Genomic DNA, 49,203 nt, shown 5'->3' on the forward strand with positions numbered 1-49,203 from the left:
GTGTAGGTGACGATCTTGCGTATGTGGGCGTTCATGCTGATTTCTAGCTAAATTGGATGGGAAACGGATTGGCTGAGAGTCCTGCCGCTCTTCATTCAGGCTTGATGTTGGCGGCCTTTATGACGGCTTTGTACCGGTCGGATTCGGCTGCCATGAACTTGCGGAGCACTTCAGCCGACTCACCCGAGGCGCTGATGCCCAGGTCAGCCAGTTTTTTGCGCAGACCCGGATCGGCCAGCACCTGTTGGGCCACGACCTGTTAATCCGTAGGTCCCTGGTTCGAGCCCAGGTCGGGGAGCCATAAGAAACAAGCACTTAGCCCAGGTAACCCCTGGGCTTTTTGCTTTCTGTGACTTTTTTGCTGCATTTTTGCTGCAGTCCGCGCGGTTTTCGCTGCAGCGTCGCTATACCTCCCTTTGGAGATTTCATGGCGAGCATCAGCAAACGGGGCGATTACCAGTACCAAGTCATCGTCCGCCGCAAGGGGTACCCCAGTCAGACCCGCACGTTCGAGACCCGCGCACAGGCCCAGGAGTGGGCACGCGGTGTCGAAGCAAAGATGGACGAGGGCAGCTTCCGCGACCGGCGGGGCCTGGCAAACATCACGCTGCACAAAGCACTGGACATGTACGCGGAGAAGGTGACCCCGCACAAGGCCGGGTCCGATAAAGAGTTGCAGCGTATCAGGCAACTGCAGCGCCACCCGCTGGCCATGCGCGACATGGACAGCCTGCTCTCCAGGGACTTCGCCGCGTACCGCGACGAGCGGCTCAACGAGGTCGGCCCCTCCACGGTTCGGCTGGAGCTGGCGTTGTTGTCACACCTCTACACCATCGCGATAAAAGAGTGGAGCTGGCCACTCACACATGAGCTCAAAAATGTTCGCAAACCAGCCGCAGGGCAGGGACGTGAGCGCCGGCTGGTCGGCAGCGAAAAGGACCGCTTGCTGGAGGCGATTCATCGGCCGGAAGCGCGAAGCGCGGTCTGGCTGGACGCTTGTGTCCGCCTGGCGATAGAGACAGGTATGCGCGCTGGCGAGCTCTTGAGCATCGAATGGCACCAAGTCGACTTGTCCGGTGGGGTCATCCGCCTGGAGAAGACAAAAAATGGCTCGCGCCGCTCAGTCCCTCTGACAGAGGATGCCGTAGCGGTCCTCAGCAAACTGCCACGCTCTGGTCGGCGCGTGATATCGGGCTACTACGACACGTCAGGTCTTGACCGCGCATTCAAACGGACCTGCACAGCGGCAGGCATCACCGGGCTGCGGTTCCACGACCTTCGGCACCAGGCTGCAACGGACTACGCCCCGCACATGAAGGTTCAGCAGCTGGCAAAAGTCATGGGTTGGAAGACGTTGGGAATGGCAATGCGCTACTACAACCCGACTGATGAAGAACTCGTTCACTTGGTCCGCAGCTCAAAACCGGCGGCGAATTCGGACAGCGCCGAATCAGCAAAAGCCGCCTGAACACCCCCAGCGACCTCTCTTTACAGGTCAGATACGCCACACAGGTGACGCTCGCAAGATGGCCAGATCATCTGCGGCTGTTTGTCTCTGTGTGGCTTCGTTCAAAGGAAAAACCATGAAGTCATCTCGAGGCGAATCGAGTGCGAAAAAAACCGGTGCGATGCAGCAGGCTGTGCCTATACCGAATAACCGAAACGGTGCCGCAACCCCGCAGTTGTCGGCACCGGTTCGGGACCTGGCTGATCTGATTGCTCAGATCGCAGCCGAAGCAATCATGAAATCCATCCCCAAACGCACCTGTCAAGGTGAAGGGGAGCACACAAATGACTGATGTCTCCATATACGCACGCTACTCGTGCGAAAAGCAAAACGAAACCTCTCTTGAAGACCAGATCCGGCGTTGCCGGGAACTGGCATTGCGCCATGGCCTTCTCGTCAACGACGCTCTCATCTACACGGACGCCGCCGCGTCTGGAACGGACAAGGGGGACTCCGCCAGGGATGGCTACCGTCGGCTGAGACAAGACTGGGATGCCGCGAAGTTTGACGTGCTGCTTGTTGATGAGTTCAGCCGGCTCAGTCGAGACGCCGTGGAACAAGCTGTGTTGCTCAAGCGCCTGGAAAACAACCGACGCGTGCGACTCATCACCGCCGACGGCATCGACACCCAGGACCCGGATTGGCAACTCCGACTCGGGCTTCAGGGGTTGTTGGCGCAACACGAAAGCCGCAAACTGCGGCACCGGGTGGACCGCGGAATGGTTGGTCAACTGGAACGAGGCTACATGATTGCAACGCCAGCGTACGGGTACGACCTGCATCGGGAATACGACGCGCGTGAAGAGCATGTGGGGTCGCGCTGGCGCATCAATCCCCAAGAAGCCGCCATCGTTCAACAGGTGTTCGCGCAAAGAGAGGCTGGCGAATCCATGCATCAGATTGCGGCTTGGCTCAACAGCGAAGGGATTCTTTGCAGCCGCAAGGCGCGCAACGCCGATGGCGGCCATTGGCGGGCATCGCGTGTCAAAAACATGCTGCAGAACCCCATCTACCGGGGCGTGTTTGTTTGGCATGGCTCAACGACCTACGCCGCCAAAATGAAAACCCTGGGATTGCCCGTCACGACCATGGAGTACGCGAGACCCGAGCTGAGGTTGGTCAGTGATGAGTCCTGGCAGCGGTGCAATGCCCGCACCATCAGCCGCTCCGGGTACGGAGGTGGCGCCCACGCGTTGTCTGGCCTTCTGACTTGCGTTTGTTGCGGGGGCACTCTCGCTCTGTCCGCACTGAAGCGCTGCAGGTCGGTGTATTGCCCTGCTTGTACGGAAGCCAAAAGCTCGAAGCAAGATGAGAGCCGCATGACTTCGACGGTGGCAACCGCTGGCGTGGAAATCATGCTCAAACATGCCTTGGACTATTTCGTATCGGAGCCGTTTATCGAGGCATTTCGGCATTCATTGCAGCTCAGGCTCACTGGTGACCGCCAGTCTGGGGTGGACGAGTGTGAAGCCCGGCTGGCAAAGCTCAAGGCTTCGCAAGAACGGCTGTCGCGCATGCTGGTTGACCTGACCGAAGAAGACGCCGTGCTCCAACAGCGCTATGAAGAAACACGCCAGAAAGTCGCACAGACTCGTGAGCGCCTGGGCCAGCTCAAAGACGGGCTGGAAGAGGTGAATACGGCAGTTGCCCAGGCGCAATTGGCGGCAGACCCTCGTCAATACCTGCAGAGCATTTTTGATGCTGATGTCGCTCCGCAGCGACTCCGGGCCGTCCTTGCACGGTTGTTCCCATCCATCGTGTTCGAAGGCAAAACCAGCCGGTACATCTCGACGTTCAAGTTGCGCTTCTCCCCCAGCGTGGCCATGGCGCTGGCCAGCGGTACCGAAGCCATCACCACCTCAGAAATCGAGGCCCGATTTGTGCTGCGTTACTGGCCGAGCAGCAAGAAGAACGAGACAAGATGGACCGTAAATACGTTCGATATGCCAGCGCGCAGGAGCGCAGCCACAGTTGACGTCAACTTTCCATCGCACGCGAGTGCGTGAGCGAAAGAGGTGAGCGGGCTCCACTGAGAGCCGAGCAGAAGCTACAAACCGGCCTGATGGCCGGTTTGTTCAATTTGCGGTGGGATTCGCCTACTGGCGCTGATCCCGCTGTGTGGGCCAAGGGTCTGTTGCCAGTCGCCGCAGAACTCTGATATCGAGCAGGAAGCCGCCGATGACATTGATGCTGCTTTCAGCGGTTTCAGCATACGGGTCAAGCTGGACAGGCCAGACTCCCCCCAGCCACGGCCACTTGCCAACTTGCATCGCAGTCTCCCCAGCACGCTCGAGCTGCTCGGGCGAGAAATAGCATTTGTGGTTCTGACTGCTTGACCTAGCGCTGGCACTTGCGACCTGCAAGTCCACAAGGTCATCGTGAGTGACCAAGTGCTCGCCGATGCTGACCCTGGTGGATGAAACGAACACAGTGTGCAGTTGCTGTGGTTTATCATCTCCCATGATGGTCCCGAAGGCGGTATCCATGCTGTGAAGAGGAATCCACAGTTGCGCCTTTCGCGCAGGGTCAAATTCAGAGGCTGCCAATTTCAAATCTGGAAAATCCCAAGTGTGATATGCCGTCAGCAGTTGTTTGCTGGTGTCCCAGCACGCGTTGACGCCATAGCGCTGGCTTGCCAAGCTTTGGGTGCAGTGCCCGAGTTCATCCGGTAACAAGATGACCACGGCCATGGCCGTGGGCGATGCCGGGGCAGTTAACAGTTCGCACAGTTCAGACGTGGGCACAACGGCACCCAAAATTTTTGGGTTGAGAGTGTCGCCTCGATTGACTGTCAGGGCGGCATCACGCAACTGGCTGAGACAGTGTCGAGTTGCCAGGTCCGCCTCTTGAAAGGACATGTGAACGGGCGTGCAGCCCTCGGATTTTTTTGGATAGTGCATGTTGGATGAAAGCAAGAAAGTGTCGCGGCCACTTGGAAAGCCGACCCAACGTGAACTTTGTCGGGTACTGCGTATAGGCAAGTCGGTGGCTGAATCAAGCGCTGATTGAAAAATATTCTTCAGCGATTCCGCGAGTCACTCAGGGCGTGTCGTGTCGTGGCCGAGACCTTGTGTACGTGAATGCAGAGGTCTTGTGATTGACGTTGCTTGTTGTGGTTCAAGCGTCCGCTGTTGGACCTCTTCCGGACAACATAGATAGTCGGGCCTGCAGCCCGCCTTTGGCCCGGTTGCTCAGCTCGATATCCCCGCCATGGCTTTGGGCAATCTGGCGCACGATGGCCAGCCCTAGGCCAGCGCCACCCGTGTCGCGGCTGCGCGAATGCTCGACGCGGTAGAACGGTTCAAAGACCTTTTGCAGCTCGTCTTCGGGCAACCCCGGCCCACTGTCCTGAACCAGCAGCTGGACTCCATTTTGTACAGGGGCGAGCACAACGTGGGTCTGGCCGCCGTACTTCAGGGCGTTGTCAATCAGGTTGGTGAGCGCGCGCTTGATCGCTCTGGGCCGGCACGACCATTGCAGCGCATCTGGCGCCTGCAGGGTGATCGTGCCCTGGCCCTGGTAGTCCTCGACCAGGCTTTCCACCAGCGCCACCAGATCGACGCGCTGCAGGGGCTCTTCCACCGCCTTGCCGCGCAGGAAATCCAGCGTGCCGTCCAGCAGTTGCATCATGTCGTCGGTGTCGGCCTGCAGCTGCGCGCGCAGTTGCGGATCGGCCATCATTTCCGTGCGCAGGCGCATGCGGGTGAGCGGCGTCTTGAGGTCGTGCGACACCGCGGCCAGGAAGCGTTCACGCTCTTCAATACCGCTGCGGATGCGCGACTGCATGGCGTTGAAGGCCTGCGCGGCTTCGCGTACCTCGGTGGGGCCGGTTTCCGGCACGGGCGGGCTGTGCAAATCGCTCGACAGGTCGTGCGCCGCCTTGGCCAAGTCGGTCAGCGGGCGCACCGTGCTGCGCGCGGCCATGGCCACCAGCACCACCACCGCCACCAGCATCAGGCCCAGGTTGAACAGCAGGTTCCAGGGCAGCGCAAACACGCCCTCAGGGGCGCTGCCGTTCAGACGCAGCCATTCGCCGGACGACAGCCTCAGGTGCAGCTTGAACGTGAACCGCCCGAGTTGCGGCAGATCGCTGGCGCGGACCTCGGCGCGCTGACCGAGCACTTCGGTGATGTGGCCGGGCAGGTCTTCAAGCATCGACTGCCCCGCCACGGTCGGCGGCGGCGCCGCATCGACGATGTGCATCTGCAGGCTGGGGGTGGACAACAGCGTGGCCATTGCTTGCCGCTGCGCGCCAGTCTGGGCATCTACCACCCGGTAGATGGCTGCAATGCGTTGCGCCAGCTCGTGGCTCACGGTGTGGCTCAGGGTGCGCTGCCGGTCCCAGGACTGCAGCATGGACCCCGCGAGTTGCGCCAGCAGCAGCCCGGCACTCATCAGCAGCAGCAGGCGGCCAAACAGCGACTGCGGCCAGAGCTTCACATCGCTTCCACGCTGGCTGCCAGCACGTAGCCTTCGCCGCGCACGGTCTTGATCAGGGCGGGCTCCTTGCCATCGTCGCGCAGGCGCTTGCGCAGCCGGCCCACCAGCACGTCTATGCTGCGGTCAAACAAAATGGCCTCTCGGCCGTTGGTCAGCTCCAACAACTGGTCGCGCGAGAACACGCGGTGGGGGTGTTCCAGCAGCACCCGCAGCAGCCGGAATTCAGCGCCCGAAAGCGGTACAACCAGGCTGTCGGGCGCCGTCACGTTGCGCGAAGCGACCTCCAGCGTCCAGCCCGCGAAGCGGAACACCGCCACCTCTTCGGGCACCAGGTTGGGCGGCAACGCCTGCGCGCGGCGCAGGATGCTGCGGATGCGCGCCAGCAGCTCGCGCGGGTTGAAGGGCTTGGCCAGGTAGTCGTCGGCGCCCATCTCCAGGCCCACGATGCGGTCGATCTCGGAACCCCGCGCCGTGAGCATGAGGACGGGCAGGTTCGAGCGGCTGCGCAGATCGCGGCACAGGCTCAGGCCGTCTTCGCCGGGCAGCATCAGATCCAGCACCACCAAGTCGAAACGGTGCTGCTCCATCAGGCGCCGCATCGCCTTGCCATCGACCGCGCTGGAGACGCGGTAGCCGGCTTGCGTCAGGTATTCCTCGATCAGGCGGCGGATTTCGCGGTCGTCGTCAACGACCAGCAGGTGCTCGAGGGAAGTGCTCATGTCCGGGAGATCAGGTGTGGGTAACTTCGGTGTGCGGAACGGTCCGGTCTACCCGGGCCATCCGCCCGTCGTCCATGTGATAAACCGTGTCGAAGCCCTCGATCATGCGGTGGTCGTGGGTGACGGTGATGACTGCCGAACGCCTCTCCTGCGCGATCTTGCGCAGCAGGCCCATGACCTTGGTGCCGCGCTCGGTGTCCAGCGCGGCGGTGGGCTCGTCGGCCAGGATCAGGGCCGGCTCGTTGGCCAAGGCGCGGCCAATCGCCACCCGCTGCTGCTCGCCCCCCGACAGCCGGGCCGGCAGCGAATCGGCCCGGTGGCCCATCTCCAGGTAGTCGAGCAAGTCCTTCGCGCGGCGGCCGGCTTTGCGGCGACTCGCGCCGTTGAGCTGCAGCATCAGGGCCACGTTTTCCTGCGCCGTCAGGAACGGGATCAGGTTGTGTTGCTGGAAGATGAAGCCGATCTTACGCAGCCGGAACGCGCGTTCGTCCACCCCAGTCGGTCCGTTGTCGTACAGGGTCTGGCCGTCGATGACGATGCGCCCGGTGGTGGGCGGCTGGATCAGGCTGATCGCCAGCAGCAAGGTGCTCTTGCCCGAGCCGCTGGGCCCCAGCAGGGCCACCAGTTCACCGGGCTCCACGCTCAGGCTGGTGGGCTTGAGCGCCTGCACCGCCAGCTCGCCTTCGCCGAAGGTCTGCGACACGTTGGTGAGTTCCACAACCGCCATGTCAGCCCCCCAGTGCCAGTTGTGGCGGTGTGCGCAGCGCATGCCAGATCGCCATGAAGCTGGCCACCAGGCCGCCAGCCAGCATCACAGCAAAGGTCACCGTGGTTTCCGTCGCGGCGAAGCCCAGGGTGCGCGGAAAACGCGGTGCAATCAATTCGCGCAGACCGTAGGCCAGCAGAAAACTCGCCAGCGTCAGCAGCATCGACTGCGTCAGGATCAGCTGCACGATGACGCGGTTGGGCGCGCCGATCAGCTTGAGCGTGGCAATGGACTTGATCTTCTCGATCGTCAACACGTAGACGATGAGCGCCATGATCACGATCGACACCAGGATTAGCAGCGCGCGGAACAGACCCAGCACGGCGGACATGCGGCTGAGCTTGCCTTCGATCATCAGGTTGCGCTCCTCGTCGGTCGTGTAGACGTTGAAGTACAGCCAGTCCCGGATGTGCTGCGCCACCGCCTGCGGGTCGGCCTGCGGTGCCAGCTTCACCAGCACTGCGTTGATGTTGGTCGAGCTGGCCGAGAGCAGCGGCAGCAGCCGGTTGGCCTGATCCTCGTTGTAGCCCGCGCGCAGCAGGCGCTGCAGGCTGGCCGCGCGGGCAGCAGTCAGGGCTCGATCGTCCTGTTCGTACTGCACCTTCTGCGCGTCCGGCAACGACAGGTAAACCAGCGGATTGCCGCCGGAATCCACCGCGCCCTTGGTCAGGCCGACCACGGTGTAGGTGTCACCGCCCAGTGGCACCCGGCTGCCCAGCGACAGGCCGGTTTTGCGGTCGGCCACCATCTCGTAGCGGGGTGCCGTGAGGGTTCGACCTTCCACCAGGCGCCCAGGGCCGCCGACACCCCCGAACACGTCGAAGCCGATCACGGTGAACTGCTGGGAGCTCCCGGCGATGTCGCGCTGCGCGGTGTACAGCATGATCGGGCTGGCGCGCAACACACCCGGCGTGGCCGCCACACTTTTGTAGCTGTCCGCCGGCATGCGCGAAGGCTCGTTGAAGGGGCCGCCGCGGCCCCGTTCGACTACCCAGAGGTCGGTGCCCATGTTGTCGATCAGCCAGACGCCGTCCTCGATGTTGCCGCGGTAGATGCCGTTCATCACCAGCACGATCGCCAGCAGCATGGCCACGCCGGCGATGGTTGCCAGGAACTTGCCCAGATGCCGGCGGATGTCTTTGAGTGCCAGGTCCATGGTGTGCTTCGCCTGGACCGGATCAGCGGGGCTGGGCCATGCGCACCGACTGGTTGGCGCGCACCCCGCTGGCGTTGCCGACCACGGTCTCACCCTCGGTCAGGCCCGCCGTCACGCGCACCACGGCGTCGTCGGCGCCGCTGGTGGTGACGGCGCGAAAGTGCGTGCGCCCGTTCTCCACCACCATCACGCCGGGCTGGCCGGCGCGGTCCTTGGTCAGCGCCGCCAGCGGCACCACGATGCCCGTCTTCTCTCCGGTGGTGATGCTCACCTCGGCCTCCTGATCGATCGCAAACTGCTGCGGCGGGCTGTCCAGCGTCACGTGCACGTCCAGCTCCCGCGTGGCGGCGTCGCTCTGGCGCCCGATGCGCGCCACCTGACCACCCAGCGTTTCGCCGCTGCGCAAGCGAACCTGTGCCCGCTGCCCGACCCGTATTTGGCCCAGCACCGATTCGTCCACCCGCATGGCCACCCACAGCGTGGCCGGGTCCACCAGCTTCAGGATCGGTGAGCCCGTCAGCACGGTGCTGCCCGGTTCGGCTAGCCGTTGTATCACCATGCCGTCGATCGGCGCCAGCAGGCGCGTGTAGGTCAGCGACACGCCGGCAGCGCGTGCTTCCTGGGCCACGGTGGTGGCGTCGGCCTCCCGCGCGGCCAGGCTGGCCTTCGCGGCGTCGATGCCCGCCTGCGCGCTTCGCAGGGCTGCGGTGCTACTGTCCACCACCGCTTGTGAGACGAATCCTTGCTTCTGCAGCTCGGCGTCGCGCCGTTGCTTCGATTGCGTCAGCTCGAGTTCGGCCTGGGCCTTGGCCACGGTGGCCCGGGCTGATTCGATGTTGCGCGCCACGGCGCCCTGTTGCCCCTGGACCGCGGCGAGCCGCGCGGACGACTCACGGTCGTCGAGCGTGACCAGCAACTGGCCTTTGCGCACACTGTGCCCCACGTCCGCCAGCACCTCCACCACCGAGGCGTTGATGCGCGAAGCCAGCGACACCGCCGTGCGCGCCTGCAGCGTGCCCGGCCCCAGCACCCGCAAGGGCACCGCGCCCTGGCGTGCGGTGGCCACCGTCACCTCGATCGACCGGCCAAAGCGCCAATAGCCGAAGGCGGCCGCCAGGCCCGCGAAGACCACCAGGGAAACGAGCAGGGTTTTGGTTTTTGATGTGACGGTCATGATGGGGTATCGATTCACGCCTGGTTTTTGCCGGGGCGCATGCGCAGCAGCAGCCCGTCCTTGACGATCCGCTGATGGTACAGAGCGGCCAGCACGTGCACCGCCACCAGCGCCATCAGCAGGCGCGAGAGCAGGCCGTGCACCTTGCGCAGCGTCAAGCCGTCCAGTGACTCGGGCAGAGGTGCCGAGCCCAGCACCGGTGCCAATACACCGCTTTGAAGCGACAGTGCCACGCCGCTGACGGCCAGCAGCAGCACCAGCAGGTTCAGGCCCATGTGGCCGAGGCGCGCCCATTTTTCGGCGACGACGGCCGGCGGCCGGGGCTTAACGCGGCGCAGCAGCACGCGTACCACCACCAGCCCGGCGGCCAGCGCGCCAAGGATCATATGGATGCGGAAGTTGCCAATCTTGTCGGCGGTGTTGGGCATCTCGGCTAGCACAAAGGTACCAGTGATCAGCAGGAAAACGATCAGGGCGGCGGCCAGCCAGTGGACGGCGATCTGCGAGGTGGCGTAACGGAAGTGGCTCATGGTGTGGCTTGGCGGGTGGCGATCGCAGAATCTTCGCGGTGCCATTGATGGTCTGGGCGGGATCTTGGTAACACAGCATGTCAAGCGCGCCCCTGTCATGCAGGCTCACCAAACAGGGGTGGCTGACACACGCACGCAGGGTCGTCTGCCTAGCATAGGGACATCCCATCCACAAGCCTCTGTGGCTTCACATGAAAAAGATCGCCACCGCCTTGCTCGCCGCCGCCCTGTTGCCCCTGCCTCTGCAAGCCCAAGACACCGCGGAAAACCTCGTCGCTGGCATGCGCAAGGCCGAAATGACCTACAAGGAACTCATGACCCTTATGGGCAAGTCCATGGGCATGATGCAGGAAGGCGTATTGACCCACAACCGCGAGATGGTCGAGCAGGGCGCCAACATCATCTTCACACACCCCGCGCCCAACCACTCACCCTGGGCCATCATGAAGCCCGAAGACCAGGCTGGCTTCAAGCAGGCCCTGGTGATCTACGACAAAGTGCTCGACGAGGACACCAACGAGATCCTCAAGGCCACCCGCAGCCGCGACTGGATGGCCGCGACCGGCGCGCTGTCACAGTTGCAGGTGTCTTGTGTCTCGTGCCACGCGCAGTGAAAGGAAAAAGCTCAGAAGTGGCCAGCACCGCTGCGCTGAGTCCAGGCCAGAACGCAGATCGGAGACAGGGGCAGCCCTGCGCCGATAGAGTCAATGCGTTCCCTCAGGGGCGCGGTCATGGGCATAAACCGGACTCCTGTCCAAGACGGCAGCACCGGGCTGCCGCGGTCGCTGGTGCTGTTTCAACTCGCACACGACAGCAGCCGGCAGCGCGTGTCGGTGGCCGACCTCCTCGCGTTGCTGGGCGACCGCGCCATCGACTGCATTGATGTTGATTTTTGCTGTGCCCAACATCCTGTCGGTCCCGCTAGGCGTGTCTGCCATTCTGGGTGCGCCGCTGAGCTGATTACTTTTTTTAATGTTTTGGTCCCATAACAATACAAAATCAGCACAGAAAAAATTGAACGTCCTGACCCTCAGTGAGTATCAAAACAGAATTGCCATCTGAGCGGTACGCTTAAATTAAGCGGCGCTACAGCCATCAGCGCGGCGACGGCGTATTTGCTCTGCCTTGGTGGGTCGTCCGTGACGCTTCGGTGCTTCAACGCGCCGATCGTTCGGCAACTCATGAGCCAGAGAGCCTTCGTATTGGCTGGTCAGCCAGTCCTGAATATCCTGAGTGCGGAACCGGACCAGCGAACCAATCAAGATTGCTTTTGGAAGAGAGCCACCGGTGGCGCGTCGGTTGTAGACAGTCTGGACGGCGAGTCCAAGTGTTGCTGCGAGTTGCGCAGGTGTGAGCAGTGTTTCCATGGCTGTTGCCAGTGAACTGGCACATGCCAGCCTGATGTATAGGCACACTCTGACCGTACTTTGAACTTTATTTTCAACGGTCGACTTGGGCTGCCTCGATCGGAAGTCGCCATGAGCCCACCGACATGGCCGTGACGCCTGCAAGAGGCTGTTCTGTCCGTCTGGGGCCAAGTACATCGACTGCTGATATCGGGCACCGGGCCGCACTGCTGTGGTATTCGTTTTTTTGCCTGCGCGTGTTTGAATGGCACCGTCAGCTGGCTCCGAGACTGCCTCGAAAAAAAGATCGAAAATGACCTGAGAAACAGCGATGACGTGCCTATACCAAGTTACTACCACCAACTTGGAAAATCATGGCTCTCCCCAAAAGTCTCGCCTATAAGCTGAAAGCAGTCACAAACTCTTTGATGATTGCACACGACCAGTGCGGAACACCAGCGCCTATCGACTGGTCAAGCCGTACTCCGAGCGATGTCATCAACACCTTATTCGAAGAGGCTTGGTCTGCAGACTTAGACGATCATGCGCAGCAGCCAGCGGATGTTGTACCCCGCCGCACACAGCACCGCATGCAGCCGGTCACCAGCTTGGCTCGCGCCGTCTCCAGCAGGCGGCTGTCGGTGGGGTGTGCAATCGCCTTGTGTTGCACCGTGCTGTCCACGATCACACGGGCGAGCTCCTGCGGCTTGATCAGCTTGAGCTCGACGGCCACGTTGATGGTCTGCGCCAGCAGCTCCTCCACGCCTTCCTCACCCAGGAGTTGGCGGAACTTGACCAGGGTGGTGGCGTCGCAGGGCTGGCGGTCTTCGTAGTACGCACAGCCCGAGAAGAACTGCCAGCGTGGCGTATCAGCCCAGCGGGTCACTACGCCCTCATCGGACTCGTTGAAGGCGTGCTTGAGGTACAGCAGCGCGATCATGATGCGCAGCGGCACGCGGGGGCGCCCCGCGTTGCTGGCCACCGGCGCTCGCAGCACCTGTTCACCAAAGAGGTCCAGGTCCGGCATGGCCACCCCGGCGCGGCCTTTGCGAGCAAAAACTTGGGCCACTCGCGCTTCGATCTCCTGCCAGGGCATGCGCGAGGCCAGTACGGCCAGCGGGTGGCGCAGGTCAATCATGTGATCGATGCGCGAGCGAAAGAAATCGTCGGTGGCGGGGCAGGCAAACAGCACGGCAGAACTCCCAGAAAACTGCCCCTATTGGAATTCAAACTGGGAGTTCCGGCCATCCGCAATCACCCCAAAACACCAGCATTCATGCGGGTTGCGGGGGTTATTCAGGGGCGACGACTTAGTTGTAAGGGCGATAGTGCGGCACGGAAGTCTTGAAGCCGTGCTTCAGAGCTTAGAGTATTGGACTCAACTCCGGCGCGCAGCACAACCAATGGCACGTCGTTTACTTTCTGAGCTAGAGAACGATTTTGCGGGCACCCATGAAAGCGGGCAGCAAGGCGAACAAGATGGTGGTGTTGTAACGATTAACGTTGTCGACGAAGAGCTGTTTTTCAACCCTTTGCCATTTGCTTGGGTAAAGCGCCTTCGACGGCGCGACCGAAAAATCCTGACAGAAATCTATCACGAAGCATGCCGGATGCTCTGCGAAGCCGATGAACTAAGGTGCTGAAGAACTGATGCGGCGTGTAAGCAATATGCGATGGTGGTTCTGCGTATAGCTCAATACAACCCACTTGCTGGCAACAGATATTATCTGGCGCGTGCCCGTTTGCCGCTGGCGCCTCTCTTTGTCGTACGCACGATACCTTTAACAAATTGACATTTGCGAATTCAGGTGCCCCCTCTCGTTCGAGATCGCAAGCCGCAATGCGGCGTTCACGCAATCAAAGTTGTACTGGGATCGGCACTGAGGACTACGTTAAATTCACAAGCTGTTCCCCTCAGGTGACGGGCTGACCTTGAAGCCGTTGAACTTGTCTGCGAACGCCATTGAAGATGGCCTCTGCTACATCCAACGGGAAGTCGGCGGGCATCTGCTGGGTAACAGCGGCGATGGCAGGCTCAACTCGGGCCAGCAGATCGGACAGGATGTCCTCGGCGTTAGCGCCCCAGCCACATCTGGCCGCAGAGGCGTTGAAGTGACGCCGCAGGATGTTGGCCAACTCATAGTGTCGGTTCTTGCCGCTGACTGCCATGGCGAGCTTGGCGTTGCGCCATGCCAGCTGGTTCTTGCCCTTGCCGATGATGGGCCAGGCAGATAGAACGTCGTACAAAGGCGTCAGCGCGTAGGCGCCACCGGCTTGCAGCCTGATGCTGAAGTTCTTTGCGTGTCCATCGGTGGCCGCCAGTAGCCAGAAGACTACCTGGCTCGCGAGAAGCGTGCGTATGTCAGAGCGTGGATTCTGGGAGCCCCCAATCACCTGGGCGAGCTGTTCGATACCCGGCCCGCCGTCGGCCTCGTATTTTTTTGCAGGGCTCACGCCCAGGGCCTGGCAAAAGTCTTCCTGTGGCAGGCGCATGATCCACCCGCCTGAGGGGTGCCGTCTGCGGTCGAAACGCTCGACCACGAGCACCGGCAGGTGGTCAGCAAAGGCCACGATGTCGGCGTTCGCGACATCGAAACCCAGCGCCTTCATAAGCTTCAGACACAGCCACTCGTTGTATACGGAAGTCCGCATGTCCGCCTGCATGTTGCCGACAAGGCCCATGGGCAACTTGATGATGTGGGTGGTAGGCGTCGCGCCCAGAGGCCGCAGCCACTTACCGTCGTGCCACAGAAGGGCCGTTTTCTCCTGCGCGCCGGCGATCGAGATGCGGAAATCCTGGTTCTTGCCTTGGTCCGCGACGGAGCCGCTGGAGACGGTGGCGCGCAACAAAGCTGCCACACTCTCGTCATCCAGGACTTCGCCTTCTATGCGGTCAAAGCCGGTGGGCGCCTCGTCCACAGGCAACAGTTGAACCGCCCCCACGCAATCGCGACCAATTGCCGACAGCAGGTCAAACGTGTCCTCTGAGCCCGCCGAATAGCGTTGCGCCAAGCGCCTGCGGATGGTCGCGCTGTCCGGCAGCAGATTGTCAAAGAAGTATTCGACGCGATCGCCACGCAGCGGCTCGTTGCCCACCAGGGGAAGTGGGAGTGATAGAGAAAGCGGCCGTGCAGATCTCGAGGCCAGCCAGCTGTCTTCATAACGCAGCTCCATCGGGCGGCGCATCGCTGGCGTCCAGTGGCCGACAAATTCGCCGTTGGTCCAGATGGCCATCGGTTGGCTGCTTGAACGGCGGGCCATGGTTACCACGCTCCCGTCTGGGCGTCGGCGGCCAATGGAGCCTGCTCGCGCGGCTGTACGGTCAGCTGCAGGCCCAGCCGGGCACATATCGCCAAGAGCTGGTCAACGCTCAACGTGCCAGGCTCACGCTCAAGCTCTGAAATGCGCCGTTGACTCAGCCCCATACGTTCGCCGAGCTGTGCCTGCGTGAGCTGGTGGCTTTTGCGTACACCCTGTAGCAGGACGCCTAATTGCGATGCCGTGACAAGGGTTTGGGTTCGAGGAATCATCTGTACCGCCTATTCCAGTAAATTTACTTTAGCGGTATTTGTTCTTAATGTCAAACAGCGGAATAATCGGTTAAAGCATTGATTATTTTTCACCCATCAGCCCTGAAGCGCTGTTTGGGGGCAGGTCGCTCTGTCAGAGCCGATCCAGTGCGTGATGAACGCGTCCCGGTCCATTTGGGCAAACCAGGGGTGCGCGCGACGTTGTGCCCACACCGTGCTGACCGCTTGCAGCGGCACCTCGTGCCCCGCGAACAAAAGGGTCTCGCCGGGCATGGTGAACAGCCGCAGCGTGACGCTGTCCCACAGTGCGGCTGCATCGGCAGGGTAGGGCTGCAAAGGGCAGGCGTCCAGCGCCAGCAAGCCGCCGCAGAACACACGATCACGCCACGCAAAACTCAGGCAATGCGCGGTGTGGCCGGGTGTAGCCCATACCTGAATTTGCTCACGACCAATGTCCAGGTACTCACCGTTTGGGGCGGTGCGGGCGCCGTCACGGGCTTCACCTTGAACCACAGGGGCACCCAATTGGCGCAGTCGTGCGAATTCCATCGGCTGCAGATGGTCATGCTGGTGGGTCCTCAACACCCACCGCAGCCTGAGTCGCTTTTCTCGCAGCAAAGCCGTGATGACCGGCAGGTCGCGGGAGCGAGGATCGATCAGCACCGCCTCAGCGGTTTCACGGTCAGCCAGAAGGTAGCTGAGCTCTCGGCCACTGGCGTCGTGCAGGATGCGAAAGTCCACGGCGAATCAGGCCTTGCGCTCGCCGTCCTCGCCGATGAGCAGGGTTGTGGCGGCAAGGTACTTGTGCGGCGGCACCACCAGGTTGGTGGGCGCGGGTTTGTTCTTGAACACACGCCCCGCCAGGTCGAAGGTGGAGCCGTGGCAGGGGCAGAAGAAGCCGCCTTGCCAGTTGGCGGGCACGCTGGTGTTGGCCGTGCCCTGGGGCAGGGTGACCGGCGAACACCCCAGGTGGGTGCAGATGCCCACGGTCACCAGCACCTCGGGCTGTATGGAGCGGTGGGTGTTGCGCGCGTACTCAGGTTGCTGCGGCACGGCGGAGTCGGGGTCGGCCAGGTCGGCGGTGGCGTTCAGGCTGGCCAGCATCTCGGGCGTGCGGCGCAACAGCCACACCGGCTGGCCGCGCCACTCCACGGTGCGAAGTTCGCCAGGCGCCAGGTCGCTGATGTCCACCTCCACGCTGGCACCCAGCGCCTTGGCGCGCTCGCTGGGCGCAAAACTCGACACCAGTGGCCAGGCCACCGCTGCTGCGCCAGCACACCCCATGCCGGTGGAGGCCAGCAACCAGGTGCGGCGTTCTGGGTCTGCGGGTGTTTCGCCTGAAAGCGGGAGAGGCAAGGCGGGGTTCATAGAGACACTCCAATCCATGATGGTGACCACCCTGTTTCTCAAGAACCATGCCACCCACTGGTGTCAAAAAAGCCTTTGAATTTCAATCACTTACGCACCGTGTCCGCGCAGTGGGCCAAGCGCCAGGGCGCTGTTCTGCCAATGGGCTGCCATTCCTGGCAGTTGTAGTGGCACTGGCGTACACTGGCGACGTCCACCGTCGCCGACCATGCAAGCCCTGCCCGAACTCACCGCTTTTCTTGACGGGCTGCCCGAGCCCCATATCGTGTTCGATGCGCAGTACCGCATCCTTGCGGCCAACACCGCCTACCGACGTCAATTCAGCCCGCAGCGCAGCGTGATCGGGCGCACCTGCTACGAGGTGTCGCACCACTTTTCGGTGCCGTGTGACCAGGCGGGCGAAAGCTGCCCGCTGGCCCGCTCCCGCGAGTCTGGCCAACGTGAGCGTGTGCTGCACCTGCACCATACCCCGCAGGGCGAGGCCTATGTGAACATCGAACTGGCGCCCTTGCCGGGCGAGGATGGCACACCCGCTTTTTTTGTCGAGAAGATGGAGCCGCTGCGGGTGGCCGAGAGCCAGCCTGCCTCGCAGGGCCTGGTGGGCCGTGCGCCGGCCTTTCGGCACATGCTGGAGCTGGTGGCGCGTGTGGCCCGGTCACGTGCGACGGTTCTGCTGCTGGGTGAATCAGGTACTGGCAAGGAACTGGTGGCCCACGCCCTGCACGAGGCCAGCCCGCGCGCCGGCAAAGCGCTGGTGGCGGTGGACTGCTCCAGCTTGCCAGAGGCCTTGTTCGAGTCCGAGCTGTTTGGTCACGAGCGCGGTGCGTTCACCGGTGCGGCCGGCCCGCGCGGCGGGCTGGTGGAGGCCGCCAGCGGCGGCACCTTGTTCCTCGATGAAGTGGGCGACATCCCGCTGCCCATGCAGGTCAAGCTGTTGCGCCTGTTGGAAACGGGCACCTACAGGCGCGTGGGCAGCACGGATTTGCGGCATGCCGACATCCGCGTGGTGTCGGCCACCCACCGCGACCTGCCGGCCATGGTGGCCGATGGCCGCTTCCGCGAAGACCTGTACTACCGGCTGTGCACCTTTCCGATCCGCCTGCCCGCGTTACGCGAGCGCCGCGACGACATCGCTTTGCTGGCGCCGGCCTTGCTTGAACGTGTGGCTGCGCCCCGGCGGCTGCGTTTGTCCAAAGAGGCGTTGGCCCGCCTGACCACGCTGGAGTACCCAGGCAATGTGCGCGAGCTGCGCAACTTACTGGAGCGAGCCGCACTGTTGTGCGACGGTGATGTGGTGGAAGGCAGCCACGTGCAGATGGCGGTGGATACCGGCATCTGGGCGCGGCCAACCCGACACACATCGATGCCATTGCCACCGCAACCACTACCGCTTGCCACACCGCCTATCGGTCCGTCGGGCAGCCCACTGAAGTCACTCGAGCGCGACACTCTGCGCGCACTGGCCGCCGCTCACACTGGCAGCCGTGCGGAACTTGCCGCCCGGCTTGGCATGAGTGAAAGGTCGCTTTACCGCAAGCTCAAGGCATTGGGCTGAGCACAGCTGCGCTCACGATACACACAGCCAGCCCTTGGGCTGGGTTCACGCAATGGGCCAAGTCCTTCTCGGCCAGTGGGACGGCAGGGCCTGCGGGTCGTGTGTGATGAGCACACAGCAACGGCGCTCAAGCCAGGGACCGCATTGCGTGAGTATGTGTTGGACCAGGGCAGGCTCCAACCCACGGAATGGTTCATCCAGCAGCACCAATCCGGGATCGCGCAACAGCAGGGCTGCCAGCTGCAGACGCCGGGCCTGCCCGCCGGACACGCGGCTTCCTCTGGTGCCCAGGCGATAGTCCAAGCCCTCTCCCGTCTGTTGCAGCACAGCATCCAGTCCCACTTGGTGCAAAACCTCCCACAGACGCGGATCGGGCAGTTGCCTAAGGCCAAGACCTAAAAACGCATGTACGCTTAGATCCAGCAGAAGGTCGGATTGAGACAAATAGGCTACTTGGGCCGTTCGCGTGGCATGGTCCAACTCCAACAGGTTTTGGTCACCGTTCCATAAGCCACCTGTGAGCGGCGCCAACTCTCCTGATAGGGTGTCCATCAAGCTGCTTTTACCGCTGCCGCTAGGGCCATGTACCACCAGAGGCAGGCCTGCGTGCAGCGTTACGTTAAGCGCTGGGACCCCTTCTCGTTGGCGCTGGCAGCGCAAGTCCCGCAAGACCAGAGGTATGGCGCGGTCAATGGTTTTGCGTTCTGTTGCGGCAGCACCAGAGGTGGGCATGGTGGGTAAGCCCGTTTTTGATTCGAGCGCCATCAGGCGTTCAGCGGCTGCCTCGCTTTCGCCGAGACGCCAAAGTGCACCCGGCAATGTGCCCAGCGCCTCGTTCAAACCCAAGGTCATCAGGGACAGCAAAGCCAGCGTGGGTGCATCCACAGCGCTCCAGCCCAAAGCGATCACGCCCAGTGTGGCCAATGCCACCAGCGCCTGCACGCCGTGTTCTCCCAGACTGGCCACCGCCTCTTGTCGGTGCTGGCGTTGCAACTGGGCTTGGTCTAGTGTGGCCAAGTGGTCGGCGCTGGTCTGGGCTTTGCCGTAACTGCGAAGTTCGGCCAACCCGGCCAAGTGGTCCATCACAGCGGTACGCTGACTGGCACGCGCTTGCACCAGTAAGTGGCTGTGAGTGCGTCCCCAGCTAGCGGCTGCAACAGCCACCGCCAAAGTGCCGAGGCCACTGAGCGCAATGCACAGGGCGACCGACCAAGGACCTGCCACTGCGGCAATGGCCACAGACACAAACAAGCTGGCGCATGCCGCAAGCAAAGGACCAAACACGCGCAGCGGGGCACCATCCAGGGTGTCCACATCGGCCATCAGGCGCGTGACGATGTCGGCATCGCGGTAGGTGACTGGAACTTGCGGAGCTTGGTTGGCAAGGCTGTGAAAGACCCTCACCCGCAAGTCGGCCAACAGCCGCAGGATCGCCTCGTGACCAATCACGCGCTCGGCATAACGTCCCACCGTACGCACCAAAGCCAGCCCCCGAATAGTCGAAGAGGGTGTGAACACATCGAGCCCCAAGAGCAGCCCCAGGCCCGCCATGCCACAGGCGGTAATGAACCAGCCCGAGAGGGCCAGCAGCGCCCCGCCTGCTATCCAGGTCAGCGCAAGGCAGGCAAACGCCAAGGCCAGCCAAGATTGGCGTGGCCGATACAGGGCCCACAAGAAACGCCCCGTACTCATGTCGCCTCCAGCGTAAACACCCGATCGCAGCGCGCCAGCACGACGGGATCGTGGCTGGCAATGACCATGGCGACACCTCGTTCACGGGCACAGGTCCACAGGGTGGGCAGCAGTGCATCTCGGGTGTCTGCATCCAGTGCGGCAGTGGGCTCATCCAGCAACCACAGCGGCGCCTGTTGCAGCAGCGCCCGGGCCAGTCCAATGCGCTGAGCTTGGCCGCCAGAAATGCCTCGGTTTTGGTCACCAATCGGTGTATCCAGGCCCTGTGGAAGTTGCGGGTCGGGCAGGGGCAAACCCGCCGCAGCCAAGGCCGCAAGTAGCGCTGCGTCATCCGTGCCGTCCGAGTCCGTCGGGCAGGCCAACAGCAGATTGTTGCGCAGTGTGTCGTGGAACAGGTGAGGGCGCTGGGCCAGCCAGGACCAGCGCAGGCTGTGCCGCACCTGTCCATGCGATGAAGGCACCAACCCCGCCATTAAGTACAGCAGGGTGGATTTGCCGCTGCCGCTGGGCCCTGCCAGACCCAGCACCTCGCCGGCACCTACAACCAAGTTCAGATCCTGGAACAAAGGCTGGGTGTCAGACGTGTGGTGAAAACCAACTTGCTCCATCACCAGCACTTGGCCCGAATCAGGGGACAGCGTGTTCGAAGTCTCCAGCGCTTTGGCTGTGCTTGGCTGAATCCAGGGAGCCAAAGTTTCTGCTGCCGCCTTCGCAGCCGTCAGGTCGTGGTGAGCCTGGGCCAGTTGGCGCAGTGGCACAAAGCACTCTGGTGCCAGCAGCAGGATGAACAGGCCTTCGCCCAAAGTCAGAGCAGATGCAGGCCCCCAGGTGAACATGCCCAGCAAGGCAAAACCGATGTAGATGGCCAGCAAACCAATGGCGACCGCGCTGAAAAACTCCAGCGTGGCTGAAGACAAAAAGGCCACGCGCAGCACGCGCATGGCCACCCGCCGGTAATCCTGGGCCGCTTCGGAAACCGCCTGCTCGGATTCAGCCAACGCCCCCATGCGGCGCAGCCAAGGCAGGGATTCCAGCCGTTCCAGCAAATGACCCGCCAACTCGGCCTGACGGGTCTGTTGGGTGGCATGTACCGCCTGGGTTCCCCAACCGATAAGCGCCATGAACAACGGAATGATCGGCGTGGCCAGAAGCAGTAACAGGCCAGCGATCCAGTGGATCGCAAAGACCATCACGATGATTGAGAGTGGCACCAGCACCGCTGCTTGTCGGGCTGGCAGGTAACGGGCAAGATAACCGTGCAAAGCATCGACCTGGTCAAGTAGACGCTGGGTCCACCAGGCCGTGTTGCCTTGGGCCCTTAACCAAAGTGGCCCGCGTGCTGTGGCGTGGTCCAGCAATTGCGAACGCAGGATATGGCGCACCTGCAAGGACAGGGCCTGTCCCGCTCCGTCGCGCGCCCAGTGGCCAAGCGCTCGCAAGATCACGCCGGCGACCGCCAACGCCATCCTCGCGGGGTCCGGTGAGACGCCTTGCACAGCACTGTTGACCCAATGGGCCAAGGCTGAACAAAAGAGCCACAGCCCCAGCACGCCTGCGAGGGAGCCAGCAGCCGCCTGGCCTAAGTACCGCCCCTTGCCCTGGCGCAAGCGGGCTAAAAAGCGGGGCGGCGTGAGGGTTCCTGCTTCAGTGGTAACCGGCACCCGCTCGCACCTTGCCGCGGAAAACGTAATAGGTCCAGGCGGTGTACATCAGCACGAAGGGAATGACGAACAGCACGCCCACCAGCAGGAACAGCTGGCTTTCAGGCGCAGAGGCCGCGTCGTGGAATGTGTATTTGGGGGGCACGACGTAGGGCCATTTGCTGAACAGGAGCCCGCCGTAAAACAGCGCGAACAGAGCGATGGTGCCGATGAAGGGCAGGGCTTCACGGCCAGTTTTCAGCCAGTTCCAGAGGAGGCCGGCCAGCACCGCGGTCAATGCGGGAATGACCCACAGCCAGGACACATTGCCAAACCAGCGACTATGAACATAACTGTCGAGCATGGGCGTCCAGACACTAACGATAACGAAGAACACCATCACCGTCAGCAGCAGCTTGCGTGCCCAACCGCGAACCCGCTCCTGCAGTGTGCCTTCGGTTTTGAGCACCAGCCAGGTAGCCCCAAGCAGGGCGTAGCCGACCACCAGACCCAGACCAGTCATCACGGTAAAGGGGGTCAACCAGTCAAAGGCGCCACCCACATAACGCATGTTTTCAGTCTTGAAGCCCTGGATGTAGGAGCCAACAACCGCGCCCTGGGCAAACGCCGCGACAAATGAGCCAATGCTGAAGGCCGCATTCCACCAGTGACGTTTTTCCGGCGAAGCCTTGAAGCGGAACTCGAAGGCAATCCCGCGAAAAATCAAACCTGCGAGCAACAGGAATACGCCGATGTAGAGCGCAGGCAGAAACACCGTGTAGACCAGGGGAAACGCTGCCAGCAGGCCCGCGCCGCCGAGGATGAGCCAGGTTTCGTTGCCGTCCCAGACCGGTGCGACGGAATTCATCATCACGTCGCGCTCTTGCTCATCGGCAGCGAAGGGAAACAGCATGCCAACGCCCAAGTCAAAGCCGTCTGCCAGGACGTACATCAGCAGACCGAAGCCGATGATGCCAACCCAAAGATAGGTGAAGTCGTACATGAGTGACTTCCTTTCAGGACTTGAAGAACGAGGGGGCCATGCCCGACTGCTCCAGCTCCGCAGCGGACAGGGGCCGCTTGGGGCGGCCGGCATCTGCGCCATGAGCGGGAACGTCAGTGATACCGTGATTGATCACCTTGCGCAGGTAGTGGAGCCCGGCGGTGAACACGACCGCGTACACGGCGGCATAACCAATGAGGGAGAACAACGCCATCCAGCCCTTCAAACTGGGCGTGAGGGCCTCAGCAGCCGTCATCACACCATAGATTAAGTAAGGCTGGCGGCCTATTTCGGTCACAAACCAACCTGCCAGAACGGCAATGAAAGGAGCGGGAATCATCCAGACCAGCGCTCGCAGGAAAACGCGTGACTGCAACAGCGTGCCACGCCAGACCAGGAAGGCACCAACCAACCCCGCCAAGATCATCAGCATGCCGATGCCCACCATCACGCGAAAGCTCCAGAACACCATGAACACGGGCGGGCGCTTGTCAGGGGTGACCTCCGTCAGACCCTTGATTTCGCCCTCCGGATCGTGTTTGAGGATGATGCTGGCCAGCTTGGGAATGCCGATTTCGGCATGGTTGGTTTCCTTGGCCTGGTCGGGCAACGCGAACAACAGCAGCGGCGCGCCCTTCTCGGTATGCCAAACACCCTCCATGGCTGCCACTTTGGTGGGTTGGTGCTCAAGGGTGTTCAGACCGTGCATGTCACCAATGAACAACTGCAGGGGTGCAATGAAGGCCAGCAGCACCAAGGTCATCTTCAGCGCACGCTGGGCGGATTCCACAGCGTGGCCGCGCAGCACGAACAGGGCCGAGACGCCTGCGACCACAAAGCCGCCCGTCAGGAACGAGGCCAGTGCCATGTGTGCAAAACGGTAGGGGAAAGATGGGTTGAAGATGGCCTCGAACCAACTGGTGACATGCACCATGCCGTCGCGGATTTCATAGCCCGTCGGGGTTTGCATCCAAGAGTTGGCCGACAAAATCCAGAACGAGGAGATAAAGGTACCAATCGCCACCATGTAGGCCGAGAGCAGGTGCAGGCCTGGCGGCACTTTATGGCGGCCAAACAGCAACACGCCAAGAAACGCCGCCTCCAGGAAGAACGCTGTCACCACCTCATAGGCCAATATGGGCCCCAGGAAATTGGAAGCAAAGTAGGCAAAATTGCTCCAGTTCGTGCCGAACTGAAAGGCCATGACCAAGCCTGAAACCACGCCCATGCCGAAGACCACGGCAAACACCTTGATCCAGAAAGCCGCCAGACGCTCCCAATGAGGGTTCGCGGTGCGCAGGGCAATTGTTTCCAGCACGGCGATGTAGCTGGCCAGCCCGATGGTGAACACCGGGAAGATGGCGTGGAATGACACCACGAACGCGAACTGAAGCCTGGATAAGAAAAGAGGGTCAAGTTCCATGAGGGCTTCTCCACTTAAATTGATGGGCCGTATTCATCAGGGGATGATGATATTCAAATTTATCGTGTTTGATGTTCAAAACGATCTGAGAGCCTAGTTGCCTGAGATGGCTTCAAAGTTGCCATACGGCGCCATACGGCGGCCAAAAAATCGATGATTTCATGTGCATGCGGTTCTAATGCCTCGCGTAAGTCGTGTGGGCCATCCACGGCCAGTATTCGCACATATCCACCTGCGTCCCACGCCGCCTCAGCCAGCCGCTCCGCGTCGGAAAAGGGCACGGCCTCGTCTTGCCGGCCGTGCACCAGCAGTACCGGGGTTGTTAACTTGGCAATGGTGTGTATGGGTGCAATGTCGTCAAACCGCGCACCGATCACCTCTTGAACATGGGCCAGGATGGTCTGCCCCACCACCCGCTGCGGCAGGTGGTGTTCCGCCAGCCAGCGGCGCATCACCTCGGCCGGGTGCGCAAAGGCCGACAGGCTGACCACCGCCGCCACCTTGGGCTGGCCCTGTGCCGCGTGCAGCAGGCAGGCACCCGCGCCCACCGAATGGCCCAGCAGCGCAAGCCGCTGGGCGTCCACGCCAGGTTGCTGCACCAGCCAAAGCAGCGCGGTGGCAATGTCCTCGGCAAAGCGGGGCAGCGAGGTGAAGTCGGCGCCATCGCTCTCGCCATGGCAGCGGGCATCAAGCAGGCCCACCACATGGCCGGTGTCCACCAGCGGCTGAACCACCGGCCACATCATGGCGGCGTTGGCGCCCCAGCCGTGCATGACCAACACGGTGGGAGCAGATGTTGAGGCCGATGCGTTGGGGCGGATCAACCACGCCGCCAGTTGTTTTCCTGCCGATGTGCTGAGACGATGTGCGCTGAGCGTGCCTCCGCGCAAGGCTCGCTGATGGATCGGCGGCTCATGTGGCAGCCGTGGCGCACGCAGTGCCCGAAGCAGGGCGTGGTGGAATACCCAGCGCAGGCCCATGCGGGGCCAGCGCCACGGGTTCAGGCGACCATTGAAGGGCACAGCGATGGGCGGGTGGTTCAGCACTTCTGCCAGACGCCCCGCACCACATGGGCAGGGCCCTGGTGCCCCGGGCCTTCGTCGAGGTGCGTCTCACACTCCAGGCTCATCAGCTCGCGCGTTTCGGCCGCAAAGTCAGCACGCAACAGATCCAGGGTGTAGAGCATGGCGACGTCTTTTGGGCCACCGCTGCGCAGGTGCAGTTGTTTGGGTGTGAAGGCCTCGATCAGCACCAGCCCACCTGGCTTAAGTGCTTGGAGCAGCCGCTGATGCACCTGGGCGCGGATGGCGGTCGGCAAGTGCACGAACACCAGCGCCAATGCGTCAAATAGCTGCGCAGGCGCTTCCCATTCGGTCAGGTCGGCCAGTTCTGTGTGCAGCGTCACGCCACGTTGCGCGGCGAGTGCACGGGCCTTGTCCAGCCCCACTTGCGAGTAGTCCACGGCCGTCACGTCATGACCTTGTTGCGCCAGCCAGACACCGTTGCGGCCCTCGCCATCGCCAGGCACCAGCACGCGGCTGCCTCTGGCAAGTCGATGCGCTTCCGCAGCGATGAAGGCGTTGGGCGCGGTGCCGTATTTGTAGCCAGCGCCGGAAAAATTGTGGTCCCAGAAGTTCATGTGCTGAGTCTATTTCTTGCCCGAGGGCAGGTCTGCGTAGTAGCGTGCGAGCGCCTCAATTTCGTCGCGGGTCAGGCGTTTAGCGAATGCGCTCATGCCTTTAGCCGCGTCGTTTGCACGTTGTCCACTCTGGTAGTCGAGCAGGGTGCGCGTGAAGTACAGCGGGTTCTGGCCGGCCAGCGCCGCCGCTTCGAGTTTGCCACCCTGGCCAGCCACACCGTGGCAACTGGCGCAAGGGGTGATCAGGCGCGCCGGGTCGCCCTTGCGCACCAGGCGCTCGGCGTCTGCCGCGCTCGTTGGGCGCGGTGTGCCATCGTCGCGCGGGGCGGGTTGGGCAGCGTAGAAGGCCGACACGTCCGAGATCTGCTGCGGGGTCATCATCACCGCTATGTCGTGCATCAGTTCGGCACGTTGTCCCTCCAGGCGCAGGCGGCTTTGGTAGTCGAGCAACATCTTGGCGGTGTACGCTGCCTTTTGGCCGGCCAAGTGGGGCCAGTTCTGTGTGGGGGCCTGTCCGTTGTCGCCGTGGCACGAGGCGCAAAACAGCTGCTGGTGCACCACCCGGCCGCGCTCGGCATTGCCGGCGGGCAAGGTGTTCAAGGCGTTGCGCAGGGCGGCAGGTGTCCAGGCGGCTGGCGCAGCGGTGGGGGCGTGCGCGGCGGCGCTGTGGCTGGGCGCCGGTTCTTTGGCCAAAGCCCCGCCCAGGGTCAGTCCCATGGCCATGGCGATGCCGGTCAAAGCAAGGGCCGTGAGCGCTTGCGACCCAGTGCTGCGGGTGGCGCGTGCCAGTGTTCGGGGATAAGTCAATGGCATGGCAGCACCTCAGGCAAAACAGTCGGCGGTGAAGGTGCGCAGCCAGGCCTGCTGGTAGCGGGCCCCCAGCTTGATCTGCGCCGGTGTGGCGTCCAGTGGCAGGTAGCGTGCGCGGGTGTTGATGCGGCCGATCTTGCCGTCGGCACCGATCTTGAAGACGTCGGCCACAAACAGCCCGTAATCCTTGCCGGCCAACGCGTAGCAGGTGTTTTCCCACAACGGTTCGGGGGCAGGGCGGCCGGACAGACTCTCCACAATCGCACGCGCCACCACCTTGGCCTGCGTGTTAGCAGAGAAGCCGCTTTTGGGCATGGCGTCGGCAATGCTTGCGTCGCCAATGACGTGCACGTTGGGGTGCAGCGTTGATGCAAAATCGCGCCGCTGCACCGGGCAGAAGCCGCTGCCGTCGCTCAGGCCCAATGTCTGGGCCAAAGCGCCCGCCCGCATGGGTGGGATGACGTTGATCACGTCGGCCCGGATCACGTCGCCCTCGGTCTCGATGCGCATCTGTTTCGCGTCGATCTTGAGTGTGCGGCCGCCGTCCTTGCCGCGCACCCAGCTCAGCATGCTGGTGCCGCTGTGACGCTGGATGTCAACCTTGTCCTGCATCTTCTTGATGTAGTCGTCGGGCAGGTTGAATCTGTACAGCCTGTTCCAACCCAGCATCATGGTTTCGTCGGTGACGAAGCTGTCCTTGGGGTCCACGATGATGACTTTGGCGCTGGGGTTGTGTTTTTGAAACCACTCGGTCATGAGTGCCGCGCGCTCGTAAGGCCCCGGCGGGCAGCGGTAGGGGTTGGGCGGCGCGGCCAGCACAAAGGTGCCGCCCTGGCGCATGCCTTGCAGCTGTTTGGCCAGCAAGGCGGTCTGTTCACCCGGTATCCAGCCCGAAGGCACGGCACTGCGCGCCACCGCTTCCGAATAGCCCTCGTAGGCGCCGTACAGCAGCTCGATGCCCGGCGACACCACCAGGCGGTCGTAGGCAATGTGTTGTTTGCCGGCAGTGCTCACCGTGCGGGACACGGGGTCGAAGCCGGTGACGGTGTCGAACACGAAGTTCACGCCGTAGGTGTTGTTCAGCGCGTCGTAGCTGACGTTGAGATCGTCCATGCGCGCGTGCTGGTTGAGCACTTCCGATGAACCGTAGGGCCGCACATAGGTGCGGTTTTTTTCGATGACGGTGACTTTGAGCGCCGGGTTGAACAGCTTGAGGTACTTGGCCGTGGTGGCTCCGCCCACGCCACCGCCAACGATGACGATTTGCGCGCGTTCTTGTGCGAACGCGAGGCGGGGTGCGGCGCTGCTGGCCAGCAGACCCAGCGCCTGGGCGAGCCAGTCGCGCCGGTTGGATGATGGGGACTCGGTGGTCATGGCTTGTCTCCGGTGGCAGGCACGCGGGCAAAGAACTCGGCCATGGCCTGGATCTCGGCATCGCTGAAGCCCTGGGCCACGTGGCCCATCAGGGTGGAAGGGCGACGGCTTTCGCGGAAGTCGATCATGGTGGTGACGAACTGGCGAGCAGGCATGGCCGCCAGCGGCATGAAGGCTTCGTCGCCCAGGCGGCCCAGCGTGCCGTGGCAGGCCGCACAGGTGTGGGCCATGGCCTCGCCCGACACGGGTGTTGGCGGGCTGGGGGCGGTTGTTGCGGCGGCGGTGGCAGCCGCGGTGCTGCGGGTCTGCGCGACGGCCCGCACGGTCAGTGACGCGGCCGCCGTGGCCAGCAGCGCCACCAGCAAGCTCCACAGCAGCACTTTGGCTGTGGCTGGGGGGGTGGATGCGTTGTGTTTCATGGTTCAGCGCGCCCAGACAAAAAAGCCGACAGCAAAGTACAGAACCGTCCAGCCGACCAGCAGGCCGACCGACCACTGGCCCATGCGGGTGACAGCGGCGCTGGGGGTGTACAGGCCCTTGCTCTGCCCGGCCTGCCAGGCCACGGTGAGCAGGTAGGCCAGCGTCACGCCGCCAACCACGCCAAAGGTGGTGAAGAACAGGCTGGTGCTGTACCAGTCCATGTTGATCTTGTAGTCCATGGCGTTGTAGCCGTGCGTGCCCAGCAGGGTGACGAAGCGCAGCATCTCGCGCGCCGCGCCCACCACAATCAGGCTCACCGCGCCAGCACCGAAGATGCCGTAGCCCCAGATGCCTGAGTCGATGCGGTCGCGCAGCACCAGCGGCAGCGCGACCACGGCGGCCAGCGCCACCGCGGCCATCAGCAGCCAGACGGAGCTGGCAAACCAGGCCATTTTCTCGGGCAGGGTGGCCATCCACACGGCGCCGACCAGCACCGACACCACGCCGCCAAAGACCATCAGCTGCTGCGCCAGACCCCGCAACCAGCCCAGGTAGACGGCATCGGCCTCGTTGCCGCCTTGCAGGTAGCGGCGGTAGCCGTAGAGCCAGGCACCTGTGACCGGGGCCGACAACGCGATGAAGAACAGGAAACGCGGCAGATGCCAGTAGTGCAGTTCGCGCCCGGCCGGGTTCACCACGCCTTGCGGCGCGTACCAGGCCATCCACTCTTCGGGGAAAAGCATCTGGTTGGTCAGGCTGTGCACGATGAAGCCCACGGCCAGCAGCAGCGCCAGGGACAACACCATCCACACGCCGCCCTTGCCACCATCTGCCACGATGTCGTGGTTCTGCCAGTAGAAGATGTACATGGCGATGTAGCCCAGGATCAGCAGCACGATAAAGCCGATCACCCACCAGGCCGAGAGCACGTTGGAGGTGTACCAGAACGGGTCGTACACGACCTGCACAAACAGCAGCGGTGCCACACCGATCACGATGGCGACCGAGACCGCGATCTTGGCGGTGACCAGCATGGCCTGGGCCAGGCGGCGCCAGTGTTGGCTGGCGCTGAAGGCGCCGCGCAGCGTGAGCGTGGCAGCGCCCAGCATGACCTGCACAGCCGCCATGTGTAGCGCGAAGGTGAGCACACCCAGCACCAGGAACACCAGCGGGTGCGAGGGCACACCGGCTTGGTCGCGCAGCGCATAAAGCATTTCAGGGGTCATGTTCTTACTCCTTGACCACGGTAGCACTGGCCGGGGCTTGCGCCGTGGCTGTGGTGGCTGCGGGTTGCAGCGTGAGGATGAAGCTCGCCAGGGCGCGGGCTTCTTCGTCGTTGAACGGAATTTGCGGCATGTACAGCGTGTTGCCGCCCGAGAGCGCGGCCTGCAGGTACTCGGCCACGTCGGCTTCGGTGTGGTCGCCTGGGAAGTAGTTGCGCAGCGGGCGCATGCCGGTGGCCGACAGCGAGTGGCAGTTGGAGCAGGTGTTGAGCGCCAGCAGGCGACCGGCCTCGACGCGGTTGCCGTCGTTGATGGCGCGCAGCGCCTCGGGCACGAACACCAGGGTCTTCATGAAACCGTGGGCTTCGATCTTGGGAATGTCGGACTGCACGCCCATGCCCGGCACGTCGCGCCCGATCACCTGGTTGGAGTACACGTACTGCCCGGCCACCCAGGGCTTGCGGATCGATTCGCGCGCCACCTCTTCAGGCCAGAGGCCAAAGACCAGCATCACCACCGTCATGACCGCCGCCACGCTGGTGACCAGCGCGCGCGGCTGCACCAGCGTGAGGACGAAATAGGCCAACATGCCGGCCACCACCGCCATGAGCGCGGTAGGGAAGTAATCCGGCAGGCGGTTTTGCAACACCACGTCGGCCGACTCGGGCAGAGTGGCGAGGTACCACTGCAGCATGCCAGCACCGGCCAATGTGGCGACGATGCCTAGCCAGGCCAGCTTGGCCGCGATGCTCTTCTTGAGCGCGAGATCCTTGAACTGGCCGGCCACGATGCCGCCGACCACCGCCGTCATGGCGAACATGAAGGCGCTGCGCATGCCCAGCTGGGCGAAGGTGTTGGGGCCGTAGAAAGCATTGAGCACGCCGCCGGTCTCGGTCCACTCGGCCTTGCCGGGCCACATCATGAAGCTGAGGATGCCCACGATGACCAGCATGGTGGTGTAGGAGGTCAGGCCAAAGATCAGCGCGATGCGCGTGTGCGTCTTCACATCGACCTTGCCCACCAGGTAGATCAGCATGTAGACGCCCACCACCTCGATCACGAAGAACACCCATTCGGTGGCCCACATCCAGACAAAGCTGTGGATCAGCGCCGAAATGCCGCGCGGGCTGGCCACCGTGGTGGAGTACCAGATGCCCGGACCGGTGATGGAGCCCAGCACGTAGCTGAACACCAGCAGGAACAGGCCGTAGCGCTTGATGAATTCCAGCAGCTCGGGTTTGTTGTGGCGGTGCGCGTGGTTGGCCAGCCAGGCGAAAAAAATGGCCGCGCCGACCGAGGTGTGTGAAAACAGCACGTGGATCGTGGCGATGAAGCCAACGATCCAACCGCTGCCAACCCCCGGTTCAAACCAGGTGGGGTACAGACCGATCATGTCCATGGGTGAAATGTCTCCTGCCGGGCCGGAAGCCCCGTTCCCCGGCCAGGGAATGCTGGCAGGGTTTGCGACAACATTTACAAGAAGCGTGCCAGCCCACATCACTGCGAAATGCCATAAAAAAACAAGCACTTACGCGCCTTGTGCGCCGGTGAAGCACTGTCGTGGACTGCCTTTGGCAGTCATGGCTGCCGTCTATGACTGCCACGGAGCCACGCGGTACCGTCAGGCCTGAGCTTCGCTGCCTTCCATGCGCTGCCGTGATTGAAGAATTGACGAAAATGGCTGCCAAAAGTGGCGGTTTGGCGGGCTGCCAGTCTCTTTGATCAGAGCGAATCTGATTAAGTGGTTGATTTGATGGAGGTTTTCAGGGCTTCTTGGGCTGGCACGGATATTGGTTAGACAAGGGCCGTTGTGCCATGAACACCCGAGACCAAGCCCTGCTCCGCAAGCTCATCTGGACCGTGCTGATCAAGCTGATCGCGCTGTCGGCCCTGTGGTGGGTGTTTGTGCGCGACGCGCAAGTGGCCGTGGACGAGGGTGCCGCGGCCCGGCAATTGCTGGCGCCCAGCGTCAGCGCCACCCAGGAGTAATCACGTGATTTCGGATCAACTGGTCGATCTCTCAAGGCTGCAGTTCGCGGCCACGCTCATCTTCATGCCGCTGATCGTGCTCTACACGTCATGGGCCTACCGGGTCATGCGGGGCAAGGTCACCGCCGCCTACATCCGCGAAAACGAACACGGGGCGTATTGAGCCTCAACCAACAAGGAGTCCAACATGTGGTATTTCGCCTGGGTTCTCGGCATCGGCTTTGCGGTGCTGCTGGCCATCCTCAACGCCATGTGGGGCGAGACAGAAATGGAACGCCAGCGCCAGCGCGCTGACGGCCCCCGATGAACACCGAGGCGCCTGCTGCGCCTGCTGCGCCAGCCAGCCTGCACCTGCCCAGTCTGGTGGCCGCGGTGCTGATCATGGTCATTGGCAGCGTGTACCCGTTGCTGTTTGCCGACGCGCAAGGGCGGGCCGACCACAGCCTGGCCACGGCCTTGTTCTGGGCCATGAGCGCTGGCTTGGTGCGGGGCGTGGGTTTTGTGCCCCGCTTCTGGCTCTGGCGTGGGCTGTTTTCCGGCTGGGCCGTGCTGGTCGCGCTGGCCCTGGCTGCCTGGCTGCGCTGGGGTGTTTGAGCCCTTCCAAACAAACGAATTCAAACCGAGAGATTCACCATGAAACAACTTCACTTCCAGGAAAAGTACCCGCTCACCGTCTTGGACATCGCCAAGACCGAGACCCAGCACACCAGCGTGGCCGACATCGTCGATCACTTCAAAGCCTGCATTGCCAGCACCCCGCGCGTGAGCTACATCGGCACGTTTGACCACCACGCCCACACCCAGGCCATCGGTGGTGACATCGCGCCCGATATCGTGGCCGCCACCAATGTGCTGTTCTGCTTTGGCCATGCCTTGCCCAACCCCCAGGTGCTGGCGGTGCGTCCGCGCAGCATCGGTGTTGCAGACCTGGGCGACAAGTTTGTGGTCAGCTTCATGGACGCGCCCATGAAGCCGGCCAACGACGCCATGCAGTCCTGGGCGCTCGCACTGAAGAACGCCTGACCGGCGCGCCAGGGAGCACACCATGTGGAACGTCCTCAACTGGCTGCAAAAGCACCTGGTCTGGAGCATCCCGCTGGCCATGCTGGCGGGGCTGGGTTTCGGCCAGGTGGCCGACCCCGGCTTCCTGCGCAGGGCCATCCTGCCCCTGACCTTCCTCATGGTCTATCCCATGATGGTGACGATGAACGTGAAGGAGTTGCTCAAGCCGGGGGGTGGTACGTTGCAAGGCACGACGCTGGCCATCAACTTCATCCTCATGCCCGCCATCGGCTACGCGGCCGGCCTGCTGTTCTTTGCCGACCAGCCCATGGTGCGGCTGGCACTGCTGCTCACCGCACTGCTGCCCACCTCGGGCATGACCATTTCATGGACCGGCTTCGCCAAAGGCAACGTGCCCGCGGCGGTGAAGATGACCGTGGTCGGCCTGATTGCCGGTTCGCTGCTCGCGCCGGTCTACCTCAAGGCACTGCTGGGCACTGTGATCGAGATCGCGGTGCTGCAGGTGTTCCTGCAGATCGCCCTCATCGTGTTCCTGCCGCTGGGGCTGGGCACGCTCACCCAGCGCTGGCTGATCGGCCAATACGGCGAGGCCCACTTCAACCAGAAGCTCAAGCCGAAGTTTCCGCCGTTCTCCACCCTGGGCGTGCTGGGCATCGTCTTTGTGTCCATGGCGCTCAAGTCGCAAGACATCTTTGCCCACCCTGGGCTGTTGCCCTCACTGTTGCTGCCCCTGGTGCTGGTCTACGCGCTGAACTTTGCCATCAGCACCGTGGTGGGCAAGACACTGTTCCAGCGCGGCGACGCGATTGCGCTGGTCTACGGCACCGTCATGCGCAACCTGTCCATTGCGCTGGCCATTGCCATGGGTGTGTTTGGTGCCCAGGGTGCCGATGCCGCCCTGTTGATTGCGCTGGCGTACATCGTGCAGGTGCAGGCCGCGGCCTGGTACATCAAGCTCACCGACCGCCTGTTTGGCTCGACGTCAACACCCGCGCCGGCCCAGGCGCACTGAAAAACACCATTCCATGTCCCCACAGACCCTGACCCCTTACCAAGCCCTGGGCGGCGCGGATGGCATCCACCGCCTGGTGGACCGCTTCTATGAACTCATGGACGAACTGCCGGAAGCCTATGCCGCGCGCCGCCTGCACCCCGAGAGCTTGGCGGGCGCCAACGAGAGCCTGTTCGAGTACCTGTCCGGCTGGCTCGGCGGGCCCAACCTCTACATCGAGAAGAAGGGACACCCCCGCCTGCGCATGCGCCACGCGCCGTACGCCATTGGCATGACAGAGCGCGACGAATGGATGTTGTGCATGCGCACCGCGCTGACCGAACAGGTGGCCGACGAAGACCTGCGCGCCAGCCTGCTGCAGGCCTTCACGCAGATGGCCGACCACATGGTCAACACCGACAGCCGCGCTGGCTGCAGCCACGCCCACGTCCACCCATTCCAACCACGCGAGACCGCATGAACAAGTTCCTTCTGGCCTGGTGCCTGGCCTACCCACTGGGCGCATGGGCCGGCCCGATCGAGGCCGGCCAACCGCTGCCGGCGCCGACCCTTCAAAACCAGCACGACCAGGCGTGGCGCATCGCGCCCGGCACCCAACTGGTTATCTTTGCCGCTGGCCGCATTGCGTCCAACTTGGTCATGGGTGTGTTGTCGCCTCAGCCCAAAGGCTTCCTGGCCAGCCGCCAAGCGGTCTACCTGGCCGACATGAGCAAAATGCCCGGCTTCATCACACGCACCTTCGCGCTGCCCTCGCTGCGCGAGCAGCCCTTTGAGGTGGGTGTATCGCTCGACGCCAAGACCCTGGCCGAATGGCCCCGGCAGGAGAATGCCGTCACGCTGATCCGCCTTGACCAGGGGCGTGTGATGGGCCACGAGTTCGCCAGCACCGAAGCCCAGCTCAAGGCGGCGCTGGGCCTTTGACCACCCACCGGACGAATTCACGGAGAACCACATGGACGCCTTCCAGGACCACTACCCAGAAAACCTTTCGCACTGCTATGGATGTGGCAGCCAGAACCCGCATGGACACCAGATCAAGACCGAGTGGGAGGGCGATGAGACCGTGACCCGATTCCGGCCCGAGTTGTTTCACACCTCGGTGCCAGGGTTTGCCTACGGTGGGCTGATCTCCTCGTTGATCGATTGCCACAGCACGGCCAGCGCGGCGGCCGCCATGTACCGGCTGGCAGGTCGCTGCATGGATTCGCTGCCTGCCTTTCGCTTTGTCACCGGCTCGCTGCATGTGGATTTCCTCAAGCCCACCCCCATCGACGCAGAGCTCGTCATTCGCGGTCAGGTCAAAGAAATCAAGGGTCGCAAGGTGGTCATCGAGAGCCAGGTCTGGGCGCGTGAAGTGATGACCGCCAAAGGGGAGGTGGTGGCGGTGCAAATGCCGGAGAACTTCGGAACCTGACACACGCGGCTCGTGACACCAGATGCTGGTCTCGCATGGTCTTCCAGACAACGCCTCCCGACACACATCCACTATGCACGCTGCCATTTCCGATCCCGATCAACTGCCCTCCCAGAAGGACGAACTCGAAGTGTTGGCCGACCTGGTGCCTTTGGCCGGGCAGCACCTGATTGAACTGGGTTGTGGCAGCGCCCGCTTGGCGCGCCACTTGTTGCAGCGGTATGTCGGTAGCCAGTTGGTGGGGCTGGAGGTGGATGCGGTGCAGCACGCCAAGAACCTGGCCCACCCGCAGGAAAGCTTACAGTTTCTGGTGGGCAGCGCCGAGGCCGTGCCCTTTGGCGACGCCAGCTTCGACGGCGCACTCATGCTTAAAAGTCTGCACCATGTGCCGCTACCGGCCATGGACGCCGCACTGGCCGAGGTGGCACGGGTTGTGCGGCCCGGAGGCTGGCTTTACGTGAGCGAGCCCATCTACGGCGGCGCACTCAACGAGATCGTGCGTTTGTACAACGACGAAGGAACAGTGCGGGCCGCTGCGCAGGCGGCGATGGACCGCGCACTGGCCGCAGGCAGCCATTGGCAGGCGGCTGCCGAACGACGCTTTGCCCAGCCGGTGCGGTTCAAGGACTGGCCGGAATTCGCGCAACGCATGCTCTATCCCAGTTTTGCAGACCACGCCATCACGCCGGCACTGGAAGCGCGTGTGCGTACCGCGTTCGAGCCGCATGTAGGCGCCGAGGGCGCGCAATTCACGCGGCCTATGCATGTGCGGTTGCTGCGCCGCACGGCTTGACCTCTGGGGAACCAACGCCTTAACGGCACTGCCCATCATCAGACCGTCGCCGGTCAGAATGCCGAATCTCTGATAGCCACACTGACGCTCACTTTTCCAAGCAATCGAAGTCCATATGCCTCCAGAAATTCTTACCGAAATTGCCATCTTAGGCGCCGGCACTGCCGGTATGTATGCCCTCAGAGAAGTGCGCCGCGCTGGCCGCCGTTTCGTGATGATCGATCCTGGCCCTTTGGGCACTACCTGCGCTCGGGTGGGCTGTATGCCCTCCAAGGTGGCTTTGCACGCGGGCGCCGAGTGGGCGACCCGCAAAGCTTTGGCTGACTTGGGTGCGCAGGGCGTACAAGGGCTGTCCATTGACTTGTCCGTCGCGTGGGCGAAGCTGCGAGAACAACGAGATTTTTTCAGCAACAACGCTGCGAACAAAGCCCGTGCGGGGGCCAAGGAGCACCTGCTGGAGGGGAAAGCTCGCTTCCTTGAGCCCACTTTGCTTGAGGTGGAAACTCCCGACGGTGTGCGACGTATCCGTGCCGAAGCGGTGGTGATTGCCACCGGTTCTCGTCCGGTGGTCCCGGGTTGGCTAGCGCAGGTGCAGGACCGCACCGTCACCACCGATACCTTGTTCGAGTTGCCCAACCTGCCTGCACGGGTGGGTATCTTGGGGCTGGGAGCAATTGGCCTTGAGATGGGCCTCGCACTGTCCCGTTTGGGTGTGCAGGTGGTCGGCGCAGACCTTGCCCCCCACGTGGGTGGCATCAGCGACCCCATTCTTGCCGAGCGCGCTCGCACCCGTTTTGGCCGTGAAATGGACTTGTGGTTGGGTGTGGAAGCACGCTTGGAGCGCACAGAGACTGGTGTGCGTCTGCGCGCTGATGAGCGTGTGGCTGAGGTGGACCTGCTACTCGCCGCATTGGGTCGCCGCCCCACTACCGACGGCTTAAATTTGCAAGCCGCAGGCTTCCCGCTGGATGGGCGCGGCAACCCGCGCTTTGACCCCGCGACGATGCAGATCGGTGACCTGCCGGTCTTCATTGCGGGCGACGCTAACGCGGACCGCCCGTTGATGCACGAGGCCGCTGATGAGGGAGCCATAGCCGGCTACAACGCCGTACGCGCTACGCCAACCCGCTTTGCGCGCAAGGTCTCATTGGGCATTGCGTTCTCCAATCCCGATATTGCCAGCGTGGGTGCCCGCTTCGATGCACTGCCGCCGGAGGGCATGGTGATTGGCACTGCCGGGGGCGACAAAAACGGCCGCGCCCGTATTTTGGGTGCCACCGACAGCCTGTTGCGCGTGTACGCCGACGCCCGCAATGGCCGATTGTTGGGCGCTGCCATGGTGGCGAGTGGTGGCGAGCACTTAGCTCACCTGCTGGCCTGGGCGATCCAGCGTGGCGAAACCGCCTCCAGCCTGTTGCAGCTGCCTTTCTATCACCCCGTTATAGAGGAAATGCTTCAGACCGCGCTTCAAGACATCGCAGCCCAACTGCCCGAGAAAGGCTCCTATCCCATGGGCCTGACCATGGAAGAACGGACATGAACCCTTACGGATTTACCTGGGGCCAGGTCGCTGGCCAGGCTTTTCGGGCCTTCACTGAGACGAATCCTCATTATTCCAAGGACTTGAAATGAAAAAATTATCCTCCAGCTCGCCCTGACCTCGATCACCACTCTGTCGCTGGTGGCTTGTGGAGGTGGCGATGACGCGACGCCAGCAGGCGGGCCACCGATTGTGGTCAATGCGGACGGCACCACCAGTTTTGACAGTACGGGACTGGCTTCCAGTCTGTCGACCTTGCCGCTCGAGGACTTGAGTGAGGCCGAGAAGGCGTCGCTGGCCTATATGCGCGAAGAAGAAAAGCTGGCCCGTGATGTTTACAGCAGACTGGATTCATTTTGGGGCAGTCAAGTGCGCGCATTTGGCAACATCGCCAAGAGCGAAGCCACTCACACCGAGGCGGTACGACAACTGCTTATTCGTTATAGCCAGCCTGATCCCGCCGCCATCTTGACCGAGGGGATGTTTGCCAACGCCACCCTTCAGCAGCTTTACTACGATCTGGTCGCCCAGGGCACGCCCTCTCTGATCGCTGCACTGAAGGTCGGCGCGCTGATCGAAGAACTCGACATCGTCGATATTCGGTCTGCACTGGAGTCGATTGACAATCTGGACATTCGTCTGGTCTACGAAAACCTGATGAAAGGCTCGAGGAACCACCTGCGCTCATTCGTCAAGACGCTGGTGCAACAGGGCGAGACTTACCGTCCGATCTACTTGAGTCAAGAGGATTACGATGCGATCGTGGCGGCACCGACAGAGCGCTGAGTTGGCCGCCCGGTATGGTACGCAAGGGCCTTCGCCCGCAATCGCCGCGATCATCAGCCGTGGTCAGGGGGCTTACAAGCAGAACGTCATGCAGAACGTCATGCCCCCGCCGCTGATAAACTGCCAGCCATGTTCCTGACGCGCCTCCAACGCCGTGTTACCACCTGGGTCGCCCTGCTGTCTCTGGTGGCGAGCGCGCTGTTGCCCACGGCGACGCAGGCGATGGTGGCCGGCGGCAACCGCGCTGACTGGTTGGAGGTCTGCGGCGTCAGCGGCATGGCTTGGGTCAAGGCCGACACGGGCGAGGTGCGCGATCAACTGCCCAACGGCAACGCGCCCAGCAGCGATGCCACTCAGCACTGCCCTTGGTGCACGCTGCACGGCGGTGCGGCCGACATGCCCGTGGCGCAGATCGACATGGATCTGCCGCCGCGACTGACCGATCTTCCTCCCGCGTTTTACCGCGCCCCGTTGGCCGCCACCGTCTGGGCGCCAGCGCAGTCGCGCGCCCCCCCTTTCGCCGCCTGAAAAACCTTGCCGTGGTGCGCCCGTCTGGAGCGCCTTGTGTTCTGCGTTTTCAGGAGGCGCCATGCCTTCCATCTCCACATTCATTTCATCTCGCCGCCAGGCGCTGGTTTGGCTGGTCGCCAGCGGTGCGTGGCTGCTGTCCGGCTGTGATCCGCACACCTCGGGCCTTTACGGTGGCAACTCACCCTTCAAAGGCATCGACATCACGGGTGCGGACTACGCGAGCGGCTTCCAACTGACCGATTTCAACGGGCAGACGCGCAGCCTGAGCGACTTCAAGGGCAAGGTCGTGATGCTGTACTTTGGTTTCGTGCAGTGCCCCGACGTCTGCCCCACCGCGCTGACCCGCGCCGCCGCAGTGATGCAGCAGTTGGGTCCGCAGGCCACCGATCTGCAGGTGATTTTCGTCACCGTGGGTCCTGAGCGCGACACGCCGGAGTTGCTGCGCGAGTACATGGCCGCGTTTCACCCGTCCTTTCTGGCGCTCACAGGCAGTGCAGAGGCCACCCAAAAAACGGCCGACGAGTTTCGGGTGCACTACAAGAAGGTGCCCACCGGCAGCAGCTACACCATGGACCACACGGCCTTGAGTTACCTGTTCGACCGCCAGGGCCGCATCCGTGTGGTGCTGTGCCACGAACAGACCGTCAGCGACTACACCGCCGACGTGCGCGCGCTGCTGGCCCAGCCCGCCTAGGCTATTCACCGTTTTCACATTCCCAACCAGGAGTCACCAGCATGAAGAAACGCATCATCACCGGCCTGCTGGCCATCACAGTCACCGCCTGGGCGCAGACCGCCGTCAAGGTGGATGACGCCTGGGTGCGCGGCACCGTCGCCACGCAAAAGGCCACCGGCGCCTTCATGCGTCTGACGCCCTCAACCAACGCGCGCTTGGTCGAGGCCAAATCACCCGTGGCCGGCGTGGTCGAAATTCACGAAATGGTCTTGGAGAAGGACATCATGAAGATGCGCCAGATCCCTGGCCTGGATTTGGCCGCAGGCCGCACCATGGAGCTCAAGCCCGGCGGCTACCACGTGATGCTGATGGACCTCAAGCAGCCGCTCAAAGGTGGCGAGCAGGTACCTATCACCCTTGTGTTTGAGGACGATCTCAAAAAGCGCTTCACCCAGGACATCAAGGCGCCGGTGACGGCATTGGGCGGTGGCAACGCGCCCATGCCCATGAAGCCTGGCATGGACCACAAACACTGAGCTTTCACCCCTTTTCATCCCTATGGAGTTTTTCATGAAGTTTTCCTTGAACACCCTGCGCCACGGCGCCATCGTCCTCGCCCTGGTGGCTGCCTCTGGCTTCGCCGCCGCCAAGGGTGTGCCGGGCGACGGGGCCATTCCCGTGGTCGAGCTGATGCCGCTGACCATGCGCTACGAGGTCGACCTCAAGCTCACGCCCGAGCAAATCAAGTCGCTCGACGACTACCGCAAGCAGGCCATGCCTGGCCGTGTGGCGGTGCAGAAGAAGACCATCGAGCTGCGCGGCCAACTGCGCATGGCCCTGCTGGACAACCTGCCGCAGGCGGACCGCGACGCGCTGATGAAGCAGGTCGCCGAAGCCGAGGTCCAGCATTTCCAAGGGCGAGAGCGCTGCGTGGCGCATTTGCGCCAGAAGCTGAGCGCCGAGCAGTTCGCGCAACTGCGCCAGCTCTACCTCGACGGTTTGCGCTGATATCGGAGCCACAAGTCTGCTTCAAAGCCTGGCTGCAGCGGTTCCAGCCTGTGTGTGGGTCAGGCATCGTCTCTTCGCTCGCCACAGTGTCACCAGAGCCATTGGGGCCGCAGAAGCATGGTCAGACCCAAAGCCGCCATCAGCACTCCGTTGACCAGTTTGAGCCAGCGACCACGGCTTTCGTCCAGTTTCTGGCTTTGCAGAGCCCAAACGGCAGAGCCAACCATCAGCGCGTCGTCCGCGAGGTAGCCCAGGATGTACAAGCCCAGGTAGCCGTAATGGGCCGCCGGGGGCAGGGCCTGCTGGGTCAGCACGGCGGTGTAGAGCGCGGGCAGCCCGGCGGTGCACAGCAACTCCACAAAGTTGACCGCCACTGCCAAACTGGCCACGCCCAGCAGGGCCAGAGGCAGGGAGTGGGCTTGCATCACGTTGCGCATGCGTGCGTAGAGCCCCGGTTTGGCCGAGGCCGGAATCGACAGGCTGGGCCCCTGGAATCCTTTGACGAAATCTTTCAGGTGAAGCGCCGCCATGCCCAGCGCCAGCAAAGCCAACCCTACGCGCAATGCGGTGGACAGACCCACCGCAAGAAACAAGTTGAGCCAAGCCGCCATGAAAGCGTAGTACACCGCACCACTCACCAGCACAAAGGTACCGGCGATCAGTGCCATGCGGCGACGGTCTCGCAAATGCACCAGCAGCGACAACAAAAACAGCAGCACCCACATGGCGCAGGGGTTGAAGCCGTCGAGCAATCCCAGCGATAGGGTAAACAGCGGCAGGCCCAGGCGTTCTACGGTCAGGTCACCCCAGTGGGTCTCAACCGCATGCACAGGCCCAGGGGCAGGCGAGGCGGAATCTGCGCCACCCACCTGTGGCGGTGCCACCAAGGCATCGAGTTCAGGGCCCGAGGTCGCCGCGTCGGCAAAGCCTACCAGCAACCTGCCCTGGTACACGAACGTGGGCACACCGGGTGGCCAAACACCCCCCTGCTCAGACAAACGCAGCAAGTCGTCCCGCGCAGCGGTGTCGGTGTCCACAGGTCGCAACCACACCCGCACATCGGGGTGACGGGTCGCTCACTGCGGCAAAAAGGCTTTAGCGGCGGCGCAGTGGGGGCAGCCATCGCGCACGAACACCTGCAACACATGGTGCGGCGCGTGTGCGCCCGTGGGCTGCGGGTTGTCGGCCAGTGCCCACGGCATCCACAAAAGCAGCGCACAGGCCAGCCAGACCCGGTGCCACCAAGCCGACCCAGTCGGCCGGCGTTGACTGGCGTTCAGACTCACCTCAGCGCATCACTCTTCCAGTAGGCTGCGCAGCATCCAGGCGGTTTTTTCATGCACGTCGATGCGCTGGGTCAGCACGTCGGCGGTGGGCTGGTCGTTGGCGGCATCTACGATGGGGAAGAGCTTGCGCGCCGTGCGTGCGGTGGCTTCTTGCGCGGCCACCAGGTGGCGCACCATGTCATTGGCCTTGGGCACGCCTTCCACCTCTTTGATGCTGGCCAGGCGCACAAACTCCTTGTAGGTGCCGGGCGCCGGGAAACCCAGCGCACGGATGCGCTCGGCAATGATGTCCAGCGCGTTCCACTGCTCGGTGTACTGGCCCATGAACATGGTGTGCAGGCTGTTGAACTGCGGACCGGTCACGTTCCAGTGGAAGTTGTGTGTCATCAGGTACAGCGTGTAGCTGTCGGCCAGCAGCGCAGACAAACCGTGGGCAATTTTTTTGCGGTCGGTGTCGCTGATGCCGATGTCGATGGCGGGTGCGGAAGGGGCTTTTTTGGCCATGGTGAGGGCTCCTGTGTGAATCAGCTTGTTATTGTGACGAACGGACGCGCGCTTGTGCCAGTAGCGGCCAGGCCAGGGCAAATGCCGCTGCGCCAAAACCCGCACAGATGGCCAACAGGTTGACCCAGTCGACCCAGTAGCCCATGTCGGCAAGCGATGACCCCACGGCGCCAGGCACCACCGGAATCAACAGCAGCGCCACCCCCACGCCAATGACCAGGGCCAGTCCCAGCGACCGCTGCCACGCGGCGCCGCGTGTGAACGCGCGCAGGACCAGAAAGGCCCAGGTCACCGCCACGAGCAGCAGCACCGGCCACAGGCCGAGGGCGATTTCCCACAAGATGTTGATGACCAACCAGATTTCGTACATGGTGTGCTCCTGGGTGCGGGTTCAGACGCGGCCTTTGAGGACGGCGAGGTAGGCGGGCTTGAGCATGCGCACCTTCATGAGCCAGGCAAAGAAGCTCTCCTGCAGCGGCTCGATCATGGGCAGTGAGGGTGTGAGTTTGCCCGCGTAGTCGAACTCGATCAGCATGGCCGAACCCTCGCGGACAATGAGCGGGCAGGAGGTGTAGCCGTCGAACACCTGGCCCAGCGCTCGGCCGGCCAGAAAGTCCACCACGTGCTGGGCCACGATGGGCGCGCTTTTTTTGACGGTGGCCGCCGTTTTGCCGCGAGGTGTGCCGTTGATGTCGCCAATACCGAACACGTTGGGAAAACGTCTGTGCTGCAGCGTCTTGGGGTCCACCTCCAGCCAGCCGCCTGCGGCCATGGGGCCGTCCTTCCAGGCCAGATCGGAGTTTTTCACCGCGTCGGGCGCGCGCATGGGCGGCACCACGTGGATGAAATCGTAGGGCACCTCGGTGCGTTCGCCCTCGGGGCTGGCAAAGGTGGCGACGCGTTTGCCGATGTCGACTGCGGCCAGCGCTTCATTCGTATGTACCTGGATGTCCATGGACTTCCAGCGTTCGAGCACGTTGTCATTGACCGGCTTGATACCAAACACATTACCCAGTGCCGAGTAAAAGTGCACCTCTGACTTCCCCAGCATCCCGGCTTGCGCAAGCCGGTCGCGCAGCATGAAGGTCATCTTCAGCGGTGCGCCAGCACACTTGAGCGGCGTGGCCGGCAGCGTCATCAACGCTTTGCCGCCTTTTTGGCGGAAGGCTTCCATGGCGGCCCAGGTGGCCACGGCGGCATCGGAGCTGGGGTACACGCTGGTCAGGCCGTTGGTGCCAATGGCTGCCACATCCATGCCCTCGATGCGGCCCCAATCCTGATGTGTGCCGGCGGCCACCACCAGCACGTCGTAGGTCACGCGCTGGCCGCTGGCGGTGACTACGGTGTTGCTGGTCGGATCGAAGCCAGCCACCATGTCCTTGATCCACTCCACGCCAGAGGGGTGGAAGTCGGCATTGCGGTCGATCACTTTGCTCACTGGCCACACGCCTGTGGCCACCAGGGTGTAGCCTGGCTGGTAGTTGTGCACTTCCTTCTTGTCGATGATGGTGATTCGCGCGTCGCTGAACATCGCACGCAGCCTGTTGGCCACCGCAATGCCGCCCAGTCCGCTGCCCACGATGACGATGTGTGCTTTCGATGTGGCCGGCACTTGTGCCTGGGCTGTCGTCTGCCAGCCCAGTGCGGTGCCGGCGCCCAAGCCACTCATCGCGCGCAGCCAGTCGCGCCGTGAGGTATCGAGGGCCTCTTCCAAGGTCCGGTGGGGGGAGGGTGGTTTGTGAGCCAATTTTGTCTCCATTGGGTTCAACGTTGCAGCACTGAGCAGTGCAGTTGCCAAACTGCTGAGCGCGCTGGTTATCCAGAAAACGTCATTTGTAATAAATTAACAAAGCCTGCCTTGAACAGGCTTGATTTGCGTCAAGGCACTTCACAAACCAATGCTTTGCCGAGCCTAAAAACATCTTACCCCCCAGGGTAATAAGATTTGGCATGTGCGAAGGGCTGTGCCCCTTGATTTTCAGCAATGACCGACGGCTTTACGCTCACATGATGATCCCTATCAAAACCGAATCAGCCTGGCGAGGCACCTCGGATTGCCGGACATGTGCCATCCGGGAAATGGCGCTGTTTGCCAGCCTGACCGAAAACGACTTCAGTCACATCCACGCCCCCATTGACGACTTGGCCTACCGTAGCGGTGAAACATTGCACGCCGAGGGACAAGTGGCGCGTGGGGTGTACACGTTGCGCTCGGGCATGCTCAAACTTTCGCGCGTTACGGCAGATGGCCGCCAGCGCATCTTGCGGCTGCTGCGCCCCGGTGATGTGGTGGGACTGGAGGCCTTGGCCACAGAGCGCTACGACAGCGACGCCATCGCGCTCACCGATGCGACCGTATGCCGGATCCCCACCGAGGTAATCCATCATCTGAGCCAGCAATCGCCGCGCATGCACGCCGGCTTGCTCAACAAATGGCAAAAGGCCCTGCGTGAGGCCGACGACTGGTTGGCCGCGATCAACTTTGGTACCGCCCGACAGCGCGTGGGACAGTTTGTTCTGAAGATGCGGCACAGCACCGATCCCTCGCTCTCGACCCTGTTCTCGCGAGATGACATGGGCGCGATGATGGACTTGAAGCTTGAGACAGTGAGCCGTGAGGTGTCGCGTCTGGTCAAGGTCGGCGCCATCAAGGCTGTCGACAAACAGGGCCGGCTGTACCGCATCCTGGACGAGTCGCTGCTCTTGTCCCCAGACAACTGAGCCAGTCTGCGCGCGCCTGGGCGCTATGGCCCTCATAGCCAATCCCAACTGGTGAATTGATTTTTGTCATTAGGTCGCCGAGGTCGATAGCTCAAACTTCATCCATCAACACAGGGCAATGCCCTTGCGGTTGATGACAGACCTTCAACCTTTTGAACAACAGGAGCCTCTCATGTCCACGCCTTCCGGTTTGCCCCGCATCAACGAACCCGCCCCCGACTTCAAAGTCAACACCACCCACGGCGAGCGCAGCCTGGCCGACTACAAAGGCAAGTGGCTCATCTTGTTCTCGCACCCGGCCGACTTCACCCCGGTGTGCACGACCGAATTCATCGGTTTTGCCAAGCACGCTGAACAGTTCAAGTCCATGAACTGCGAATTGCTGGGTCTGTCGATTGACAGCATCTACTCGCACTTGGCCTGGATGCAGAGCATCAAGAACAACTTTGGTGTGGAGATTCCGTTCCCCATCATTGACGACATCAAGATGGAAGTGGCCCAGGCCTACGGGATGATCCACCCCGGCGCCGCCGACACCCAGGCCGTGCGCGCCACCTTCTTCATCGACCCCGAAGGCAAGCTGCGCGCCATGGTGTACTACCCCATGAGCAACGGCCGATCCATCGACGAGTTTGTGCGCCTGCTGCAAGCCATGCAGACCAGCGACGCCAACAAGATCGCGACGCCGGAAGGCTGGACGCCGGGCTGCGACGTGATCGTGCCCCCGCCCAAAACACCCGCCGCCATCGAAGCCCGCAAAGGCGAGGGCTACGCGATGAAGGACTGGTACTTCTCCACCAAGTCCCTCTGAGCGGCTTACGCTGCACCCCGGCGCGGGGTGTTTGCCCCGCGCCGTTTCAGACCCCCCTGCAGGAGTTGCCATGACCGCCCCCACACGCATGCAGATCGAATCCTTCTTCGACCCGGCCACCTCGACCTTCAGCCACCTGCTGTGGGACAGCGCCACGCAGCAATGCGCCATCATCGACAGCGTGCTGGACTACGACCCGAAATCGGGCCGCACCGACACCGCCAGCGCCGACCGCGTGATTGAGCGGGTGCGCGCCCTGGGCCTGCACGTACAGTGGCTGCTGGAGACCCATGTGCATGCCGACCACCTGTCGGCTGCGCCCTACCTGCAACGGCAGGTGGGTGGTCAACTGGCGATTGGCAGCCACATCACCACGGTGCAAAACGTGTTCGGAAAGCTGTTCAACGCCGGTACCGAATTCGCCCGCGATGGCAGCCAATTCGACCGGCTCCTGGCCGATGGCGACCGCTTCCAGATCGGTGGCTTGCACGCACAAGCCTTGCACACGCCAGGACATACCCCCGCCTGCATGACCTATGTGATCACCGACCACAGCATCGACCCCGTGCGCACCGTCGCCTTTGTGGGCGACACCCTGTTCATGCCCGACTACGGCACGGCACGCTGCGACTTTCCCGGTGGCAGCGCGCACACCTTGTACCGGTCCATCCAGAAAGTGCTGGCACTGCCTGACAGCACCGAACTGTTTCTGTGCCACGACTACCCGCCAGCCGGCGGTCGCACGCCTGAGTGCCGCACCACCGTGGCCGCACAAAAAGCCGCCAACGTGCACGTGCACCAAGGGGTGGACGAAAACAGCTTTGTGGCCATGCGCGAGGCGCGCGATGCCACCCTGGCCATGCCGGTGCTGATCCTGCCCTCGGTGCAGGTCAACATGCGGGGCGGTCAGTTGCCACCGCCTGAAGACAACGGCGTGCGCTACCTCAAGATTCCGGTGGATGCACTGTGAGCGCGGCCATGCACCGGTTGCGCCTGGCGTCATGGGCAGAGGGCGCCACCTTGTTGTTGCTTTTGCTGGTGGCGGTGCCGCTCAAGCGCCTGGCGGGCTGGCCCGAGGCGGTCGGTGTGATGGGACCGCTGCATGGCGCCGCCTTTTTGATTTACAGCCTGATGGTCTTGCAGCAGGCCGGGGCAGGGCGGCTAAGCGTCCGCGAAACCCTGATGTTGCTTGGCGCCGCTTTTGTGCCACTGGGTTTTTTGCTGGTGGGGAAGATCTTCGCTCGCCGCTGGGGTGACAACCGCTGAACGCCATACAGCGCCAACACCATGCCACCACGACTGCACGCTTGGCTGCCCATCTTGACCTGGTCTCGCCGCTACACCGCACAACAAGCGGCGGCCGACGGCGTGGCCGCGGCCGTGGTCACGCTGATGCTGATTCCGCAAAGCCTGGCCTACGCGCTGTTGGCGGGCTTGCCGCCGCAGGCGGGTTTGTACGCCAGCATGGCTCCGCTGTTGCTCTACGCCGTGTTCGGCAGCAGCAACACGCTGGCCGTGGGGCCGGCTGCCGTCACCTCTTTGATGACAGCCGCCGCTGCGGGGGCTGCTGCCGCACACACCGGCGCTGGTCACGCGGTGGCAGCGCTCTGGCTGGCGCTGCTCAGTGGTGGGCTGATGCTGCTGATGGGCGTTGCGCGCCTGGGCTTTGTGGCGCATTTCCTGAGCCATCCGGTGGTCTCGGGTTTTGTCTCGGCATCAGGCTTGCTGATTGCGGCCAGCCAACTCAAGCACCTGCTGGGCATACCTCTCAAGGGCGACACACTGCCGGCGCTGCTGGCCCAGCTGCCCGGGCATTTGGGGGCGGTGCACTGGCCCACGGTGGCCATGGGCGCCGTGGTGCTGGCCGCCTTGTGGGCGGCGCGGCGCCACCTCAAGCCGCTGCTGCAACGGTGGGGTGTCTCGCCCTTTGTGGCCGACATCGCAAGCAAGGCTGCGCCCGTGCTCGCTCTGGTGCTCAGCATCGCGTTGGCGGCAGGGCTGGACCTGGCGGATGCGGGCATGAAGGTGGTGGGTGCGGTGCCCTCGGGCCTGCCACCATTGACCTGGCCGAGCTGGAGCGCAGAGGCCCCGGCGCTCGTGCAAGCACTGCTGATGCCGGCCTTGCTGATTTCACTGGTGGGCTTTGTGGAGTCGGTGTCGGTGGGCCAGTCGCTGGCGGCAAAACGCCGCGAGCGCATCGACCCCGACGCCGAACTGCGTGGCCTGGGAGCGAGCAACATCGGTGCGGCACTCACGGGTGGCTTCCCGGTCACCGGTGGCTTCTCGCGGTCGGTGGTCAACTACGATGCGGGAGCCCGTACCCCGGCCGCCGGGATCTTCACCGCACTGGGGCTGGCACTGGCGGCGCTGTTTCTCACGCCGTGGCTTTTTCACCTGCCGCAGGCCACGCTGGCAGCCACCATTGTGGTGGCGGTGCTCAGTCTGGTTGATCTGGGCGCTTTCACTCGAACGTGGCGCTATTCGCGCACCGATTTTGTGGCTCTGGCTTTGACCTTCGGGCTCACCTTGGCCGTGGGCGTGGAGGCCGGCTTGATGGCCGGGGTGGGCAGCTCATTGTTGTTGTGGCTGTACCGCAGCAGCCGCCCCCACATCGCGACCGTGGGCCAGGTGCCCGGCACCGAGCACTACCGCAATGTGCTCAGGCACTCGGTGCTGACCCATCCAAAGATCCTGGGATTGCGGGTGGACGAAAGCCTTTACTTTGCTAATGCCCGTTACCTGGAAGACCATGTGGCCGCGCAAGTGGCCAACCACCCACAAGTGCGTCATGTGGTCTTGCAGTGCAGTGCGGTCAACGACATAGATGCCAGCGCGCTCGAAAGCCTGGAAGCCATTGCGGAACGCTTGCACGACGCCGGTGTGACCCTGCACCTGAGCGAGGTCAAAGGCCCCGTGATGGACAGGCTCAAGCGCAGCGACTTCTTGGATCACCTCTGCGGCCAAGTGTTTCTCACCCACCACCAAGCCATCACCTCGCTCAGTGCCGAATAGCCCTAAAAGTTGCTTGAGATTGGGATTTGTCAAGGGTGGGCGGCCGGATGTCCGAACAATACAAACGAGTGGCTCGCAACCGGTGGGCCATGTCATTCACTGCAAGGTAAACACTGTGAAAAAATCCGCTCTCATCGTCCTGCTCGCCTGTGGCCTGGCTTCTGCCGCGTCGGCGCAGGAATTGTTCGTCAACATCCACAGTGGTCAGGCCATGGCCCAGGGGGCGGGGCTGGTGCTGGCTGGGCAGGCGTTGGAGCAAAAAGCCAGCGTGCGCGTGCTGTTGTGCGACGCCGCCGCCGACATTGCTGTGACTGGCAAAGAGATGCCATTGCTCAAGCCTCGCAACGTGACACCACAACAAATGCTGCAAGGGTTGATCAAGGGCGGTGCACAGGTGGAGGTGTGTGCGCTGTACCTTCCCAACAGTGGCCGCCAGGTCAGCGACTTGATCCCCGGCGTCACGCCGGCCAAGCCCGCCGACGTGGCCGCCCACCTGCTCAAGCCGGCTGTGAAGACACTGGCGTTTTGAAAAAACGGTAAATCGACCGCGACGCCGAGTCGATCTCTCGAAGAGTCTTGACTTACCCAGAAAGGCAGCCTCGAAAACGTTTGCAGCCCACGTCTGTGAATGGATGGAGTTTCGCTTGCGTCTACCGTATCCGTCCGGCAAAGTCATCTTGAGCCCGAGCCGCATACCAAGGATGCTCGTGTCCGCGTAACTTCATTGCGGACACATGAACACTTCAGAAATCGAGTTGCCAAGCAGGCGGACACGGCGGCGG

General features: G+C 62.8%; 56 protein-coding genes and 2 pseudogenes. 28 read left to right on the forward strand and 30 right to left on the reverse strand.

Annotation, left to right across the window (positions count from 1 at the left end):
- Positions 1–91: 91 nt before the first annotated feature.
- The gene (locus ACFQPB_RS20360) at positions 92–253 is read right to left on the reverse strand and encodes a hypothetical protein (RefSeq protein WP_382227296.1); all 162 of its coding nucleotides are present in this window, start codon (positions 251–253) and stop codon (positions 92–94) included.
- A 174-nt stretch (positions 254–427) separates the two neighbouring features.
- Between ACFQPB_RS20360 and ACFQPB_RS20365 the strand changes: the two genes are divergently transcribed.
- The 3 genes from ACFQPB_RS20365 (at position 428) to ACFQPB_RS20375 (ending at position 3,513) form a co-directional block, all read left to right on the forward strand.
- On the forward strand, positions 428–1,468 hold the full coding sequence (locus ACFQPB_RS20365) for a tyrosine-type recombinase/integrase (protein ID WP_382227299.1): 1,041 nt from the start codon (positions 428–430) through the stop codon (positions 1,466–1,468).
- A 115-nt stretch (positions 1,469–1,583) separates the two neighbouring features.
- Positions 1,584–1,799 carry a hypothetical protein gene (locus tag ACFQPB_RS20370; protein WP_382227302.1) on the forward strand — a complete coding sequence of 72 codons (216 nt, stop codon included), beginning with the start codon at positions 1,584–1,586 and terminating at the stop codon, positions 1,797–1,799.
- On the forward strand, positions 1,792–3,513 hold the full coding sequence (locus ACFQPB_RS20375; RefSeq protein WP_382227305.1) for a recombinase family protein: 1,722 nt from the start codon (positions 1,792–1,794) through the stop codon (positions 3,511–3,513). Before ACFQPB_RS20370 ends, ACFQPB_RS20375 begins: the two co-directional genes overlap by 8 nt.
- A 90-nt stretch (positions 3,514–3,603) precedes the next feature.
- On the opposite strand, the gene ACFQPB_RS20380 is transcribed toward ACFQPB_RS20375, so the two are convergent.
- The 7 genes from ACFQPB_RS20380 to ACFQPB_RS20410 all read right to left on the reverse strand — a co-directional run bounded on the left by ACFQPB_RS20380 (position 3,604) and on the right by ACFQPB_RS20410 (position 10,292).
- Positions 3,604–4,407, reverse strand: coding sequence for a hypothetical protein (locus tag ACFQPB_RS20380; protein WP_382227308.1), 804 nt, complete (start codon positions 4,405–4,407; stop codon positions 3,604–3,606).
- Positions 4,408–4,624: 217 nt separating this feature from the next.
- Positions 4,625–5,947 (reverse strand): ATP-binding protein, encoded by a 1,323-nt coding sequence (locus tag ACFQPB_RS20385; RefSeq protein ID WP_382227311.1) that lies wholly within the window; start codon positions 5,945–5,947, stop codon positions 4,625–4,627.
- Positions 5,944–6,666 (reverse strand): response regulator, encoded by a 723-nt coding sequence (locus ACFQPB_RS20390; RefSeq protein ID WP_382227314.1) that lies wholly within the window; start codon positions 6,664–6,666, stop codon positions 5,944–5,946. Before ACFQPB_RS20390 ends, ACFQPB_RS20385 begins: the two co-directional genes overlap by 4 nt.
- Positions 6,667–6,676: 10 nt before the next feature.
- A complete protein-coding gene (locus ACFQPB_RS20395) occupies positions 6,677–7,393 on the reverse strand; it encodes an ABC transporter ATP-binding protein (RefSeq protein WP_382227317.1) in 717 nt (238 codons plus the stop codon).
- Position 7,394: 1 nt separating this feature from the next.
- Complete coding sequence (locus ACFQPB_RS20400) at positions 7,395–8,588, reverse strand: ABC transporter permease (protein WP_382227319.1); 1,194 nt, start codon at positions 8,586–8,588, stop codon at positions 7,395–7,397.
- A 22-nt stretch (positions 8,589–8,610) separates the two neighbouring features.
- Positions 8,611–9,762, reverse strand: a complete 1,152-nt coding sequence (locus ACFQPB_RS20405; RefSeq protein WP_382227322.1) for an efflux RND transporter periplasmic adaptor subunit — start codon at positions 9,760–9,762, stop codon at positions 8,611–8,613.
- A gap of 14 nt (positions 9,763–9,776) precedes the next feature.
- Positions 9,777–10,292 carry a cytochrome b gene (locus tag ACFQPB_RS20410; RefSeq protein WP_382227325.1) on the reverse strand — a complete coding sequence of 172 codons (516 nt, stop codon included), beginning with the start codon at positions 10,290–10,292 and terminating at the stop codon, positions 9,777–9,779.
- A 191-nt stretch (positions 10,293–10,483) separates the two neighbouring features.
- Here ACFQPB_RS20410 and ACFQPB_RS20415 point away from each other — a divergent pair, with 191 nt between their 5' ends.
- Positions 10,484–10,906, forward strand: coding sequence for a hypothetical protein (locus tag ACFQPB_RS20415; protein ID WP_382227328.1), 423 nt, complete (start codon positions 10,484–10,486; stop codon positions 10,904–10,906).
- Between the two features lie 462 nt (positions 10,907–11,368).
- Here the strand turns inward: ACFQPB_RS20415 and ACFQPB_RS20420 are convergent, their stop codons facing one another.
- Together ACFQPB_RS20420 and ACFQPB_RS20425 are read right to left on the reverse strand one after the other, a co-directional pair.
- On the reverse strand, positions 11,369–11,659 hold the full coding sequence (locus tag ACFQPB_RS20420) for a helix-turn-helix transcriptional regulator (protein ID WP_382227331.1): 291 nt from the start codon (positions 11,657–11,659) through the stop codon (positions 11,369–11,371).
- 535 nt (positions 11,660–12,194) lie between these two features.
- Positions 12,195–12,776: pseudogene (locus ACFQPB_RS20425) on the reverse strand (transposase); the annotation flags it as partial.
- Between the two features lie 265 nt (positions 12,777–13,041).
- Here ACFQPB_RS20425 and ACFQPB_RS20430 point away from each other — a divergent pair.
- Positions 13,042–13,281: a hypothetical protein gene (locus ACFQPB_RS20430; RefSeq protein WP_382227334.1), complete on the forward strand. Its 240-nt coding sequence runs from the start codon at positions 13,042–13,044 to the stop codon at positions 13,279–13,281.
- Between the two features lie 271 nt (positions 13,282–13,552).
- Here the strand turns inward: ACFQPB_RS20430 and ACFQPB_RS20435 are convergent, their stop codons facing one another.
- The 4 genes from ACFQPB_RS20435 to petA form a co-directional block, all read right to left on the reverse strand.
- A complete protein-coding gene (locus ACFQPB_RS20435; RefSeq protein ID WP_382227337.1) occupies positions 13,553–14,872 on the reverse strand; it encodes a type II toxin-antitoxin system HipA family toxin in 1,320 nt (439 codons plus the stop codon).
- A 29-nt stretch (positions 14,873–14,901) separates the two neighbouring features.
- Positions 14,902–15,168 (reverse strand): helix-turn-helix domain-containing protein, encoded by a 267-nt coding sequence (locus ACFQPB_RS20440; protein WP_382227340.1) that lies wholly within the window; start codon positions 15,166–15,168, stop codon positions 14,902–14,904.
- A 96-nt stretch (positions 15,169–15,264) separates the two neighbouring features.
- Positions 15,265–15,909: an MBL fold metallo-hydrolase gene (locus tag ACFQPB_RS20445; protein WP_382227343.1), complete on the reverse strand. Its 645-nt coding sequence runs from the start codon at positions 15,907–15,909 to the stop codon at positions 15,265–15,267.
- 6 nt (positions 15,910–15,915) lie between these two features.
- A complete protein-coding gene (gene petA, locus ACFQPB_RS20450) occupies positions 15,916–16,536 on the reverse strand; it encodes a ubiquinol-cytochrome c reductase iron-sulfur subunit (RefSeq protein ID WP_382227345.1) in 621 nt (206 codons plus the stop codon).
- Between the two features lie 208 nt (positions 16,537–16,744).
- Here petA and ACFQPB_RS20455 point away from each other — a divergent pair, with 208 nt between their 5' ends.
- The gene (locus ACFQPB_RS20455; protein WP_382227348.1) at positions 16,745–18,091 is read left to right on the forward strand and encodes a sigma-54 interaction domain-containing protein; all 1,347 of its coding nucleotides are present in this window, start codon (positions 16,745–16,747) and stop codon (positions 18,089–18,091) included.
- A 45-nt stretch (positions 18,092–18,136) separates the two neighbouring features.
- Here the strand turns inward: ACFQPB_RS20455 and ACFQPB_RS20460 are convergent, their stop codons facing one another.
- From ACFQPB_RS20460 to ACFQPB_RS20510, 11 genes are read right to left on the reverse strand one after another with little or no spacing between them, the layout of a single operon-like run.
- On the reverse strand, positions 18,137–19,783 hold the full coding sequence (locus ACFQPB_RS20460) for an amino acid ABC transporter ATP-binding/permease protein (RefSeq protein ID WP_382227351.1): 1,647 nt from the start codon (positions 19,781–19,783) through the stop codon (positions 18,137–18,139).
- The gene (gene cydD / locus ACFQPB_RS20465) at positions 19,780–21,444 is read right to left on the reverse strand and encodes a thiol reductant ABC exporter subunit CydD (RefSeq protein WP_382227354.1); all 1,665 of its coding nucleotides are present in this window, start codon (positions 21,442–21,444) and stop codon (positions 19,780–19,782) included. Before cydD ends, ACFQPB_RS20460 begins: the two co-directional genes overlap by 4 nt.
- Positions 21,428–22,426 (reverse strand): cytochrome d ubiquinol oxidase subunit II, encoded by a 999-nt coding sequence (gene cydB, locus ACFQPB_RS20470; RefSeq protein WP_382227357.1) that lies wholly within the window; start codon positions 22,424–22,426, stop codon positions 21,428–21,430. Before cydB ends, cydD begins: the two co-directional genes overlap by 17 nt.
- Positions 22,427–22,439: 13 nt before the next feature.
- Complete coding sequence (locus ACFQPB_RS20475) at positions 22,440–23,849, reverse strand: cytochrome ubiquinol oxidase subunit I (protein ID WP_382227360.1); 1,410 nt, start codon at positions 23,847–23,849, stop codon at positions 22,440–22,442.
- 59 nt (positions 23,850–23,908) lie between these two features.
- A complete protein-coding gene (locus ACFQPB_RS20480) occupies positions 23,909–24,829 on the reverse strand; it encodes an alpha/beta hydrolase family protein (protein ID WP_382227454.1) in 921 nt (306 codons plus the stop codon).
- Positions 24,830–24,888: 59 nt separating this feature from the next.
- Positions 24,889–25,488 (reverse strand): SAM-dependent methyltransferase, encoded by a 600-nt coding sequence (locus ACFQPB_RS20485; RefSeq protein ID WP_382227361.1) that lies wholly within the window; start codon positions 25,486–25,488, stop codon positions 24,889–24,891.
- Between the two features lie 9 nt (positions 25,489–25,497).
- Positions 25,498–26,301: a c-type cytochrome gene (locus ACFQPB_RS20490; RefSeq protein WP_382227364.1), complete on the reverse strand. Its 804-nt coding sequence runs from the start codon at positions 26,299–26,301 to the stop codon at positions 25,498–25,500.
- 9 nt (positions 26,302–26,310) lie between these two features.
- Positions 26,311–27,672 (reverse strand): FCSD flavin-binding domain-containing protein, encoded by a 1,362-nt coding sequence (locus ACFQPB_RS20495; RefSeq protein WP_382227367.1) that lies wholly within the window; start codon positions 27,670–27,672, stop codon positions 26,311–26,313.
- Positions 27,669–28,091, reverse strand: coding sequence for a c-type cytochrome (locus ACFQPB_RS20500; RefSeq protein WP_382227370.1), 423 nt, complete (start codon positions 28,089–28,091; stop codon positions 27,669–27,671). The genes ACFQPB_RS20495 and ACFQPB_RS20500 overlap by 4 nt, the downstream gene beginning before the upstream one ends.
- 3 nt (positions 28,092–28,094) lie before the next feature.
- Positions 28,095–29,318 carry a hypothetical protein gene (locus tag ACFQPB_RS20505; RefSeq protein ID WP_382227373.1) on the reverse strand — a complete coding sequence of 408 codons (1,224 nt, stop codon included), beginning with the start codon at positions 29,316–29,318 and terminating at the stop codon, positions 28,095–28,097.
- 4 nt (positions 29,319–29,322) lie between these two features.
- Entirely contained in the window at positions 29,323–30,714 is a 1,392-nt protein-coding gene (locus tag ACFQPB_RS20510; RefSeq protein ID WP_382227376.1) for a c-type cytochrome, read from the reverse strand.
- 416 nt (positions 30,715–31,130) lie between these two features.
- Between ACFQPB_RS20510 and cydP the strand changes: the two genes are divergently transcribed.
- The 16 genes and pseudogenes from cydP (at position 31,131) to ACFQPB_RS20590 (ending at position 40,087) form a co-directional block, all read left to right on the forward strand.
- Complete coding sequence (cydP, locus tag ACFQPB_RS20515) at positions 31,131–31,304, forward strand: cytochrome oxidase putative small subunit CydP (protein WP_382227379.1); 174 nt, start codon at positions 31,131–31,133, stop codon at positions 31,302–31,304.
- A 37-nt stretch (positions 31,305–31,341) separates the two neighbouring features.
- Positions 31,342–31,467, forward strand: a pseudogene (locus tag ACFQPB_RS20520) (cytochrome d ubiquinol oxidase subunit II); the annotation flags it as partial.
- Between the two features lie 24 nt (positions 31,468–31,491).
- Positions 31,492–31,611 (forward strand): cytochrome bd-I oxidase subunit CydX, encoded by a 120-nt coding sequence (gene cydX, locus ACFQPB_RS20525; RefSeq protein ID WP_382227384.1) that lies wholly within the window; start codon positions 31,492–31,494, stop codon positions 31,609–31,611.
- A complete protein-coding gene (locus tag ACFQPB_RS20530; protein WP_382227387.1) occupies positions 31,608–31,898 on the forward strand; it encodes a cyd operon YbgE family protein in 291 nt (96 codons plus the stop codon). The genes cydX and ACFQPB_RS20530 overlap by 4 nt, the downstream gene beginning before the upstream one ends.
- A gap of 39 nt (positions 31,899–31,937) precedes the next feature.
- Positions 31,938–32,327 carry a DUF6858 family protein gene (locus ACFQPB_RS20535; protein WP_382227390.1) on the forward strand — a complete coding sequence of 130 codons (390 nt, stop codon included), beginning with the start codon at positions 31,938–31,940 and terminating at the stop codon, positions 32,325–32,327.
- 22 nt (positions 32,328–32,349) lie between these two features.
- Complete coding sequence (locus ACFQPB_RS20540) at positions 32,350–33,339, forward strand: arsenic resistance protein (RefSeq protein ID WP_382227393.1); 990 nt, start codon at positions 32,350–32,352, stop codon at positions 33,337–33,339.
- 13 nt (positions 33,340–33,352) lie between these two features.
- Entirely contained in the window at positions 33,353–33,799 is a 447-nt protein-coding gene (locus ACFQPB_RS20545; RefSeq protein WP_382227396.1) for a group II truncated hemoglobin, read from the forward strand.
- Positions 33,796–34,260: a hypothetical protein gene (locus tag ACFQPB_RS20550; protein ID WP_382227399.1), complete on the forward strand. Its 465-nt coding sequence runs from the start codon at positions 33,796–33,798 to the stop codon at positions 34,258–34,260. Before ACFQPB_RS20545 ends, ACFQPB_RS20550 begins: the two co-directional genes overlap by 4 nt.
- 31 nt (positions 34,261–34,291) lie before the next feature.
- Positions 34,292–34,753, forward strand: coding sequence for a PaaI family thioesterase (locus tag ACFQPB_RS20555; protein ID WP_382227401.1), 462 nt, complete (start codon positions 34,292–34,294; stop codon positions 34,751–34,753).
- 73 nt (positions 34,754–34,826) lie between these two features.
- Positions 34,827–35,546 carry a class I SAM-dependent methyltransferase gene (locus ACFQPB_RS20560; RefSeq protein WP_382227404.1) on the forward strand — a complete coding sequence of 240 codons (720 nt, stop codon included), beginning with the start codon at positions 34,827–34,829 and terminating at the stop codon, positions 35,544–35,546.
- 115 nt (positions 35,547–35,661) lie between these two features.
- On the forward strand, positions 35,662–37,086 hold the full coding sequence (locus tag ACFQPB_RS20565; protein WP_382227407.1) for a dihydrolipoyl dehydrogenase: 1,425 nt from the start codon (positions 35,662–35,664) through the stop codon (positions 37,084–37,086).
- Between the two features lie 192 nt (positions 37,087–37,278).
- Positions 37,279–37,872 carry a DUF2202 domain-containing protein gene (locus tag ACFQPB_RS20570; RefSeq protein ID WP_382227410.1) on the forward strand — a complete coding sequence of 198 codons (594 nt, stop codon included), beginning with the start codon at positions 37,279–37,281 and terminating at the stop codon, positions 37,870–37,872.
- A gap of 129 nt (positions 37,873–38,001) precedes the next feature.
- Positions 38,002–38,400: a DUF2946 family protein gene (locus ACFQPB_RS20575; RefSeq protein ID WP_382227413.1), complete on the forward strand. Its 399-nt coding sequence runs from the start codon at positions 38,002–38,004 to the stop codon at positions 38,398–38,400.
- A 61-nt stretch (positions 38,401–38,461) separates the two neighbouring features.
- Positions 38,462–39,097: an SCO family protein gene (locus ACFQPB_RS20580; protein WP_382227416.1), complete on the forward strand. Its 636-nt coding sequence runs from the start codon at positions 38,462–38,464 to the stop codon at positions 39,095–39,097.
- A 41-nt stretch (positions 39,098–39,138) separates the two neighbouring features.
- The gene (locus tag ACFQPB_RS20585; protein WP_382227419.1) at positions 39,139–39,615 is read left to right on the forward strand and encodes a copper chaperone PCu(A)C; all 477 of its coding nucleotides are present in this window, start codon (positions 39,139–39,141) and stop codon (positions 39,613–39,615) included.
- Between the two features lie 34 nt (positions 39,616–39,649).
- Positions 39,650–40,087, forward strand: a complete 438-nt coding sequence (locus ACFQPB_RS20590) for a hypothetical protein (protein WP_382227422.1) — start codon at positions 39,650–39,652, stop codon at positions 40,085–40,087.
- 89 nt (positions 40,088–40,176) lie between these two features.
- On the opposite strand, the gene ACFQPB_RS20595 is transcribed toward ACFQPB_RS20590, so the two are convergent.
- From ACFQPB_RS20595 to ACFQPB_RS20615, 5 genes are read right to left on the reverse strand one after another with little or no spacing between them, the layout of a single operon-like run.
- Positions 40,177–41,124, reverse strand: coding sequence for a hypothetical protein (locus ACFQPB_RS20595; RefSeq protein WP_382227425.1), 948 nt, complete (start codon positions 41,122–41,124; stop codon positions 40,177–40,179).
- Between the two features lie 39 nt (positions 41,125–41,163).
- Positions 41,164–41,373, reverse strand: a complete 210-nt coding sequence (locus ACFQPB_RS20600) for a hypothetical protein (RefSeq protein ID WP_382227427.1) — start codon at positions 41,371–41,373, stop codon at positions 41,164–41,166.
- A gap of 9 nt (positions 41,374–41,382) precedes the next feature.
- Entirely contained in the window at positions 41,383–41,877 is a 495-nt protein-coding gene (locus ACFQPB_RS20605; protein WP_382227430.1) for a Dps family protein, read from the reverse strand.
- A 28-nt stretch (positions 41,878–41,905) separates the two neighbouring features.
- Positions 41,906–42,247 carry a hypothetical protein gene (locus ACFQPB_RS20610; protein ID WP_382227433.1) on the reverse strand — a complete coding sequence of 114 codons (342 nt, stop codon included), beginning with the start codon at positions 42,245–42,247 and terminating at the stop codon, positions 41,906–41,908.
- Between the two features lie 21 nt (positions 42,248–42,268).
- Positions 42,269–43,591: an NAD(P)/FAD-dependent oxidoreductase gene (locus tag ACFQPB_RS20615; protein ID WP_382227436.1), complete on the reverse strand. Its 1,323-nt coding sequence runs from the start codon at positions 43,589–43,591 to the stop codon at positions 42,269–42,271.
- A gap of 365 nt (positions 43,592–43,956) precedes the next feature.
- Here ACFQPB_RS20615 and ACFQPB_RS20620 point away from each other — a divergent pair, with 365 nt between their 5' ends.
- From ACFQPB_RS20620 to ACFQPB_RS20645, 6 genes are all read left to right on the forward strand, one after another.
- Positions 43,957–44,598: a Crp/Fnr family transcriptional regulator gene (locus ACFQPB_RS20620; protein ID WP_382227439.1), complete on the forward strand. Its 642-nt coding sequence runs from the start codon at positions 43,957–43,959 to the stop codon at positions 44,596–44,598.
- Between the two features lie 172 nt (positions 44,599–44,770).
- Positions 44,771–45,409 carry a peroxiredoxin gene (locus ACFQPB_RS20625; RefSeq protein WP_382227442.1) on the forward strand — a complete coding sequence of 213 codons (639 nt, stop codon included), beginning with the start codon at positions 44,771–44,773 and terminating at the stop codon, positions 45,407–45,409.
- 88 nt (positions 45,410–45,497) lie between these two features.
- Positions 45,498–46,379 carry an MBL fold metallo-hydrolase gene (locus ACFQPB_RS20630; RefSeq protein WP_382227457.1) on the forward strand — a complete coding sequence of 294 codons (882 nt, stop codon included), beginning with the start codon at positions 45,498–45,500 and terminating at the stop codon, positions 46,377–46,379.
- 8 nt (positions 46,380–46,387) lie between these two features.
- Positions 46,388–46,675, forward strand: a complete 288-nt coding sequence (locus ACFQPB_RS20635) for a DUF3817 domain-containing protein (protein ID WP_382227445.1) — start codon at positions 46,388–46,390, stop codon at positions 46,673–46,675.
- 21 nt (positions 46,676–46,696) lie between these two features.
- Positions 46,697–48,421, forward strand: a complete 1,725-nt coding sequence (locus tag ACFQPB_RS20640) for a SulP family inorganic anion transporter (RefSeq protein WP_382227448.1) — start codon at positions 46,697–46,699, stop codon at positions 48,419–48,421.
- Between the two features lie 115 nt (positions 48,422–48,536).
- Positions 48,537–48,950 carry a DsrE family protein gene (locus tag ACFQPB_RS20645; RefSeq protein WP_382227451.1) on the forward strand — a complete coding sequence of 138 codons (414 nt, stop codon included), beginning with the start codon at positions 48,537–48,539 and terminating at the stop codon, positions 48,948–48,950.
- Positions 48,951–49,203: the final 253 nt, after the last annotated feature.

Origin of the sequence: Hydrogenophaga atypica (assembly GCF_042665215.1) — a bacterium.
GTDB lineage: Bacteria > Pseudomonadota > Gammaproteobacteria > Burkholderiales > Burkholderiaceae_C > Hydrogenophaga > Hydrogenophaga defluvii_A.

Bases quoted from the DNA above. Each gene is read 5' to 3' on its own strand.
- ACFQPB_RS20545 (WP_382227396.1), top strand. From the start codon at position 33,353: ATGTCCCCACAGACCCTGACCCCTTACCAAGCCCTGGGCGGCGCGGAT.
- ACFQPB_RS20410 (WP_382227325.1), bottom strand. From the start codon at position 10,292: ATGAGCCACTTCCGTTACGCCACCTCGCAGATCGCCGTCCACTGGCTG.
- ACFQPB_RS20505 (WP_382227373.1), bottom strand. From the start codon at position 29,318: ATGACCCCTGAAATGCTTTATGCGCTGCGCGACCAAGCCGGTGTGCCC.
- ACFQPB_RS20625 (WP_382227442.1), top strand. From the start codon at position 44,771: ATGTCCACGCCTTCCGGTTTGCCCCGCATCAACGAACCCGCCCCCGAC.
- ACFQPB_RS20370 (WP_382227302.1), top strand. From the start codon at position 1,584: ATGAAGTCATCTCGAGGCGAATCGAGTGCGAAAAAAACCGGTGCGATG.
- ACFQPB_RS20500 (WP_382227370.1), bottom strand. From the start codon at position 28,091: ATGAAACACAACGCATCCACCCCCCCAGCCACAGCCAAAGTGCTGCTG.
- ACFQPB_RS20365 (WP_382227299.1), top strand. From the start codon at position 428: ATGGCGAGCATCAGCAAACGGGGCGATTACCAGTACCAAGTCATCGTC.
- ACFQPB_RS20485 (WP_382227361.1), bottom strand. From the start codon at position 25,488: ATGAACTTCTGGGACCACAATTTTTCCGGCGCTGGCTACAAATACGGC.
- ACFQPB_RS20640 (WP_382227448.1), top strand. From the start codon at position 46,697: ATGCCACCACGACTGCACGCTTGGCTGCCCATCTTGACCTGGTCTCGC.
- ACFQPB_RS20580 (WP_382227416.1), top strand. From the start codon at position 38,462: ATGCCTTCCATCTCCACATTCATTTCATCTCGCCGCCAGGCGCTGGTT.
- cydB (WP_382227357.1), bottom strand. From the start codon at position 22,426: ATGTACGACTTCACCTATCTTTGGGTTGGCATCATCGGCTTCGGTCTG.
- ACFQPB_RS20565 (WP_382227407.1), top strand. From the start codon at position 35,662: ATGCCTCCAGAAATTCTTACCGAAATTGCCATCTTAGGCGCCGGCACT.
- ACFQPB_RS20480 (WP_382227454.1), bottom strand. From the start codon at position 24,829: ATGGGCCTGCGCTGGGTATTCCACCACGCCCTGCTTCGGGCACTGCGT.
- ACFQPB_RS20420 (WP_382227331.1), bottom strand. From the start codon at position 11,659: ATGGAAACACTGCTCACACCTGCGCAACTCGCAGCAACACTTGGACTC.
- ACFQPB_RS20555 (WP_382227401.1), top strand. From the start codon at position 34,292: ATGGACGCCTTCCAGGACCACTACCCAGAAAACCTTTCGCACTGCTAT.
- ACFQPB_RS20590 (WP_382227422.1), top strand. From the start codon at position 39,650: ATGAAGTTTTCCTTGAACACCCTGCGCCACGGCGCCATCGTCCTCGCC.
- cydP (WP_382227379.1), top strand. From the start codon at position 31,131: ATGAACACCCGAGACCAAGCCCTGCTCCGCAAGCTCATCTGGACCGTG.
- ACFQPB_RS20440 (WP_382227340.1), bottom strand. From the start codon at position 15,168: ATGATTCCTCGAACCCAAACCCTTGTCACGGCATCGCAATTAGGCGTC.
- ACFQPB_RS20430 (WP_382227334.1), top strand. From the start codon at position 13,042: ATGGCACGTCGTTTACTTTCTGAGCTAGAGAACGATTTTGCGGGCACC.
- ACFQPB_RS20375 (WP_382227305.1), top strand. From the start codon at position 1,792: ATGACTGATGTCTCCATATACGCACGCTACTCGTGCGAAAAGCAAAAC.
- ACFQPB_RS20530 (WP_382227387.1), top strand. From the start codon at position 31,608: ATGAACACCGAGGCGCCTGCTGCGCCTGCTGCGCCAGCCAGCCTGCAC.
- ACFQPB_RS20620 (WP_382227439.1), top strand. From the start codon at position 43,957: ATGGCGCTGTTTGCCAGCCTGACCGAAAACGACTTCAGTCACATCCAC.
- ACFQPB_RS20550 (WP_382227399.1), top strand. From the start codon at position 33,796: ATGAACAAGTTCCTTCTGGCCTGGTGCCTGGCCTACCCACTGGGCGCA.
- ACFQPB_RS20455 (WP_382227348.1), top strand. From the start codon at position 16,745: ATGCAAGCCCTGCCCGAACTCACCGCTTTTCTTGACGGGCTGCCCGAG.
- ACFQPB_RS20435 (WP_382227337.1), bottom strand. From the start codon at position 14,872: ATGGCCATCTGGACCAACGGCGAATTTGTCGGCCACTGGACGCCAGCG.
- ACFQPB_RS20575 (WP_382227413.1), top strand. From the start codon at position 38,002: ATGTTCCTGACGCGCCTCCAACGCCGTGTTACCACCTGGGTCGCCCTG.
- ACFQPB_RS20635 (WP_382227445.1), top strand. From the start codon at position 46,388: ATGCACCGGTTGCGCCTGGCGTCATGGGCAGAGGGCGCCACCTTGTTG.
- ACFQPB_RS20490 (WP_382227364.1), bottom strand. From the start codon at position 26,301: ATGCCATTGACTTATCCCCGAACACTGGCACGCGCCACCCGCAGCACT.
- ACFQPB_RS20540 (WP_382227393.1), top strand. From the start codon at position 32,350: ATGTGGAACGTCCTCAACTGGCTGCAAAAGCACCTGGTCTGGAGCATC.
- ACFQPB_RS20380 (WP_382227308.1), bottom strand. From the start codon at position 4,407: ATGCACTATCCAAAAAAATCCGAGGGCTGCACGCCCGTTCACATGTCC.
- ACFQPB_RS20390 (WP_382227314.1), bottom strand. From the start codon at position 6,666: ATGAGCACTTCCCTCGAGCACCTGCTGGTCGTTGACGACGACCGCGAA.
- ACFQPB_RS20395 (WP_382227317.1), bottom strand. From the start codon at position 7,393: ATGGCGGTTGTGGAACTCACCAACGTGTCGCAGACCTTCGGCGAAGGC.
- ACFQPB_RS20405 (WP_382227322.1), bottom strand. From the start codon at position 9,762: ATGACCGTCACATCAAAAACCAAAACCCTGCTCGTTTCCCTGGTGGTC.
- ACFQPB_RS20605 (WP_382227430.1), bottom strand. From the start codon at position 41,877: ATGGCCAAAAAAGCCCCTTCCGCACCCGCCATCGACATCGGCATCAGC.
- ACFQPB_RS20510 (WP_382227376.1), bottom strand. From the start codon at position 30,714: ATGGACATGATCGGTCTGTACCCCACCTGGTTTGAACCGGGGGTTGGC.
- petA (WP_382227345.1), bottom strand. From the start codon at position 16,536: ATGAACCCCGCCTTGCCTCTCCCGCTTTCAGGCGAAACACCCGCAGAC.
- ACFQPB_RS20400 (WP_382227319.1), bottom strand. From the start codon at position 8,588: ATGGACCTGGCACTCAAAGACATCCGCCGGCATCTGGGCAAGTTCCTG.
- ACFQPB_RS20585 (WP_382227419.1), top strand. From the start codon at position 39,139: ATGAAGAAACGCATCATCACCGGCCTGCTGGCCATCACAGTCACCGCC.
- ACFQPB_RS20535 (WP_382227390.1), top strand. From the start codon at position 31,938: ATGAAACAACTTCACTTCCAGGAAAAGTACCCGCTCACCGTCTTGGAC.
- ACFQPB_RS20560 (WP_382227404.1), top strand. From the start codon at position 34,827: ATGCACGCTGCCATTTCCGATCCCGATCAACTGCCCTCCCAGAAGGAC.
- ACFQPB_RS20630 (WP_382227457.1), top strand. From the start codon at position 45,498: ATGCAGATCGAATCCTTCTTCGACCCGGCCACCTCGACCTTCAGCCAC.
- cydX (WP_382227384.1), top strand. From the start codon at position 31,492: ATGTGGTATTTCGCCTGGGTTCTCGGCATCGGCTTTGCGGTGCTGCTG.
- ACFQPB_RS20415 (WP_382227328.1), top strand. From the start codon at position 10,484: ATGAAAAAGATCGCCACCGCCTTGCTCGCCGCCGCCCTGTTGCCCCTG.
- ACFQPB_RS20610 (WP_382227433.1), bottom strand. From the start codon at position 42,247: ATGTACGAAATCTGGTTGGTCATCAACATCTTGTGGGAAATCGCCCTC.
- ACFQPB_RS20475 (WP_382227360.1), bottom strand. From the start codon at position 23,849: ATGGAACTTGACCCTCTTTTCTTATCCAGGCTTCAGTTCGCGTTCGTG.
- ACFQPB_RS20460 (WP_382227351.1), bottom strand. From the start codon at position 19,783: ATGAGTACGGGGCGTTTCTTGTGGGCCCTGTATCGGCCACGCCAATCT.
- ACFQPB_RS20495 (WP_382227367.1), bottom strand. From the start codon at position 27,672: ATGACCACCGAGTCCCCATCATCCAACCGGCGCGACTGGCTCGCCCAG.